Below are 56,564 nucleotides of genomic sequence, written 5' to 3'. Positions count from 1 at the left end.
CGCCAATGCGGTATTGCGCCGGAAAATCACCAACGCATAGCCAACAACCCCGCCCTCGCCTTCCGCCACCCAGAAAAACGCCGTCGGGCTGTGCATAAACCGCCGCAGGGCGCGGCGCGATAATTGATCGGTGCGAAAGGAGTCTTCCTCAATTCGCACCAGCGCCCCAAGATCATTCTCATGCGCGGCGCGCAGTCTGGTCTTTGTCATCATTTCCATACGAACACAGAGCAAATCAGACCGGCATCATGTCATGCCGCTATCGGGCATAATACAGCAATCTGGCAACAATCGCCCCTATGCCACCGCGCCCCCGTCCGATTGCGCCACCAGTTCAGGGTCCAGTTCGGCCAGTGCGGCATAGTGCGACAGGAAAATACGGCCATTCAAATGATCGGGAAAGGATGATTTCTGCAACCGGTCCATCACCGGCCCCTTGACCTCGGACAGATGAAACCGCACCCCTGAATCCTTCAGGCGATGATTGATTTCTTCAAGGCTTTCAAGGCCGCTGGCGTCAATTTCATTCACCGCCGGACACATCAGGACCACATCCCTCACCTCGCGGTTTTGCGCAACCAGCGCATAAATCCGGTCTTCCAGAAACCGGCAATTGGCAAAATACAGACTTTCATCCAGCCGGATGCTCAAAACCCGTTTGCCGGTCGCCACCGGATGGCGCAACACATTGCGGAAATGTTCGCTGCCGGGCAACAATCCGACCACGGCAATATGCGGGCGGCTGGTGCGATGCAAATACAGCGCCAGCGACAACACCACCCCGCTGATCACCCCCGGCTCCACCCCGAAAATCAGGGTCACGACAATGGTGGTCAACAGGGCACTGAAATCACTGCGCGAATAGGCCCATGTCCGCTTGATAACCCCGATATCCACCAGCGACAATACCGCCACAATAATCGTTGCCGCCAAGGTCGCCTGTGGCAGAAAATACAGATACGGCGTCAGATACAATGTCGCCACCCCGATCCCGATGGCGGTAAACGCCCCCGCCGCCGGTGTCTGCGCCCCGGCATCATAATTGACGACCGACCGCGCAAAACCGCCCGTCACCGGATACCCGCCCGAAAACCCGGCCACAAGGTTCGAGGCACCCAGCGCCACCAGTTCCTGATCGGGCACAATACGTTGCCGCCGTTTGGCCGCCAAAGTCTGGGCGACCGAAACCGATTCCACAAATCCGATCATGCTGATCAGCAAGGCCGGCACGGCAAATTGCCCGATCAGGCCCAAATCAAACGATGGCAGGGACAGGCCCGGCAATCCTTGCGGAATATCGCCGACAATCCGCACCCCACCCGGTGCCAGATCCATCGCCCACACCGCAACAATTGACACAATCACCGCCAGAACCGGCCCGGCCTTGGTCAAAAACCCGGCAATGCCGTCCCCGATGCCAAGGCGTTTCAGGGTCGATTTCAACCGGCACCGCGCCCAGAACAAAAACGCCAGACACCCCGCCCCGATGATCATCGTCGGCACATGTACATTTCCAATCCCGCCAATCAGCGCCACAACGCTTTCCGGCAGGGTCTCCCCCGCAATCTCGATCCCCAAAATATGTTTTAACTGGCTGACCGCAATCAGGATGGCCGATGCCGTAATAAATCCGGAAATCACCGGATGGCTCAGGAAACTTGCCAGAAATCCCAGCCGGAAAATTCCCATCACCAGCAACATCACGCCCGACATCACCGCCAGCGTCACCGCCGCCGTGATCACCGATACCCCGTCCGGCAGGCTGGCCGCCCCGATGGTCGATGCCGTCATCAGGGATACCACCGCCACCGGCCCGACGGCCAGCACGCGCGATGTGCCAAACACCGCATAGGCCACCAATGGCAGGATACTGGCATAAAGACCGACTTCGGGGGGCAATCCCGCCAGCATGGCATAGGCCAGACTTTGCGGAATCAGCATCACCGTCACAATCACCGCCGCACTCAGATCGCTGAACGCATTGGCGCGGGAATATTCGCGGCCCCAGTCAAAAACGGGAAAAAAACGGCGCAACATCAACAACAGGAATACTCCGGGAAAATCGGGTCGCCCGCCGTTTTCAATGTTGCGCCATTAAAAAATGATCAGGCGCGACTTTGAATGCGCCCGGCCAGCGACGAAACGTCGTATCCGGCCTGGGCCGCCGTGGCGACAATGTCATGGACCGGCACTTTTCCTGCCGTGGCCAATGACCATAAAATCGCGCAGCGCGTGCCGCTGCGGCAATAGGCGAAAACCGGTTTGGCCGCATTTTCAAATGCGGTGGCAAAGGCATCGGCATCGGCATCCGACACATTGCCACTGGCCACCGGCAAAAACAGCGCGGTCAAACCGCACTCTTGGGCTTTGGCCCGGATGTCATCAAACGAAGGCTGACCGGGGTCTTCATTGTCGGGGCGGTTGCAAATAACGGTTTTGAAACCGGCCCCGGCAATGTCGGGCAAGGATTCCAGCGGAATCTGCGGCGATACGGTCAATTCGTCGGTCAGGCGTTTCATGGCATCCATCCGTTATACTGGTCTGTCGGCCCGCCATGACCACATTACAATGTGTTCAGCGGGATCTTCAGATAACGGATGCCATTATCTTCGGCCGGTGGCAACTCCCCGGCACGCATATTTACCTGAACCGATGGCAAAATCAGGCGCGGCATCTCCAGTGTCGCGTCCTTTGCCTGCCGCATGCGGACAAATTCTTCTTCACTGGTGCCGCCACCGATATGGATATTCTTGTCGCGTTCCTCGGCCACCGTGGTTTCCCAGCGATACTCGTCACGCCCCGGTGCCTTGTAATCATGACACATGAACATCCGGGTTTCGCCCGGCAATGCCAACAGTTTCTGCACCGACTGATACAGAACATGCGCATCCCCACCGGGGAAATCGCATCGCGCCGTGCCAAAATCGGGCATAAACAGGGTATCGCCGACAAACACCGCATCGCCAATCACATAAGACATACAGGCCGGGGTATGACCGGGCGTATGAATGGCACGCGCCGCAAGGCCGCCAATGGAAAACACATCCCCATCGACAAACAGGCGGTCAAATTGCCGCCCGTCGCGGGCAAATTCGGTTCCGGCATTAAAGATTTTGCCAAAAACATTTTGCACGATGCTGATATTCGCCCCGATCCCCATCTTGCCGCCGACCTTTTCCTTAAGATAAGGGGCGGCGGACAAATGATCGGCATGGACATGGGTTTCCAAAATCCATTCCACCGACAGGCCATGATCGCGGACAAAGGCAATCACGTCATCGGCGGACGAGGTGTCGGTGCGCCCCGATGCCGGATCGTAATCCAGAACCGAATCAACAATCGCACAGGCTGTTGATGCGGGATCACGCACCACATAACTGACGGTAAAGGTCGCCTCGTCGAAAAACGCGGTGACATCCGGCACGCCTGCCAAAGCCCTGTTTTCCGTCGCTGCCATTACAGACCGCCCCGCCCCTTGGAAACCGGGCAGGTCCGAATGCCCAGCAACCGGTATGCCGGGCAAAACCGGAATGCCGCCGTCATCACCAGAACCGCCCCGATCAGCAACGCAACCCAGCCATATCCGCCAAATGCGCCCATAAAGCCGGTATCGCCAGCAGCCACAAACGGGGCCGCGATCAGAACGATGCCAACGATAAAGCGAATGGCGCGATCAAGATTTCCGATATTGTTCATCGTCGTTTTCCTCAAAAAGAACAATTGAATAGGCCTGTTATATATCCATACATTATAATTTTCAAATATTATTTACCATAAATAAAATGTAATAATAAAACCGCCATAAACATCGCCCTATCTCACTGAAATACAGATGATTTCCGTTTGATCGGGCATCGCATGATTGCGATTGCCACTTTCCCGTGCTAGCCCTTGTTTTCTGATGAAAAAGAGGCAGACATGACCCTTCCCGACTGGCCGCACTGGCACGAAACCCACCCTGACGGCACTTTTTCCGGCTGGCTGCGCGCCTGTTGTGCGGATGACTGGCATGACGTCACCCATCATCCCTTTACCGATGCATGGGGCCAATCGGCCGTCCCGCTACGCAATCTGCAAGATTACCTGATACAGGATCACCGCTTTATCGACCGGTTCGTCGCCCTGCTGGCCGGGGCGGTGTCGCGCGCCCCCGCCCTTGCCGACCGCATTCCGGGCTGTCAGTTCCTGGCCCTCGTCACCGGGGCTGAAAACACCTATTTTGAACGGTCCTTCATTGCCCTTGGTGTGGCGGATCAGGACCGCCATGATCGGCCCGACTGGCCGGTAACCGCCGCCTTCAAGGATTTGATGCACGATGCCCTGCACAGCAACGACTACGCCAATATGCTGGCCGTTCTGACCGTGGCCGAGGGCACCTATCTGGGCTGGGCGGACCGGGTCAACAGGGCGATTGCAACCCGCCCTGCCGATTTCTGGTATGCCGAATGGATTGATCTGCATGTCGGCGATTATTTTGAAAGCGTCGTTAACTATCTGAACACGCAGCTTGACCACATTGGCCCGACATTGAACGCCGACGCCCGCGCCGTCTGCATGGCCTTTTTCCGCAACGCCGTTCTTCTGGAAAAACAGTTTTTCGACACGGCATGGCAGGGACCCGGCGCTTAAGCCGGGATCGCCTATCCGTTTTCGGCAAGTGCGCGGTGCGCGGCGCCGATCACCCGGTCGATATAAAGCCCGGCCTGCCCGGTATAGTTGGCCGGGTCACGCACTTCGTTCCAATCCACCGGCGCATCGGTCAGTTTGGGCAATTCATCAAACAGATTGCCGCCATGTGACGCCGATTGTATCAGGGCGGCCTTGACCAGACGATCAGCCTCATCGCGCCCGACATGATCCGACAGGGCAAATGTCGCCGCCTCGGCCAGCATCGCGCCTTCTGACAGTTCCAGATTGTCGCGCATTCGCCCGGCATTGACCCGCAAATCGGGCACCATGTCACAGGCCTGCGCCAACGCTGCCCCACACGCCATAATGATCTGCGGCAAGGCCAGCCATTCCAGCAACCACGCACTGCCACTGCGTTCATGTTCATGGATTTGCGCATGATACAGCGACGAAATCTGCGTCGCATTGAACCGGGCCAGTGTTACCAGCATTTCCGCCTGCACCGGGTTGGATTTGTGCGGCATGGTCGATGACCCGCCCCCCTTGCCCGGCTGCACTTCGGCGATTTCCGATTGCGCCAGCAACACCAGATCCTGCCCCATCTTGCCCAGCGCCCCGGTCAATGCCGTCAGTTTTGCGGCAAATTCCACAAGAATATCGCGCTGGCTGTGCCACGGCATTTCGGCAATTTCAAGTTCCAGTTCCCCGGCCAGATACCGTTCCACCGTTTCCGCCCTGGGGCCGAGCGACGCCAGCGTCCCCGCCGCCCCGCCAAACGACAGGCGAAACAGATCCTGTGACAAATCTTCCAGCCGCCCGTCAATCCGCACCAGCGGCGCCAGCCACCCGGCAACCTTCAACCCGAATGTCGTCGGCACCGCCTGTTGCGACCGGGTCCGGCCCGCCATTACGGTATCCCGATGCTCATCGGCCAGCTTGATCAAAGCCCGGATCAGTTTGCGGATACGGCGGCGCAAAATCCCCATCGCGTCGCGCAATCGCAAAACAAGGGCGGTATCAACCACATCCTGACTGGTCGCGCCAAAATGCACATGGCGGGCATCCGCACGCGGCAATTCGGCCTTTAACGCCTTGACCAATGCCGGCACCGGCACCCCGGCACTTGCCGTTCCCGCCGCCAGCGATTTGGGATCGGGATGAAAATCGCGGCAGGCATCGGCAATACGCCGCGCCGTATCCTGCGGAATCATCCCCGCCCGTGCCTGTGCCGATGCCAGGGCGGATTCCACCAGCAACATCGACGAAATCACGGCATCATCCGCAAATAATGCCGCAATTTCATCATCTGCAAAAAGGGCTCCCAACATCGGGGAGTCAAAGGGCGATATGGTCATCGCTTTGTTTTACACTGCTTCCAGAACAATGGCGATACCCTGCCCGACGCCGATACACATGGTGGACAGGGAATACCGGCCGCCACTGCGCTGTAACTGCAAGGCCGCCGTGCCGGTAATCCGCGCCCCCGACATGCCCAGCGGATGGCCCAGCGCAATCGCCCCGCCATTGGGGTTGACCCGTGCATCGTCATCTTCAATGCCCAGATCGCGCAATGTCGCCAACCCCTGGGATGCAAAGGCCTCGTTCAGCTCAATCACATCCATCTGATCGACCGACAGACCCAGCCGCGCCAGCAATTTCTTGCTGGCCGGGGCCGGACCAAATCCCATGATACGCGGCGCAAGTCCCGCCGTCGCCCCGCCCAGAATACGGGCAATCGGTGTCAGACCATGTTTCTTTGCCGCCGCCGCCGATGCAATGATCAAGGCCGCCGCCCCGTCATTGACCCCCGACGCATTCCCCGCCGTCACCGATCCACCGGCGCGAAACGGGGTTGGCAATTTTGCCAGTTTTTCGGCCGTGGTTCCGGCCCGTGGATGTTCGTCGGTATCGACCACCACCGGGTCGGCCTTGCGTTGCGGGATCGATACCGGGGTAATTTCCTGTGCCAGAACGCCGTTTTGCTGGGCGCGAACCGCCTTGTCCTGCGACCGGGCGGCAAAGGCATCCTGATCGGCGCGTGAAATATTGTAATCCTCGGCAACATTTTCGCCGGTTTCCGGCATGGAATCGACGCCATATTGCGCCTTCATCACCGGATTGACGAACCGCCAGCCAATGGTGCTGTCATAAATTTCGGCATTGCGCGAAAAGGCCGCATCGGCCTTGGGCATGACAAAAGGCGCGCGGGACATGCTTTCAACCCCGCCCGCAATCATCAAATCGGCCTCCCCCGCCCGGATCGCCCGTGATGCCATGATGATGGCATCCATCCCCGATCCGCACAGACGATTAACCGTCGTGCCGGTCACGGTTTCCGGCAATCCGGCCAATAACACCGCCATCCGCGCGACATTGCGGTTATCTTCGCCCGCCTGATTGGCACAGCCGAAAATAACATCCTCCACCGCACTGAAATCAAGGTCCGGATGGCGTGCCATCAGGGCACGTAACGGCACCGCCGCCAGATCATCGGTACGGACCGATGACAGAGCCCCGCCAAAACGGCCGATCGGTGTACGGATATAGTCGCAGATATAGGCGTCCGACATTATTGCTGTCCCTCGTGTGCTTTGGCGGTGCGGGCATGCAAATCCCGCAAGACCGTCAGTTCATTCGTGCCTGGCGTCGGAGTTTCGGCAATTTCATCTGCAAATTCAACTTCCCATCCTGTTCCCTCGATAATCTGTTCGCGGGTCACACCGGGATGGATCGACGTCACGATGAAATGTTTGCCAACCGGGTGCGGTTCCATGATGCACAAATCCGTGATCAGGCGCGACGGTCCCCTGGTGGTCACGCCATAACTGGCCCGGTCATCCCCGCCCTTGCCATAGCCAAGCGAGGTCACAAAATCGATCTTTTCAACAAATCCCCGCTTGCTTTGCTTCATCACCAGAAAAATCTCGCCGCAACTGGTGGCGATTTCGGGCGCGCCGCCACCGCCGGGCAACCGCACCTTGGGATCGAAATAATCGCCGATCACGGTGGTATTGATATTGCCATATTTGTCCAGCTGGGCCGCGCCCAGAAACCCGACCGAAATCTTGCCGCCCTGTAACCAGTACCGGAACATTTCCGGCACCGACACGGTATTGACCGCCGTTTCGCACAATTCGCCATCGCCAATCGATAACGGCAACACATCGGGTTTGGTGCCAATCGTCCCGCTTTCATAAATCAGGGTAATGTCGGGCGCATGGGTCAGCCGCGCCAGATTGCAGGCCGCCGACGGCATACCGATACCGACAAAACACACATCATCATTTTTCAGGGCGCGGGCGGCGGTTACCGTCATCATCTCGGTTGCTGTATAATCGGTCATGATTTTTCTCCGCTTACGCCCGGTTTTCGTTACGTCTGGCCGCAAAATCTTCGGGGCCACCCTTGATCACATTTTCATCGATCCAGGCGGCAAAGCTGTCGCGATCCTTGGCGATTTCGTCCCACGCCTTGTAAAAGGCATTGTCGCGTTTGTAATACCCCTGGGCATAGGATGGATGTGCGCCGCCCGGCACCTCGACAATCGCCCCGACGGCCCAATGCGGCAACATCACCGCGTTAAACGGTACATCGTCGAAATTATCGACAATTTCCTCAACCGTGATGATCGATTTTTTCGCCGCCAGAACGGCTTCTTTTTGCACACCGACAATGCCTTCAAACAGGACATCGCCCTTTTTGTTGGCCTTTTGCGCATGCACCACCGCCACATCGGGCCGGATCGCCGGCACAGCGGCCAGCCTTTCACCGGTAAACGGGCATTCGATGAATTTGATATTGGGGTTCACACGCGGCAATTCCGCCCCGCGATATCCCTTGAACACCGCACAAGGCAGGCCCGCCGCCCCCGCATCATAGGCATTGGCCATTGCCGCGTGGCTGTGTTCCTCGATTTCCAGTTTGTGCGGCCAGTGATCCTGCACCGCATCGCGCAGGCGGTGCAACGATCCAACACCGGGATTGCCGCCCCACGAAAAAATCAGTTTTCTGGCACATCCCGCCCCGATCAACTGATCGTAAATCACATCGGGCGTCATGCGGATCAGGGTCAGATCGCGCAGGCCCTGACGGATGATTTCATGCCCGCAGGCATGCGGGATCAAATGGGTAAACCCCTCCATCGCCACCGTATCGCCATGGCGAACAGACGATGAAACGGCTTCTTTTAGCGACATGAAACGTGCAACCACGACAGGCTCCTGTGGTATCGAAACAAAAACAAGACATCAAAACGGATGGCTGTGACCACCGGCTTTCCCCAAAGCAGCGCCCACAGCCATCCCGCCAGTCCATCATTCAGACATCAAAGAAAACCGTTTCGCGGTCGCCCTGCATATGAATGTCGAACCGGTATTCAATGCCGGTCGGGGTCTCGGTGCGCTCTGCAATCAGGGTCTTGCGACGGTCCGCCGGAACCGATTGCAACACCGCATCCACCCCATGCAAGGCGTGATCATCGCTGAAATAAATCCGGCTAAAGGCATGGACCAGCATCCCGCGCATAAAGACGATGACATTGACAAACGGTGCCCCGCCATCGGCAACCACCCCCGGCTTGACGGTATCAAACACAAACCGGTTTTGCGGATCGGTCCCGGTGCCATACCGGCCCAGCCCGCGAAATCCATCCGATGTCACATCGACCGGGTCTTTGGCATAATGACCATTGGCATCGGCCTGCCAGATTTCGATCATCGCATCATTGACCGGCACATTGTTGCCGTCAAAAACCTGCCCGGTAATGCGGATATGTTCGCCCTTGGCCGCCGGTCCGGCAATCACGCCATTGGCAATATCGGTAAAGTCATAGCCATATTGCCCGGCGGTCAGGCCATAGGCAAAATAAGGCCCGACGGTTTGGGACGGTGTTTCACCATACCGCATGTCTCAATCCTCCATCGGGGTGGCAAATCGTCCGCGCAGAACGATGTCAAATTCATATCCCAGTGCAAAACCTTCTTCGGTTTTATCAATCGAAAATCTGGAAATCAGGCGGTCGCGCGCCGCCGCATCCGGGGTGCCCAGAAAAATTGGGTCCAGTTCCAGCAAAGGATCGCCCGGGAAATACATCTGTGTGACCAGCCGTGTGGCAAATCCCGGCCCAAACAGCGACAGGTGAATATGATTGGGCCGCCACGCATTGAAATGATTGCCCCACGGATAGGCCCCCGGCTTGATCGTATAGAACCGGTAATGGCCGTTTTCATCGGTCATGCAACGGCCCGATCCGCGAAAATTCGGATCCAGCGGCGCATTATGCTGATCCACCTTATGGACATATCGCCCCGCCGCATTGGCCTGCCAGATTTCCACCAGAATATGGGGTTGCGGCCTGCCGTCACAATCCATAACCCGGCCATGCACCACCATGCGTTCGCCAATCGGATCGCCATTGACCCGGCCATTTTGCGTCAAATCCCAATCCAGATTGCGGATTGCAGCACGGGCAAAAACCGGCCCCGTCCCTTCTGTCAGGCCCGATGTGATCGGCAATAACGGTCTGGTCGGCCCGCGCAGGACGGTGGATTTGTAATCCGGTGCGATATAAGGGGCATGGCTTCCCCAATCACGCGGCTTGAAGGTGGGCATTATGTCTCTCCCTTGTCTGCGGCCTGCTCTATCTCGGCAAAGGCCTGCTTGGCGATGCGGATCGCCGTATTCCCCGCCGGAATCCCGGCATAAATCGCCACATGCATCAAGGCTTCGCGCACATCCTCCTGACTGGCACCGGTATTGACGGTGGCCCGGATATGCATCGCCAGTTCTTCTTCATGGCCCAATGCCGCCATCAGGGCGATGGTCACAATGCTGCGTTCGCGCTTGCTCAAAACATCGCCGGTCCACAAACTGCCCCAGACATTTTCCGTGATATAGCGTTGAAAACCGTCATCAAAACCGGTCTTGCCGGCCGATACCCGATCCACATGGGCATCGCCAAGGACCGCACGGCGGGTTTTCATTCCTGTTGCAAACCGGTCCTCAGACAAGTTTCTTCTCCTTGATAAAGCCATCAATCAGCCGGGAAAGTTCATCGGGTTTTTCAAGGCACGGCAAATGCCCCGCCCCGTCAATCAACGCCATTTCCGCCCCCGGAATCCGCTTTGCCATCGCAATCACCAGATCGGGCGGCGTCGCCAGATCAAGGGTCCCGCAAATGCACAAAACCGGCACGGCAAGGCGTTTTGCCTGCGCGCCCAGATCGGCATCGCGGATCGCCTTGCACGTCCCGGCATATCCGGCTACCGGGGTCCGCACCAGCATATCGCGATAAAGGGCTGTTTCCGCCGGGCGGTTTTTATGGAAATCAGGCGACAACCACCGTTCCATGATGGCATCGGCCAGAATTTCGATGCCGCCTTTTTCAATCGCCTCGATCCGGGCGTTCCAGCCCGCGGAATCGCCAATTTTAGGTGCCGTATCGCACAGGATCAGGCCGCGCACCCGCGCCGGGGCCAGTTCTGCCAGTTTTTGCGCAATCAGCCCGCCCACCGACAACCCACAGACAATCGCCTGCTTGATGTCGAGATGATCCAGCAACGCCATCAGGTCGCGGGCATGCAAATCAATGCTGTAATCCTGATCGCCAATGCCCGACAAACCATGACCGCGGGCGTCATAGGTCACAACGCGAAACGTCCCGGCAAAAACCGGCACCACATCGGACCAGATGCGAAAATCCGTACCCAGCGAATTGGAAAACACCAGAACCGGGGCCTCTTTGGGGCCAAAATCGGCATAATGCAGATGGGTGCCGTTCAGTTGTGCAACATGCAATGTCATTTGTTTCCACCCTGACTATGTTCCTGCCAATCTGATCGGATCAATTGGTTATGTAAAATGATCATTTGCGCTAAATACATAACTATATAATTATGGATCATCCTTTTTCCGGCTTTAAAAGGGCCAAACATGCTTGATCAACGCATCAAATTCCGTCACCTCACCTGCTTTCTGGAAGTCGCCCGCCAACGCAGCGTTGTCCGCGCCGCCGATACCCTGTCGATTACCCAGCCCGCCGTCTCCAAAACCATCCGCGAACTCGAAGAACATCTCGAAGCCCGCCTGTTTGACCGCAGCAAACGCGGCGTCACCCTGACCGATTTTGGCAAGGTTTTCCTGCGTTATGCCGGGGCCAGTGTCACCGCCCTGCGTCAGGGCGTGGACAGCATCAGTCAGGTCCGCACGCAAGGCGGCCTGACCATCACACTGGGCGTCCTGCCGACGGTCGCGGCAAGTGTCATGCCCGCTGCCCTGCGCCGGTTCAAAATGATGGCCCCCGATACCACGGTGCGCGTCATTACCGGCCCCAATACCATGATATTGGGGCAATTGCGGGTGGGCGAGCTTGATCTGGTGGTCGGGCGTCTGGCCGAACCCGATCAGATGTCCGGCCTGTCCTTTTTGCATCTCTATTCCGAACATATTTCGCTGGTGGTCCGGCCGGGCCATCCCCTGCTGGCTGATAAAACACCCGACATCACCAAAATCCGCGATTACACCGTGCTGATTCCAACCCGACAGGCGATTATTCGGGGCGTGGTGGATCGTCTTCTGATCACCAACGGCATTGGCGCAATCCCGGATCGCATCGAAACCGTTTCGACATCCTTTGGCCGCGCCTTTACCCGCGAAACCGACGCGGTATGGATCATTTCCAACGGGGCCGTCGCCACCGACATTGCCGAAGGGGCCCTGGTCGAATTGCCGATCGATACCAGCGATACCTTTGGCCCGGTCGGCCTGACCACCCGCATTGACGCCCCGTCATCGCCGCCGGTTGACATGCTGATCAATGCGGTCCGCGAAGAAGCCGCCCTGCATCATTCCGTGCGTACACGCCCCCAGACATAATCTGGCGGTTATGGATAGTGCCGCCAATATCATTATACATAACCGGATCGATGATATTAGAGTCGTGCAAAATCCGATCCCGTACGGGTTAAATCCGACCGGATCGAATAAGAAAAAACAACAAAAACAAAAACTTGTGGCGAAAACCATCAACAGGAACATCAGCCCAGGCCAAGGCGCAAGCCGACGTTCAAGGAGGAAAAATGAAACATTTCAGTAAATTGCTGGCCGGTGCAGCCGTGGCGACAATGGTGTCGTTTGGCGCGCAGGCACAGGAAGTCACCCTGACCATCCATCACTTTTTGGGCCCCAAGGCCCCGGCACAGGCCGGCATGATGGAACCCTGGGCGAAAAAAATCGAAGAAGAATCAAACGGCCGCATCAAATTTGAAATTTTCCCGTCCATGTCGATGGGCGGCAATCCGCCGGAACTGTATCGTCAGGTCCGCGATGGCGTCGCCGATATCGTCTGGACCCTGCCGGGTTATACGCCGGGTGTTTTCCCCCATACCGAAGTTTTTGAACTGCCCGGTGTGCATCTGGGCGATGCCCGCGCCACCAATCTGGCAATCTGGGACATGATGGACGACATGGCACCGGACCTCAAGGACATCCACCCCCTTGCCGTCCATGTTCATGCCGGTCAGGCCATCCATTTGACGCAAAAAGAAGTCCGCACCGTTGCCGATGTCAAGGGTTTGAAACTGCGCACGCCGACCCGCACCGGCAGTTGGGTGATTGAATCCTGGGGTGCCGAACCGGTCGGCATGCCGGTCCCGGCCCTGCCGCAGGCCATGTCGCTGGGCGTAGTTGATGGTGGTCTGGTGCCGTTTGAAGTGGTCCCGCCCCTGAAACTGGCGGAACTGACGGCATTTTCCGTCGAAGGCGAAGGCGTCAATTCGCGCTTTGGCACCAGTGTCTTCCTGTTCGCCATGAACAAGGATCGGTATGACAGCCTGCCCGATGATCTGAAAGAAATCATCGACCGCAATTCCGGTCGCGATTTTACCGCCCAAATCGGCGATGTCTTTAACGATGTCGAAGAAGTCGGCAAAAACATGATCCGCGCGGGCAAGGGTCAGATCATCGAACTGACCCCGGCCGAAAAAGCCACCTTTGACGATGCCAGCGCCCCGGTCGTTGATCGCTGGATCGACGAGGCCAAAGGCAGCAACATTGACGGTGCCGCTTTGGTCGAAAAGGCGCGTGCCGCCGTTCTGGCCCATACGGCGCAATAATCTTGCCGGTCACGCGCCCGCAACCGGGGGCGTGACCCTTTTTGATCCCGCAAGAATGATCCGACAGATGAAACAGATTCTATATAAAACCGCCGCGTGGTGGGCGGTTCTGGGGGGCGTGCTGGCCCTGATCATTTCGGTGGTCACAATGGTCAATGTCACGGCCTTCGGGCTGGACCGCCTCGCCCGCCATTTCGGGGAAAATGTCCCCGCCATCATCGGCTACGAAGATTTCGTCAGCCTGCTGGTCAGTTGCGCCGTCCTGATGTTTTTCCCTTATTGCCAGACCCGCCACGGCCATGTCGCGGTCGATGTTTTCATGAAACTGTTTCCCGCCGGTTTCGGGCGGATTGTGCAGATCATCTCATCCACCCTGATGACCCTGCTGGCCGGTTTTCTGGCATGGATGATGTTTAACGGCCTGTTTGAAGTGCGCGGCGACAATACCCTGTCATCGATCCTTGGCTGGCAGATCTGGCCGTTTTATGTGCCGGGCATCCTGTCGCTGATTCTCTGGACGCTGATCAGCGCCAGCCAGATTTTCGAGAAAGAAGACCAACATGTCTGAACGTGAACTGATCGGGGTGGCCGGTCTCGGCGTGCTGTTTTTCATTCTTGCCCTGCGGGTTCCGGTCGGGCTGGCGATGGTCGGGGTTGGCATTGGCGGCAATTTCATCCTCTCCGTCTTTTTCCCGTTTTTGCGCTTTGAACCCTATTTGCAGCAATTCAAATCCCTGTTGTGGGGGCTGGTCTCCAATTACGAATTATCGGTGGTGCCCTTATTCGTTCTGATGGGCTATCTCGCCAGTCAGGCTAATCTGTCGCGCGATCTGTTTCAGGGGGTCAATGCCCTGCTGGGCCGGTTTCGCGGCGGGGTTGCGATGGCCGCCATCGGCGCTTGTGCCGGGTTTGGCGCGGTCTGCGGCTCGTCGCTGGCCACCGCCTCGACGATGGGTAAGGTCGCCCTGCCGGAATTGCGCCGTCTCAATTATTCGCCACGTCTGGCCACCGGTACGCTGGCGGCGGGCGGCACCCTTGGCATTCTGATCCCGCCTTCGGTGGCACTCGTGATTTATGCTGTCACCGTCGAAGCCTCGATCATCCGCATGTTTCAGGCCGCGATCATTCCCGGCCTGATTGCGGTGGCCCTGTTTATGGCGGTGATTGCCCTTCAGGTGCGCCTCAATCCGTCGCTGGCCCCGGTTCCGGCCCCGATGCCCCCCGCCGAACGCCGTGCGGCATTATTGCGCCTGATCCCGGTTCTGGTGATTTTCGGGTCGATCATTCTGGGTCTGGGGGCCGGTCTGTTTACCCCGACCCCGGCGGCGGGGGTGGGTGTCTTTGCCATTCTGGTCTATGGCCTTTATATGCGGTTGCGCGGGCGGGGCGGGCTTGATTTTGCCGGTCTCAAACAGGCCTTGCGCGATACCGCCGTCACCACCGCGATGATTTTCTTCATCCTGTTCGGTGCCGAAGTCCTCAAGGGCTTTTTCAGCCGTGCCGGTCTTCCGGCCTTTATGGCCGACATGGCCGCCACCAGCGGCCTTGACCCGTGGCTGATCATGGTTCTGATGTTGATGGCCCTGATCCTTCTGGGCTGTTTCATGGAAAGCCTGTCGATGATCGTTGTGGTCATCCCGTTTTTCTGGCCTGCTTTGGTCGATATCAATGGCGGGGACTGGGCCACGGCGGCCAGTGCCGCCTATGGCATGGGCACCGAGGATCTGAAAATCTGGTTTGGCATTCTGGCCCTGATTGTCGTTGAACTGGGGCTGATCACGCCACCGGTCGGCCTGAATGTCTTTATCATCAATGCCCTGGCCGAAGGTGTGCCAATGGGGCAGACCTTTCGCGGGGTGATGCCGTTTTTCACCGCCGAACTGTTTCGCATTGCCCTGATTATCTTTGTCCCGGCCATCACGCTGTTTGTGCCGTGGATGCTGGCGGGCTAGGTGCAAACAAAATGATCGCCACCCGCAACAGCATTCCGGTCTATCAGCTGTATGGCGAGGACAGCCAGCAGGATATCGACATCCGCGCCGAACCGGAATTTTTCCATCTGGAATCGATCCCGGCGCGGTCGCGGCTGCACAATATGTATATCCGCCCCCATCGTCACGCCAATCTGTTTCAGATGCTTTATATCACGCGCGGCACTGCCGATATCACCTTTGACGACCGGCACTTTTCGCTGGGGCCGCAAAACATGCTGACGATCCCGCCCGGCACCGTGCATGGCTTTAAATTCAGCAACGATATCGACGGCTGGGTGATTTCCCTGACCGATCATCACGTCGCCGCCATTCTCGCCCCCGCCCCGCGCCTGTTATCGCAACTCGACACCCCGCGCAGCGTCTTTTTTGGCACCAATGGCGATGACACCACCCCGGCAAAGGGCGATTTCCTGATGGCGCAACTGGTGGCCGAATATGACGGCCATCAGGCCGGACGGCTGTTTGCCCTGCGTCAGATTATGGGGTTGTTGCTGCTGCATATCTGCCGTCAGGCGCAATTGCCGACACAGGGCAGATTAAGCCGCCAGGAACAGAAACGGGCGAAATTCCGCAAATTTCAAACCCTGATCGAACGCCATTACCGCCAACACAAATCGCTGGAATCCTATGCCCGCGACATCGGCATCACCACGACACAGCTCAACCGCATCGCCAAAGACATTTACGACATGACGGCAACCGATGTCGTGCAATCGCGCCTGATGCTGGAGGCCAAACGCACCCTGATCTATACCGACATCGCCGTGCAACAGATCGCCGATGATCTCGGCTTTCGCGATGCCGGTTATTTTTCGCGCTTTTTCACCAAAAAGGCCGGAACGTCGCCTGCGCGTTTCCGCACAGGCCATCGTCAACAGCCCCCTATCGCCACGCCAGCAACCAGCGATCCAGCCGCCCCAGCAACCACGACACGCACAGCCCCAACAACGACAAAACCACCACCCCGGCAATCAGCTGATCGGTCTGATACAGGTTGCCTGCCGCCAGAATAAACGCGCCAATGCCATATTGTGCGCCGATCATCTCAGCCGCAATCAGCAGGATAATCGCAATCGACGATGAAATGCGAAATCCCGACAAAATGGTCGGCAAGGCACCGGGCAGGATGATTTTGCGAACAATCGACATCATCGGCATGTCAAAACTCTGCCCCATGCGGATCAGATTGCGCGCCACATTATCCACCCCGCCAAACGTATTGATCACGGTCGGAAAAAACACGCCAAAGGCAATGGTGGCAAATTTCGATGGCTCGCCAATACCAAACCAGATGATGAAAAGCGGCAATAACGCAATTTTCGGGATCGGAAAAAGGGCGGATACCATCGCCACACCGGGCGACCGCGCCCATGAAAACATCCCGACCAGAAACCCGACCGCCAGCCCCGCCACAGTCCCGATGATCCAGCCGCCAAACAGGCGTTGCAACGATGCCGACAAATGCCGCCACAAATCGCCCGATATAATCAGCTTCCAAAGCGCACTGGCCACCGCAACCGGGCTTGGCATCGCCAGTTCGCTGATAAAACCGGTGCTGGACCCCAATTGCCACAGGGCAATCACCACCACAAAGCTGCCCCATGCCGCCAACGGATTGGCACGCGGGTTAAAACCGGTGGCGCGAAACCGCACGCGGCTTGCGCCTGCCTCAATATCACGCGACATGGTCAAGCTCCTTGTCCGCCGCAATGGCCTCATCCCGGATCAAATCCCACAGGGCGTTTTGATGCGCGACCAGTTCGGGCATCCCCTCCACCCGCTGATCAATCGGAATATCAATGCTATGGATTGCCTTGATCGTACCGGGACGGCGGCGCAAGGCCACCACCCGATGCGCCAGCCGCACCGCTTCGTTCAGGTTATGCGTCACATAAACCGCCGTCATGCCGGTGCGTACAAACAGGGCGGCAAATTCATCAAGCAACAAAATCCGGGTCTGCGCATCGAGTGCCGATAACGGTTCATCCATCAACAAGACCGCCGGGCGCACCGCAAGGGCACGCGCAATGCCAACCCGCTGTTTCATCCCGCCCGAAAGCTGTTTGGGATAGGCCCCGGCAAAATCGGCCAGATTGGTTTGCGCCAGAACCTCGGCAATCCGGGCTTCGCGTTCGGCCTTGCCCAATGGATGATCTTCCAGAACCAGACTGATATTGCCCGCAACCGTGCGCCACGGCAGCAAGGCAAAATCCTGAAACACATAGGTCAGCGGGTTCAGGCACCCGTCCGGGGTGGCCTGATCGCACATCAAAACCTTGCCCGATGTCGGTTTCAGCAACCCGCCAATGATCGACAGCAATGTCGATTTGCCACAGCCAGACGGCCCGATCAGGGCGACAATTTCCCCCGGCTCGATGCCAAATTCGATATCGCGCAGCGCCTCGACCTGATCATAGGAATGACAAATACCGTTGATGTGCAGCCGCATGGCAAAATCCATCACTTTGAAATCACAAACAAAACCGCCGGACCCCATCCCCGATGCAGTCCGGCGTCACAGATCGGGTTTATTCGGCCAAAGCCGGGATAAAGCTGGTATCGATGAAGGATGCCGGGTCAACCGACGCATCGACAAACCCGCCCGCCTGATACCATTTCACCTGGGCGGCGACATCGGCAACATTCAGGCGCGCCTCTTCGGTGATGAACATCGCACCATTGCGAATTTTCGGATAGGCGGTTTTGGCGTCTTCCTCGGCATAGACATATTTATGCACGATTTCGAGGATTTCCGCCGTGCTGTCGCTTTCAATCAGCTTGCCCGCCTCATCGGTCATCAGCAAGGCCGCCCGATAATCGGCAACCCCCTTTTGATAGGCCCGGACAAATTTTGCCACCACATCGCGGCGTTCGTCGATATTGCGCTGCGATGTAAACAGCCCGCCCACCTGATAGGGCACATAATCCTTGACCCAGCCAATGATATGACCGGCCCCCGATGCCGCCAGCGGCTTGGCGATATGCGGCACGATGATCATGCTGTCCACCTGCCCGCTTTTCAGCGCGCCGATCATATTGGGCACCGATTGCAACGGTTTCATCTCGATGCTGTCGATCTCAAACCCGGCCTTGTCGGCAATATTGCCCACCATGTAATGAAAGCTCGACCCGACCTGGCTGATCGCAATACTATGGCCCGGCAATTGATCAACGCTGGTCAACCCGGCTTCAAAGGCCGCATTGGACGCCAGAATTGCCGATCCGTCATAACCGGCATCTTCGTGCAACTGGGCGCCAATCACCCGCAATCCGCCCTTGGCCGCCAGATTGAAAAACCCGCCGGTAAAGGCCGTCACGCCAAAATCGGCATCGTTCGAGGCAATGGCCACCGCAACCGGCTGTGCCGCCTGAAAAAAGGTAATCTCGGCATCAAGGTCTTCGTCCGCGAAATACCCTTTTTCCTGGGCAATAAACAACGGCGCACTCGATACAAAGGCCAGCGAGGCAATATTGATTTTCTCGGCCGCAATGGCGGCTTGGGCCCCAAAACCGCCCAGCGATGCCGCAACAAGTGCCGCCACTGCCGAACGTTTCAACCACGATGACTTCATAATGATGTTTTCCTCCGCACAATTCTTGCTTTTGATCCATCCCGCTATGTGTCAAAGGCGGGATGATGGCTTGGGTATTTTTGTTATATGATTTGCCGACACATTGCCAACCTTTGCCGTCCGCAAGGCCGTTTTTACCCATATCCGCCCTTTGTCTTCCGCCCGGTGGGTGATCTGCCCGCCGATGACATCACCCGCCGGGCGTAACCCACCCCCACCGCCAGCATTGCCAAACACCCCCCGCATGGCTAAAAATAGCCCCCTGTTCCGCCCTTTCCGGATTCCCCGATCCCGCCCCCCTGAAAACAGGACCCGCCATGCCCGCACAGACCCCGGCGAAAACCGCCATGATCATTGGCGCAGGCCCGGCCGGCCTGATGGCCGCCGAACGTCTGGCCGGGGCGGGCCATGCCGTCACGATATTTGAAGGCATGGCCAGCGCCGGGCGCAAATTCCTGATGGCGGGGAAATCGGGCCTCAACATCACGCATAGCGAAGATCTGGAAACCTTCCTGACCCGTTACGGCACCTCGCGCGAACGGCTGGAACCGCATCTGCGCACATTCGGGCCGCAGCATATCCGCGACTGGTGTACCGGGCTGGGCATTGAAACCTTTGTCGGCTCGTCGGGCCGGGTTTTTCCCACCGCGATGAAGGCAAGCCCGCTTTTGCGCGCCTGGCTACGCCGCCTTGACGGCCTTGGCTGCAAAATCCAGTATCGCCATTACTGGACCGGCTGGGATGACAAGGGCCACGCCGTTTTCAAAACGCCAGACGGCCCCATAACGGCAAAGGCCGATATCACCGTGCTGGCGCTGGGCGGTGGAAGCTGGAAACGTCTGGGATCGGATGGCAAATGGATGGATATCCTGACCCGCGCCGGGATCAGATGCACGCCGTTCAAACCGGCCAATTGCGGCTTTGACGTGGCATGGTCCGATCATTTGATCGACAAATGCGCAGGCAGACCGGTCAAACCGGTGATCCTCACCTGTGGCAGCCACACCGTGCGCGGCGAATTTGTCATTTCAAAAAACGGGGTCGAAGGCAGCGCGATTTATGCCATCTCCGCCACAATCCGCGACACATGGCTTGCCACCGGCACCGCCACGATCACGCTCGACCTGATCCCCGACCGCGACCTTGCCGATATCGCGACCCGCCTCGCCAAACCACGGGGCAAAAATTCGCTCGGCAATCATCTGCGCAAAACCCTTGGCCTTGACGCCACCAAAACCGCCCTGATGTTCGAGAAAACCCCGCCCGAAACCCTCAATAACCCGGCCAAACTCGCAACCGCGATCAAGGCCCTGCCGATCAAAATCACCCGCCCCCGCCCGATTGACGAAGCCATCAGCACCGCAGGCGGCGTGGCATGGGAAGAACTCGATGAAAATTTCCAACTGCTCAAACGCCCCGGCACTTATTGCGTTGGGGAGATGGTGGATTGGGAAGCCCCGACGGGGGGGTATTTGTTGACGGGGTGTTTGGCCCTGAGCAACATAGCAAAAATATAACTTTTATAAAACTTTGTAGCTATAGACTTCTCACTCAATTCACATTAACCCAATTTTTTCAAAGAACGCTTTATTTCTCAGCTTAGCCGAGTCAAGAACGTCTTTGAAAGAGGATATCTCTATGAATATATTATAAGAGTTATCCCAACGATACCAAGTACCAGAACCAACTTTTTGATGAAAAGGCCCCAAATCCTTCATCACGCTACGCAGGGTAGGTGTTACATCCGCTATAATATGACATACAAAAGGGGTAGTATTATCGATTTGCCGAAGAACCTCGCCATCAAATTTGGTTGCTGCACCTGAATTTCGCATGTTTTCTACATATTTACGAACCTGCGTTATCGGATTTTTCTCCAGACTATAGTCATCCCTTTTTGGACGCTTAAACTCTATTATTGTTATAGGTTGTGATAAATCTGTATTCTGGAATCCAAGACCTAGATCAAAAACTGAAATATCAGGTCGAAGCAATGGATCCTTAGCATTGTGAACCTGAGATTTCATTTCCTTATCGGAATTAAAGTAGGAAAAAAATGCCAACCTATCATCAATAATCCATAGATTATGGTCCTCATATTCCAAATTATCTGATGTTGATTTCAGTGGACAAACAATATCGTGAACTACGTTTTCATACTCAGATTTCCCTTCATCTTGATTGATGTACTTTAAGCTTTGCTCAAAAACATCAATTATAAGCTTCCTTTTCATCACATATTCCGCAAGAGATGACACAGATTCACTTTGCAGTCCCGCCACATACTCTTGAGCTTTACTAGTTATATCTGGTAGCTTTTTCTGAACAGATTTCAGAAATCCATTTTTGAGCTTCTTGTATTGCCGCAAAGACCTCCGAGAAAGCTCAACAAATATATCCTCTTCTTTCTGCATAGACAGATGTAGTTGCTGAGAGAATTTCTTCGGATCACGAGCTACACTTAAGAACCTTGGATGCTCCACCCGCAAATTAGCAACAACAACTTCTTGTTTTTCTCTAATTTCATCAATTTCCGGCTTAAGGAATTCTTTTACATTAATTTTTGCTAAATTAACAATTTCATCAATCTCATCATCTGATAATGAAAAATCCGTCCGAGTTTCGTTTGCAGATTTATTTAATACCTCCGATTCGACATAGCCGAGAAAAGCAAACTTACCATTTATTGCTTTCATTCCCAGAACAGCATCCATCTCATAACGTTTTACCGCTCTCCCATTGGCTCCGAGATAAAGTGCATTAGTACTTTTTTCATCGTCAGATATTGCCTTTGGAAGTAGATAGCAGTGGCAAACGAATTTCTCATCCCCAAACATGTCAGGGATTGTGTAACTAAAATCCTTATCCCTTTCTGTCGAAGACGTAAATTGATCAAATAAATCAATAGATTGATCACCATCTATGATTTCTATTTTTGGCTGACTGATGTTAACGAAATAACTAATGAAGTGAGCCAGAACCCTACTTGCAATAGTGGTACTTTTTCGGGGTATAGAGCGAGCGTAAACATCGCGATAGGGCGATAGCAAGACCGTAGTACCGATGTCTGAATCTCGCCCACTATTATGATATTTTATGTTTTGAATAGGATCATTTATGCAAAAATCAAATTCAACTTTGTTAATATTTTCATCATCTTTAAATCCACTCCTAATATGAACAGATTCCATCACTTTTAACCAAAGCAGACGGCCGACACCTTTACCACCAATTACTGCTTTTTTCTGAGAATCCATCTTAATGAATGATTCTAAATTTCCTTTATTAAATCCAACACCGTTATCTTCGACAATAAACCCTAAACAATCATTTCTTTCATTTCTAACTAAATTAATTCTTATCCGACCTTGCAAAATATTATCTTTTCCAAAACGCTCCTCAATAGCATGAATTGAATTCATTACTGCTTCAAAAAGTGGAAACAAAGTGTTCTTTGCATTGGGGGCCAATGAAATATTATTAACCCTCCCCATTGGATCATTTTTCCAGTTATTTATAACCACAGATGCTTCGCTCATCATCCCCCCCATATTCAAAAAATTTACATCATGAACAATAAATGACATGATATTATTTTACATAATAATCCACCAAACAATAAATCAATGGATATCGGACTTCACGCGCAGCATCACTTTGCCAGAATAGGGTTTTTGCGGTTCATTGCCGGTTTTGGCGCATGTTTCAATATAATCATCGACCGCCTCGTGAAACGCCTGTTTAAGGGCGGGGACGGTATCGGCATGAAATCCAACCCGGTCCCGAATGCCGGAAATCCGGCCAACAAAGATTTCATCAAGGCTGTCAAATTCAATCCGGGCAGCATATCCCCGATACATCATCGCATTCATGATCCCGTCCCTGTTCCGCACGTCGCCCCATTTTGCCACCCGCTCAATGACAATGCACCGTCCCCACGCTGTTATCCATGTGGCAACATTGACCGGGCGGGGAGCTTTTGCGGCATCCGCCGCCGTGATGGATGGCGCCCTCTGCGATGAGGACGGATGATGCCGGTGTGATGGCTTCGGCATGGATTTCAAAAGCGCCCAGCATCACGCCACTGGCGATCAAAACCATTGCGATCTGTTTCATCTGGCTGTCCCTTCCCAAACTTTCCCGTCCCTCATCCTACGCCACAAAACATCCCCCGACCATCCCCCGTCAGGGTAGGATGCCGCGCAAAATGCGCCAAAACACATCCTTCCGAACGGCGCAACGCCCGGCCCGGAATCCGGGCAATCACCTGCCCCGGCCAAAACCCGGCAGAACCACTGCCAACAAGGCGCATCCCCCCGGCCCGGCCGGCAATCGCGCTGATCGTTGTTTTGGCCGGGCCGCAAAGACTGTAAAGTTCCAACGCCGCATCCATGATCTTTTGACGGGTTTCATCTTCCTGCCCATTTGCGCCTTGTCATTTCAATGAGCACACCCGATTAATGAAATCAAAAAATCTGGCCTCGCCGACTCGCTTTCAGTAATCAATCATGATCCCTGAAAACAACCGGTAAAATTGCCGCATCACAGCCACTAGCCCCGGAAAACCGCCAAATAACGGCTGTGACAGCCCCCGAATCGTCAACCGGGCAGAACCGATGCACACAAGACGGACTACCCCCGTGGGACTTTGGCGAGGCTCCATCAGGGGTACTTGATATGGCGCCCATACCCCCGTCTGCCTCACCCGCCGCATCCGAAAATGCAGGCTTGGGTCTTCCCTTTCACCGCCGGGCCTTCGCCCCGCGTTAACCGAACCTGTCGCAAGACCGCCCGGCCACAACCCGCCTTTCCCGTCATCACGGGAACCGGGCAAGACCGGACACACTTCGGGCTTCCGCCCGCCGTACCAACACCCCCGGCAAGGCCGACAGCTCCCGCCACGATCCGGGCAGGACGCGCCACCGACAAGACGCAATTCGGGCGTCTTGACCAATGGCCGGGTTAGCGGACCCGCGCAGGGCCACCGTAATGACTTTTCCACCTGCCGGTCGTGATCCTGCGGGGGCGCCTTTCGATCTGTCTGTCAATGTATCGCTGCATCATCATTTCTTTCCTCTGGCCCAAACGCAAAAACCCGCAAGACATAAGCCTTGCGGGTTTCGGTCCGGGCGGATTTATCCCCTTGACTTTTCTGTTATGCCACGATGAAAAGAACAAATCAAGAACTTTTTTCAAAAAATCTGAAAATAATTTGGATCGCATTAAATCCACAATATTTTCAATTACTTATGATCACCCCGCCCGATCAACCCACAGGGTTGCACAGCGCACATGACAGTCAGTCGCAACAATCCTGTTGACTCTGTCAACCTTAATAATTATTGGTTGACACTATCAACAATCATCGCCGCCGGACAAAACAGCAGGCGCAAACAGATTGCCCCGCTGTCCGTTTCCGTCCCGTGCGGCCCGATCCGAAAGGGATCGCCCATGACATTCCTTGCCGCCCCCGGCCCGGCCGTCATCCATCCCGATGGCCTGCCCCAACCGCGCCGGGCCTTTGCCACCATCACCCTGCTTTTGACCGTCACCATGGCGGTTCTCGACGGGTCGATCATGAATGTCGCCCTGCCCGCCATTGCGCAGGATCAGAATGTCAGCCCGGCGCACGCCATCTGGGTCATCACCGCCTATCAGCTTGCGGTCGTTGTATCCTTATTGCCGATGGCCGCCCTTGGCGAGGCCATCGGGTTTCGCAAGGTTTATCTGTGCGGCATGGTGGTGTTTGGCGTCGCATCGGCCCTGTGTGCCTGGTCGCCCGACATTACATTTCTGACCTTCGCCCGCGTGTTGCAGGGTCTGGGCGGGGCCGCGTTAATGAGCATCAATGCCGCGATCATGCGCCACACCATACCGCAGGCCAAACTGGGTCAGGCCATCGGCTGGATCGCAATGACGGTTTCCGTCGCGGCGGCGGGCGGGCCAACCCTGGCCTCGGCGATTCTGGCGGTGGCAAGCTGGCACTGGCTGTTTCTGATCAATGTGCCGATTTCGATTGTCGCAATTGCGCTGGGCTTTTTCTCCTTGCCCCACACCCATCCCAGCCGCACCCGCTTTGATTATGTCAGTGCGATTCTCAATGTGCTGGCCTTTGGCGGGTTGATTTCCGGCCTTGGCACCATTGGCACCGATGGCCCCGCCGCCCTGATTGCCGCGCAATTCCTCATTGCCGCAATCGCCGGGGTTTTGCTGGTGCGGCGGCAATTATACCGCGACAGGCCGATGTTGCCGCTGGATCTGTTGCGCCTGCCGGTTTTTGCCGGGTCGATTGCCTCGTCCATCTGCGGGTTTTGTGCGCAATTCATCGCCTTTGTCGCCCTGCCCTTTTATTTCCATGATGTGCTGGGTTACAGCGCCGTTCAAACCGGCCTTTTGATGACGCCGTGGCCGGTTGCCACCGCCATCATCGCCCCCTTTGCCGGGCGATTGTCCGACAGATATTCGCCCATCAATCTGACCGGAATCGGCATGGCCCTGTTTGCCGTCGGGCTGTTTTCCACCACGATGATCCCCGCCACAGACGCCCATCTGGCGATTATCGGGTCGTTATTGTTGTGCGGGGCGGGATTTGGCCTGTTTCAATCGCCCAATAACCGCCTGATGATGACCAGCGCCCCCCGCGACCGCAGCGGCGGCGCCAGCGGCATGTTGTCCACCGCCCGCCTGACCGGGCAATCCATCGGGGCCGCCCTTGCCGCCATCCTGATCGGCACCGGCGGGGCGTTTGACCTGATGCCGGTGATGATCACCGCCACCGGCTTTGCCGTTTTGTCCGCCCTGATTTGTGTCGGGCGGAAACTGGCCCTGCGGGCCGGAATCATTCAGTGATCCGCCCCGCTGACCCGGTTGCAAAAACACAGGAAAGGAACATCTCAATGACCGAACCGGTGAACGAATTGTTGCCCGGCGAAACATTGCACCGGCTGTTTCATGCCTATAAACGCGCCATGCGCGAAGGCCTGCATGCCGCCAACATGCCCCTGCCGGTTTCCCATATGCGCACCCTGAAATGGATCGCCAGAACATCCGGCCTGACGGCACAGCAAATCGCCGCCCAAACCGCCCAGGACAAGGGCCGCATCACCCGCCTGTTAAACGAACTGGAACAGAACGGCCTGATCGAAAAGAAACCCCATTGCGACGACCGCCGCAGCCAGACCCTGCATCTGACCCCGGCGGGCGATGCCCTGATGGACAGTTTCCGCACTGTCGAAACCCAAATCCGCACCCGCATGGCGCGGGGGCTAAGCCCAAAACAAATCCGCGATTTTGCCACGATCACCGGCCTGATGGCCGAGAACCTTGAATCCTGAAACCGAATGCCGATACCCCAATCTTCCAGACAGGTGAATATCATGACCAAACCAGCCCCCCGGACCCTGACCGTGATCCGCAAGGCCCAGATCACCCCCAATATGCTGCGCATCACCCTTGGCGGCGATGGCATGGCCGGTTTCCCCGATGATCAGGGCAGCGCCTATGTCAAACTGATCCTGCCGCAATCAGGCGATGCCGCCGCCACAGATCGCCCGGTGTTGCGGACCTATACCGTGCGCCATCATCGCCCCGGTGAAATCGATATTGATTTTGTCCTGCATGGCGATGGCGGCCCGGCATCGCGCTGGGCCGGGGCCTGTGCGCCCGGCGATACCCTTGCCGTTGGCGGGCCCGGCCCGAAAAAACTGGTCGATAACAGGGCCGACTGGTTCCTGATTGTCGGCGATATGACCGCCCTGCCCGCAATCAGCGTCAATATCGAACAATTGCCGCCCAATGCCAAAGGCCATGCCGTGATCGAAATTCTGGCGGAATCCGATATTCAGAAGATTGCCGCCCCACAGGATTTTCACATCCACTGGAAACTCAACCCGCATCCGGGCATCAACAGCGACGTTTTGATTGATCATGTCAAAACCCTGCCCTGGCCCGATGGTCGGCCCTCGGTCTGGGTCGCCTGCGAATTTTCCAGCATGCGCAAATTGCGCGATCATCTCTGCAACGACCGCGCCCTTGACCGGGACAATCTTTATATTTCCAGCTATTGGAAACTCGGCAGCAACGAAGAAAAACACAAAGTCGAAAAACGCGCTGATGCCGAAAGGGCCGCGTGATCGGGGGCATTGTTCTGCGTCAATGCGTTTGACCGTTCCCTGACATAAAGTGACCGTCTGGCAATCGCGGGGGGCTGTTTTGCCCCCCGCAAGGAGCAGACATGTCTCAAATCCTGCGCGATCTTTACCGGCAAAACCCCCGTCAGGCCCATCTGATGTTGCTGATCGTCGCCGTCTTTCTGGTGATTTATTTTATCCCGGCAGGCACCGCGCGGTTTGACAATGCGGTGTTGGAGGCCGTCTATCTGACCAACTGGTATGCCCGCGAACATGTGATTTTGTGTTTGCTTCCGGCCTTTCTGATTGCCGGTGCAATGGCGGTTTATATCAGTCAGGGCTCGGTGATGCGCCATCTCGGCCCCGCCGCCTCCAAACCGGTGGCACTGGGCGTTGCGGCGGTTTCCGGCACCTTGCTGGCGGTGTGTTCCTGCACGGTCTTGCCGTTGTTTGGCGGCATTTACAAACGCGGGGCCGGATTGGGGGCCGCCATTGCCTTTTTATATTCCGGCCCGGCGATCAACATCATGGCGATTGTTGTCACCGCCAAAATTCTCGGCGCGGAACTCGGCATTGCGCGGGCCGTTGGCGCCATTGGCTTTGCCGTGATCATTGGCCTGATCATGCATCTGATCTATCGCAAGGAAGAAGCCGCCCGTGCGGCCAGCGGATCAGGCCGCGGGTTTGAAGATGACGGATCGGAAAAACCGCTTTCCGTCACCGCCCTGTTTTTCCTGCTGATGATCGGCATTCTGGTTTTTGCCAACTGGGCGGCGGCAGACAGCCCGGTCTGGATGGCAATCCATGCATGGAAATGGCAAGTCACCCTTGCCCTGGGGGCCGGATTTGCCACCATGCTGGTGATTTTCTGGGACTGGCCGTTGCGCCCGGTTCTTTTGATTGCCACCCTTGTCGCCCTTGCCGCCCTTATGGCTCCCGACACCCCGGAACTGGCGTTTGTTCTGGCGATTATCGGGGTGATGCTGCTGGCGACCGCCCGCGAACAGGACCGGGAATGGGCGCATCAAAGCTGGGATTTCACCAAACAGATCGTGCCCTTGCTGGTGATCGGGGTGTTTGTCGCGGGGTTGTTACTGGGCCGCCCCGGCCACGAAGGATTGATCCCCTCGCACTGGGTCAGTGCGGCGGTTGGCGATAACAGCCTGACCTCCACCGTCATTGCCTCGGTTCTGGGCGCTTTCATGTATTTTTCCACCCTGACCGAAGTCCCGATTGTCGAGGGATTACTGGGTTCGGGCATGGGCAAAGGTCCGGCTTTGGCCCTGTTGCTGGCCGGCCCGGCCCTGTCACTGCCCAATATGCTGGTGATCCGCACCATCATCGGCACGGAAAAAACCGCGGTTTATTGCGGACTTGTCATCTGCATGGCGACCATCACCGGCTATCTTTACGGCAATTACTGGTAACCCCCAAACAGGAGCCCACCATGAAATTCACCATCTACGGCAGCGGTTGCGCGAAATGTCAGACCCTGGCCAAAAATGCCGAAGCCGCCGCCCAGGCGCTTGACCTTGATTACGATCTTGAAAAAATCACCGATACCAACGCCATCATTGATGCCGGGATCATGCGCACCCCGGCACTGGCGATCAATGACGACATCGTGGTCGAAGGCAAGGTCGCCACACCCGATGAAATCCGCCAGTTGCTGGCATAAACCCGGCACTGTTAACCGCATGACAAACGCCCCGGACCAGCCGGGGCGTTTGCACTCTATCGCAATATGGTGCGGCTTATTTCGCCGGAACAGGCGGCAGATCGTCTTCCAGAATGACGATATTCAGCGCATAGGAAACTTCGCCTTCATCCTCGTCCCGATGAACGACACCGATGAATTCGTCGCCAACCCGCACTTCAATCGGGTGGTTTTTCTGGCGCGGCGGGTCAATGGCAATCTTGCTGTTATCAAAGGTGCGGCGCAAATAATCGGTCAGCCGCGCAATTTCGGTCGGTGTCATATCAGAAATCCTTATCTGTCGTCGGTCGGTCGCCCCAAGCATCGAAGCATTGTCGAGGCTCTATTAAAAATCTAACGAAAATCTCTGGCCCTGTCCTTTCACAAAGCATCCCCCAAAATCAAGCCCCAAGGCAGGAATTTTTCCGTATTTTCAAAAGATGGGGCTTACATTGGCAAATGTCGAGCCTGTTTGCCCGTCTGGCAGGCTTTGCAGTTGCATTCAAACGCCCTGCGCGGTAATCGGGCATATGCACAATTCATCCTCCCGCCCGATCCTCTACAGCTTTCGCCGCTGCCCCTATGCCATGCGGGCGCGTATGGCCTTGCTGGCCGCCAATATCGATGTCGAATTGCGCGAAATTCTGCTGCGCGACAAACCGGCTGCAATGCTCGAAGCCTCGCCCAAGGGCACCGTACCGGTGCTGATTCCGACCCAGGGTGCCGTGATTGATGAAAGTCTTGAAATCATGGTCTGGGCGCTGGCGGAAAAAGACCCGCAAGGCTGGCTGACTCCCGAAAGCGGCACGCTGGAAGATATGCTGTTGCTGATCAGTCAGATCGACGGGCCGTTCAAATATCATCTGGATCGCTATAAATATCATACCCGCTTTGACGATGCCGATCCGGCCTTTCACCGGGCCGAGGCCGGAAAATTCCTGAACCGTCTGGATGGCCGTCTCGCGGTCGGCACCTATTTGTTCGGATCACGGCCCGCATTGGCCGATTTTGCCATTGCCCCCTTTATCCGGCAATTTGCCCGCGCCGATCAGGCCGCCTTTGATGCCGTGCCGTTTGACCATCTGCAACGCTGGCTGACCGATATGACAACCAGCGATTTATTCCGCCGCGCCCTGACCAAATATGCCCCGTGGCATCCCGGCGACATCCCGGTTTTGCTGACGGTGGCCTGACCGGGGCATATTGGATGGCGCTTAATGCGATCAATGCGCATGTCGGCACTGGCATATGGCGCACGGCTATGATAGCAACGCGCAATCAACCGTTTTTACCCCGCAGGACAAAGATTAATGGCCGATTATGATGTCAAGCCGCTGATTACTGCCGAGCAGATCGCCACCCAGATCGACGTGCTCGCCACCCGGATCAACGAAAATTTTCAGGACACCGACAAACTGATCGTCGTAGGCCTGTTGCGCGGTTCTTTCGTCTTTATCGCCGATCTGGCGCGCAAGCTGACCGTGCCGGTCGAAGTCGATTTCATGGTCGCCAGCAGCTATGGCGATTCGACCGAAAGTTCGCGAAATGTGCGGATCGTCAAGGATCTGGACGGGCAAATTCGCGGCAAGGATGTGTTGCTGGTCGAAGACATCATCGATACCGGCTATACCCTGTCGGAAGTCATCCGCCTGCTGAAAACCCGCGATCCCAACCGGCTTGAAATCTGCACCCTGCTCAACAAACCCTCGCGCCGCGAAGTCGATATCAAGATCGATTATTGCGGCTTTGACATTCCCGATGAATTTGTCGTCGGTTATGGCATTGATTACGCCCAGAACAATCGCAACCTGCCCTATATCGGTACGGTGCATTTCCACGGCGAATAATCCGGCCACAGATTCATGAAAAACGACGGATACGTTCAGTGATCCGCCGTTTTTGTTTCTGGATCATCGGGTGTTTGCGCCTTGCGGGCCCGCCGGTCACGCCCCAGCGCACCAATCGCCGCCAGATCATCCATGATCCGCGTCAGACTGGCATTCATCGCCGGTTTGTCGCCGCGTCCGGTCATATAACCGGCTGTTGCCGTATCAATCAGCAAATCAAGGATCATCTGGTCTTCAATTTCGCGCAGATCTTTGACTTTCGGCTTTTGTGCCGGAACGGTGGCCGATGCCGAAGGCCCGAACCAGATCGCCGCCACCAAAAGCCCTACCGCCATCAACACCAACCCCACTGTCAGGGCCGCAGCCACTGCGCCAAATTTCACCGCCAGCGCCATATAGGCCGCTGCGATCAAAAAGCCTGTCCCAACCAGAAACAGTAAAAAAATGGCAGCAACAGCAACGGCTTTCACCGCTGCTGCACGCGCCATTTCCGTGATCGCAGCCATCAATTGGCCGATCATTTCATCAACCGGCCGATCAACAATCCAATACCAAAGGTCGCCGCCACTGTGATCAGCGGACGTTCACGGACATGATCCACCGCATAATCGCGGGCCTGATCAAACTGTTCGCGGGCCTGATCGGAAACTTCACGCACCCGTTCGGCGGCATTGTGGGCGACAGTCGCACCGGCCCCGTTGGCCATCCCCTTCAAGGTTTTGGTGACTTCTGCCAGATCGTGGCGCAAGGCTTCAACATCGGCACGCAATTTGTCGGCATTTTCCGGGGTTTCGATTTTGGTCGCCATTCAAACCTCCTAAGCGGTTTTCATTCAAACGAAAGACACCCCTATAACGTCAGGGACCGCATCAGTGTTCCCTCATGATTGTGCTTATTTGCGGGCAGTCTGTCAAAACCTGTGCTGAACTGTTATATTTCCCGCCCGTATCCCCCCATTCCTGCCAATCAGTAAGGCAAACCGACATAGTTCTCCGCCAGGGTTGTCTTGCCTGCCCGTGACGACATCATATAATCCAGTTCGGCCCGCCGGATGCGGCCATCAAACGCGTCATGATCGTCAAAGGTATGCAGCATCGAGGTCATCCACCACGAAAACCGTTCGGCCTTCCACACCCGCGCCAAGGCCGTATCGGAATAGCGATCCAGCAATTCATCGTGATTGTCCATAAACCGCGCAATCAGTGCCTCTGACAGGTAATGCACATCACTGGCCGCAAGGTTCAGGCCCTTGGCCCCGGTGGGCGGCACAATATGGGCGGCGTCACCGGCCAGAAACAGACGGCCATGCTGCATCGGTTCGGCGACAAAGCTGCGCAGTGGCGCAATGCTTTTTTCAAACACTTCACCCTCATTAACCAGGGCCGCATCTTCTTCGCCCAACCGGGTGCGCAATTCGTTCCAGAACCGGTCATCGGACCAGTCCTCGATCCTGTCGGAACTGGGCACCTGTACATAATGGCGCACCACATGGTCGGACCTCATCGAACACAGGGCAAATCCGCGATCATGGCTGGCATAAATCAGTTCATCCGTCACCGGCTTTGCATGGGCCAAAATGCCCAGCCAGCCAAACGGATAAACCCGTTCAAAGGTTTTCAGGATATTTTCGGGCATGGTCTGCCGCCCAACCCCGTGAAAACCGTCACAGGCGGCAATGTAATCGCAGCTTAATGTGCATTCCTTGCCATTTTGAACATATCGAACATATGGCCGGTTGCTCTTGATATCATGCAGGCTGGCATCCTCGGCCCCGAAAACGATCTCGCCACCCTGACGCAGGCGTGCTGCGATCAAATCCTTGGTGACTTCGGTCTGGCCATACACCATCACGGTTTTGCCACCGGTCAGTTCCTTAAGGTCGATGTGATGGCGCTTGCCATTGATGCTGATATAAATGCCCTCATGGATCATGCCTTCGCGGTGCATACGGTCCGCCACACCGATTTTTTCCATCAGACCAACCAGACCCATTTCCAGAACACCGGCTCGAATGCGTCCTTCGACATAGGCGCGATCCTTGCGTTCCAGAATGATCGATTCAATCCCGCGCACATACAACAAATGGGACAACAACAATCCGGCGGGACCACTGCCGATAATGGCAACAGGGACATGCATGGCGTTTCCTCATGAAATCGTTTCTGGTTATCGCCGGAACAAGAACCATTCCAGCCCAAAAACAATACGCCACCCTGCCCGATGCCTGAATGGACAAACCGGGAAAAGAATTGCACTTATCGAACATTTATAATGTACCGGTTATGCGTCCATAACCATTCCCCTTATCCCAGATCACGTTCACGATGCTGGAATATCCAGGTTTCGGTCAGCGGCTTGTCCCCGGCGGCCAGAAAGGCCCGCATATCGACCGGCCCAACCCCGTCGGGATACACATCAAACACCAGCCGCCAACGATCCGTCCCCACCACCCGCAAGGCATAGGAATTATCGACCACCGCATTGCGCACCGTGATGTGTGGTTTCACCACACCATCGGCGGTTTGATAACGGGCAAGATCGCCACCTTCAAAATCAATCGCGTATTTCAGACCTTCTTTGGGCCGTGCCTTGCCCGGCATCCCGGCACGACCAAGACGGCTTGCCACCACACCGGCCACCGCAGCAGGGCCGAACATCCCGGCCTTCATCCAGTGCATCCGGTAATCATACTGCACTTCCTCTCCGGCCGGAATTTCCTGATCCGTGGTCCAATAGGCGACAATATTGTCAAAAATTTCGTCATCGGTCGGGATTTCAACCAGTTGCACCATGCCCGTGCCCCAATCCCCCACCGGTTCGATCCACAGATCGGGGCGGCGTTCGTAAAACACGCCATCATCTTCGTAACTGGCAAATTGCCGGTCACGCTGCATCAGGCCAAACCCCCGCGGATTGTCATCGACAAAACTGCTGGTGCGAAGATGGCCCGAATTATCCAAAGGCCGCCAGATCCGTTCGCCAGATCCGGTCCATAATGCCAGCCCGTCACTGTCATGAATTTCCGGTCGCCAGTCTGCCGCTTCATCACGATTGGTTTCGGAAAACCAGAACATGCTGGTCAGCGGCGCAATACCCAGCCGTGCCACTGCCTGTCTGGTGAATAAATGGACCGAAACATTCATCACAATGTCCTGATCATTGGGCGCATCGCATTCAATCCGCACCGCCCCGCTGATACTTGGCCCATCCAACAGCGCATAAATGCGCAATCCGCCACCCGACAAGGATTCCAGCCAGAATTCGGTAAAGCGCGGAAATTCTTCGCGGCGGTCTGCCCTGGCCGTATCAATCGCCACCGCACGCGCCGACAGGCCATACTGGTTCATCGGCCCGGCCGACCGGAAATAGGACGACCCCATAAAAGCCAGCCAGTCCCGCGCAGGATCATCGGCATAAAGCACCCGAAACCCGGCCCATCCGGCATCGGTCGGGATATCGTCAGAACGGATATCACCCCGATAGGCAAAGGCGGACGGGTCATACAAAACCTCCCGCGCTTCACCATTTTCGATCATATGCAGCCGGACAGATTCCCGCGCCCCCTGATGACGGTGAAACATCGCCACCGGTGCCGCCCCGGCACTGTTCCTCCACAGGGATTTTTCGACATCAAACCGGATATCCTGAAAGGCGTCATAATCGATTTCAGACAGAATACTGGCCAGTTCCGGTGCAATCACCGGGGCAACATAGGGCTGTGTCGCCAGATGCCGCGCCCACGAAATCAGTCCCTCGAACGAAAAAGATTTCGCACCGCCCAGCGGCAACCCCGCCTTTTGCTGCGCCCATGCCGGAAACCCGACCGGCAGCAACCCTGCGGCGGTAACCGCTCCCATCATGGCAAGAACTTTTCGGCGACTGATATCTGTCGTCATTGGCGCAGGCACTCCTGTCAAAACGCACAAGCCGTCATTTGTTATTGTTGCGGCTTGTGCCCCAAGAATATGGCAAAGATACGGGTATTTCACCCAAACCCGTTCTGCTGGCAACAGAATTCACAGCCCCGGATCAGTCTGAAAAAAAGCCACCAAAATACGCCTGCTTAAAATTTAATCTTATCGCCTGTCGCCCTGCGGAAAACCCTGTGTTACCATTCCTGTCCGACCCCGCCTTTTGCCTCAACAAGCCACACGGTTTAATGAACCATCATCCGGCCTTTATCGTTTTCACCGATCTGGACGGCACCTTACTTGATCATGATGATTATTCATGGGCCCCGGCGCGTGACGCCCTTGCGCGGCTGCGCGATCTTGCCATACCGCTGATTGCAGTTTCCTCCAAAACCCTTGCCGAATTGCACGCCCTGAATGACCGCGACAGCCTGTTTGACGGGCTGATTGGCGAAAATGGCGGGGTGATTGCCCTTGGCAACATCGTGATGCAGCCCGGCCCGGCCACAGCCACCATTGATCAGGCCCGCAATGCGATATCGCAGGCACTTGATATCCCCGTCGCCGGTTTTCGCACCAGCACACCGCACCAGATTGCCACGACCACCGGCCTTGATCTGACAAGTGCGGCACTGGCCGGGCAACGCCATTGTTCCGACCCTTTGATCTGGCAACCATCGGAATACCACATACAAACCGCCATCGACATCGCCCGGCAGCACGGGCTGCAACTGGTGCGCGGCGGCCGGTTTCATACCCTGTGCGGCACCACGGACAAGGCGCTTGCCATGCAAATCGTCCTGACACACCTAAAGGATAAAGGCCGTCTGACGGCAAACGACGGACCAGTCTCCGTGATAGCGCTGGGCGATTCCCCCAATGATGCCAGCATGTTGCGTGCCGCCGACATTGCCGTGCAAATCCCGCCCAAACGGGGCATGCCACCGATCCTTGATCTTGGTGGCAAACCGGCCTTTCTGGCCCCCCATCCCGGCCCGCAAGGCTGGAATCATATGATTCACCATATTCTTGATCACCAGATATCAGACATCACAGCGAGGTAACCAATGGCCGATTTTCATCAGGGTGGCCCGATCACGACACTGCACAGCATCATGGACCGTGATCCCGACGAACTCGCTTATGAAATGACGGCCTTTGCCCGGCAACGCAGGCAAACTCTGATTTTGCCCTGCCTGTATTCCGAACTGGAAACCCCGGCAATGACCACCATTGCCGAAGGCCTGAAAAAAGCGACCTATATCGACCAGATTGTCGTCGGGCTGGACCGCGCCGATGCTGCGCAATACGCCCATGCCCGAGACTTTTTCAAGGATTTACCCCAACATGTCCGCATTTTGTGGAATGACGGACCGCGCCTGCGTGCCGTACATGACCGGCTGGCCGATTATGATCTGGCCCGCTATGAACCGGGCAAGGGCCGCAATGTCTGGTATTGTCTGGGCTATACGCTGGCATCGGGGCGCAGTTCGGTGATTGGCATTCATGATTGCGATATCGCCACCTATACGCCCGATCTTCCGGCCCGCCTGATGTATCCGATTGCCAATCCCGCCTTTAATTTCGCCTTTGCCAAGGGTTTTTACGCCCGTGTCGCCAATGGCTCTCTCAAAGGTCGGGTTTGTCGCCTGTTTGTCACCCCATTGATCCGCGCGCTTAAACAGGTGGTCGGCAAGACCGATTTCCTGAATTATCTTGATTGTTTCCGTTATTCCCTGTCTGGCGAAATCGCCATTCGCACCGATGTTGCTTATGGATTGCGGGTGGCGTCCGATTGGGGGCTTGAGGTCAGCATGCTCTCGGAAATGTATCGCAATCACACGGTTCATCGCCTGGCACAGGTCGATATTGCCGATATTTACGATCACAAACACCGCGAATTTGACCCGGCCGAAAAAGATGACGGCCTGTCACGTATGGCCAGCGACATCGCCAAATCACTGTTTCGCAAACTGGCTACCCAGGGCACGGTTTTCTCGCACGAAACCTTTCGCACGCTCAAGGCAACCTATTATCGCGTCGCCCTTGACCTGATCGAACAGTACCGTGCCGATGCGCTGTTTAACGGCCTGAAAATCAACCGTGACGAGGAAGAAAAATATGTCGAGGTCCTGTCCGAAGTCATCATCAGTGCAGGGCAGCATTATCTCGACAACCCGCTTGAAAGCCCGTTCATCCCCAGTTGGCAACGGGTGGAAAGCGCAATGGACGATATTTTTGAACATCTGTCCTCGGCGGTCGAGGATGATTTGAATGATGCGGAAATTGGCAAAGTGTCATAATCTTTCTCACCGGAAAAGAAAGGCACTGATAAAATGATCGCCTATACGATGGTTGGCACCCGCAATCTGGATAATTCCATCGCCTTTTATACGCCGATTATGGAAATTCTTGGCCTTGAACCGTGCTGGCGCGATGAACAGCTTGCGTCATGGGGCAAAAAGGACAACCCGGACGTCACCCGGTTTTTTACCTGTCTGCCTTTTAACGAACAGGACGCCGTGCCGGGCAATGGCGTCATGGTGGCCTTCCGGATCGAGGATAACGCCACCATCGACCGGCTTTACAATATGGCACTGAAAAACGGGGCGACCGACGCCGGAAAACCGGGGCCGCGACCGCACTACAGCCCCGGTTTTTACGGCGCTTATGTTTTGGATCCCGATGGCAACAAAATCGCCTTTGTCCGCTATCACGCAGATCGGGATAAACCCTGAACCGTTATCAAACCGGCATCGCCTCGCGATAGCGCTGCAATAACCGGCTGGCGGGGCGGTTGCGGCCATCAAGGTTGGAAATCCAGACAATCTGATAGGGGGCCAGCGGCATCACTGCGTTATAATCCTCGATCACCCGCCCTGAAATCAAATCCTGCCATCCCTCGGTCATGATCAGATTGATCATCGACAGGTCCAGTTCCTGCGGCGATGCCGTCAGGTTAAAGACACAAAAAATGCTTTGATCATTCAAATGGCTTTGCCGCCAAACGCCTAGCATGTGCGGCCCCAGATTAAGGGTATATTGCGTGGCATTGGGGTGAAAGGCCGGTTGCCCCTGCCGGATCGACATCAGGGCTTTAAGCTGCTGATAGGCCGCCTCCCCGGTTCCACCATCAACAAGCCGGGCCTCGGCCTCTTCCAATTGCCAGATTTTGCGGTTCAGGCGGCGCGGAATACCCGTTTCATGGTAACCCTGCGTGTCATTGTCGCTGGCAAAAATGGATTGCACATACACCGCCGGAATCCCTTCCAGCGACATGGCAATCGCCTGACTCATCACAAACCGCTCCAGCCCGAATTGCCTGTCGCCGTCAAAACTTTCGGCCAGCATGGCAAACAGCGTGACATTCAATTCATAGGGTTTCTGCCCGCCACCGGGCAAGGCGCGATAACTGACCTCGCCGCCCATCTTGCGGGCATGGTCGATCATCAGGGTGATTTCGGAATCTTCAATCAGGCTTTCGGCCGGACGCAGACCGATGCCGTCATGACTGGCGGTAAAATTGAAAAAGGTGCATCCCGCCGGGGCGGGCGGCATTGACATGATGCATTTGCGAATGGCCTTGCTGTTGCCACTCAGCAAAGCGTGAATAATCACCGGCGGCAGGCTGAAATTATAAATCAGATGTGCCTCGTCCTGCTGCCCGAAATAGGACAGGTTTTCAAGCAACGGCAAATTGGTTTCGGTGATAAACAGCATATCGGGGGCCACCGCCGTTGCGCCAAGGCGCAACGCCTTGATGATCTTGTGCGCCGGATCAGCATTGATCGATGTCGTACCCGCCTGTTTCCAGATATAACCGATGGCATCCAGCCGGATCACCCGCACCCCGTGCGACAGATAATCCAGAACGATCTTCAGAATTTCAAAAAACACATCCGGGTTGCCGTAATCCAGATCGATCTGGTCATAACTGAAAGTACACCAGACATGTCTGGTACCCTGCGATGTCGGCACCTCGCACAGCAAATCATGGCTGCGGGGGCGTACCACCATCGACAAATCATCATCCGGGCTGGCGGTTTTGATATAATCAACACCGGGCTCTTCCCCGGCCAGAAATTGCCGGAACCAGACATGCGACGCCGAAATATGGTTCGCCACCAGATCGGCCATGATGGTGGCATCCTGTGACAACTCCGTCACATCGTCCCATGTGCCAAGCTCGGGCCGCAAAACACTGAAATCACTGACAGAAAATCCATCATCCGAAGTAAAGGGATGAAACGGCAAAATATGAATACCCGGCAGCCAGTCCTTAAGCCATCGCGCATGAAAATCGCGCAAACTGGCAAGGCCGTGATGTCCATCCCGTGAAATGCTGTCGCCATAGGTGATCAGAAACGCATCGCGCTGATCCCATTTGCGAAGGTTTTCCTCCGCCGGTTCTGGGCCATCGCCGTCCAGCGGCAAATCCAATACCTCAAACACCCGCCGCACCAGAACCGCCGGATCATAGTGCGGATAAACATCCGCCAGAAGATTGCGCATGGCACTGGCGAAGGCAATCCGCCCCGATGTCCCGACGACCCGATCCATGCTGGCTCCTTCGTTAGGTAATTCAACAGATTACCTTCAATCAAATAATTTTTCTGCCTCCAATGCAAGCAACGATTCTCTCATGCCCATAATTCGGGCAACCCTCTACCCCCGTGATATCGGTCGGTTATTCAGGTTTGCGAATAACGTTTTGCGCCCCTTCGGCTCCCATAAAAACCACCAGAATACGGACCGGCCCGTCACCATCATTCAGGGCATCGTGCCAGTTATCCATCGCCTCCATAAAGGCGGCTCCGGCCTGATAGCTGCGCTTGCCATGCACGCCATAATCAATCGTCACCTGCCCTTCCAGGATATAGCCATAAATCGGCACACCATGTTTGTGCCAGCCGGTCGTCTCGCCCGGCTCCATGGTAACGATCAATGATGTGACTTTCGCCGCCCCGCTATCGGGATAAACAAGCGTTTCGCCAATGATATTGCGGCTGGTATCAAGCAACGGCGTAACTTTGTCATAATCCCCCTGCAAGCCAGTCCCGGAACCCGAACCTTCGGCCCACGCACTCCCGGCCATCACCATGCAGATCACTGCTGCGGCCCAAATTTTCATGTTTCGCCCCCCTTTGGGCTGGAATGGTTCCATGCCCTTATGATCCAACCTTAAACCGGTTTTCGGGGAACGATGTGAAAAATCAATGAGGCCCTATGCTGCGATGGTGATTTCCACCAGCGCATGGGTGCGATTGGTGTCGATATGGTCAATCGCCGCATGCAAGATGGCTGGCAGATCGGCGGCCTTTTCCACCTTTGCCGTCCAGGCGCGGCTGGCTTGGGCAACCTTGGTGAAATCCGGGCTGGGAGCCAGCGAGGTCAACGGCATGGAATTGGTTTTCGCAGCATAGCCGTTCGGATAAATCCCGGTGACCGATTGCCGCACAGCGCCCCATTCACTATTGTTCAACACCAATATCAGGATCGGCAGCTTCAAGGCCTCGGCAATCTGATGGCAGGCCACCGGATTGGCAAACATGTATGATCCATCCCCCATCGTGGCAATCACCAACCGGTCGCGATCCGCCAGTTGAAACCCCATCGCCGCCGGAAAAGACCAGCCCAGCCCGCCTGAATGCGGCTCCTGATACCAGCTTTGATATGCCGATAATGTCATCGGTTCGAGCGGACAGCCCAGTTCCGAAAACACCGTCGCCGTCCGATCCCGAATTGCTTCGGACAGGCACACAGACACCCACGACTTGCTCATCGGATCTGCATTGCCCGCCGCCGCCCCGGCCAATGCCCGCGCCCGCGTATCGGCATTACGCGATGCGACCTTATTGCGCCGTGTCGCACACACATCCTCATGCCCGGCGCGCAAGGTCTCCAATTCATCGGCAAGCGCCATGATCACATCCCCCGTTTCCCCGGCAAGCGACAGATCGGCGGCAAAATTGCGCCCCGGAAACCGGGTATAAAGCGGGTCCGCCCCGATCTGGATCACCTTGCAATCGTCGCGCAGGGGATGAATTTGCGGCGACCACGGGGCAAGGCAATCCACCACTACCACCACATCGGCATCGACCAGCCACGGCGCCGGGTCCATGCCGCCAAACATCGGATGATCGGTGCCAAGGGCAAGCTGGATCGCCCAATATTGCACCACCGGAATACCCCATTGATCCACAAGACTTGCAAAACGGTCAAATGCCGCCGCCGTCCCGGTCCCCCGCTGGGCAATAATCACCGGGTTTTGCGCCCCGGCAATCAGGCGGGCCGCGTCTTTCACCAAGGATTGCGGCGGCGCGATCTGCACCGGCTGCATACGCAGGGGGGCATCCACCTGATCGCCCGGACAGGCTTCGCATAAAACCTCGCGCGGCAGGCTGACATAAACCGGACCTTTGGGAGCCGATGATGCAATCGCATAGGCACGGTCCACCACCTCGCCAACCTGTTCGGGGAATTTCAGTTCATATTCCCATTTCGTCGCTTCGCGCACTAGGGCGGCCTGATCGCGCATTTCCTGACCCCAGCCAATCGGAACGGTCCGCGCCCCCAGACGCCCCTTTTCCATTACCGGCGTCCGCCCGGAAAACAGCAGAACCGGCACCTGTTCGGTCGCCGCATTGATCGCGCCAATCGCACAATTCGCCAGCCCGACATTGGTATGCGCCATCACCGCCTGCGCCCGCCCGGTCGCAAGATAATATCCGTGCGCCATACCCATCGCCGCATTTTCATGCGGCATGACAAAGGCTTCTGGCAGGGCAATGTCCTTTGCCGCCGCCTCGGCCAATCCTTCAATCACCGGAGGAAAATCGGTGCCAGAATTGGCAAAGATATAATCCACCCCGATTGCCTTCATCCGCGCCAGCAAGGCACCACCCGCCGTCAGGGTCAGATTGCCGGTGATTTTTGTCATGGAACGCTTCCTTTTTAATATTTCTATATTTGAAATTTAATTTATAATATAGTTTATGATGAGTCACAGGAAACCGTCAAGGCACCACGCCTGCCCTTGTTTGTGTGAAAGGCATCCCATGACCACCCAGATCAATGGTTCCGTCGTCAAGGCGTTCAAAATTCTGGATCTGTTTACAGAAGGCCGCAGCGAACTGACCGCGACCGAGGCCGCCCGCGCCCTGAAGATCAACATGATCACCGCGCATCGTTTTTTGCATACGCTTGAACATATCGGCGCACTGGTCATGGTCTCGCGCGGGGTGTTCCGTCTGGGATATCTGTTTGCCGAACTGGGCGACCGCGCATTGCGCGATGGCGGGTTGGCAGCGGCATTGCAACCGGTGCTGGATCAACTGGCCCGCGATCTGGGCGAAGCCTGCATGGCGACAGTGTTTGAACGCGACATGGCGGTCTGCATCGCCAAGGCCTTGCCCGACCGGCCCCTTTATGTCGATATCCGCATCGGGTCACGGCTGGATGCCTTTTGCACCGCACATGGCAAACTCTGGCTGGCCTTTATGGAGGAAGATCAGCGCGATGCCTGGCTGAACCGCACCCGATTACAGGCGATCACCGCCAACACCATCACCAGCCCAACCGCCCTGCGTCAGGAACTTGATCAAATCCGCCGCGATGGCTATGCGGTGAATAATGCCGAGCGCGAAAAAGACATTTACGCCCTTGCCGTCCCGGTCACAAACCGCAACGGCAAAATGATTTCGGCTTTGTCGGTTTTCGGGGCATCCGCCAGTCTGATCACCCAAAACCGGCCCACTTTACTTACCCGACTGCAAGAGGCTGCGAAGTCTTGCCAGACCGGGCTTTAAACGCCCCGCATCGCGCCGGGAGACCGCCCGGTAACACGCTTGAAAGCGCGGCTGAACGCCGCTTGTGAGCCATAGCCCAGACGGTCGGCAACCATATCAATCGACATGCCATCACGTCCGATCCATTGCGACGCCAGCCGCATGCGCAATTCGGTAACATAACGCAGCGGCGTCATGCCGGTCACATCCAGAAACCGTTCGGCAAAGACCGACCGTGAGCTACCCATTTCCACTGCCATATTCGCAACGGTCCAGTCCCGCCCAGGATCGCGATGCACCGCCGAAATCACCCGCCCCAAACGCGGATCGCGCAGTGCCTCGACCCAGCCTGCGGCATCTCCACAGCCACATTCAACCCAGCCCCGCACAATAGAGGCCGATACCACATCGGCAAGGCGGCTCAGGATTCCGGCAAAACCGGCGCGGGCACTGCTGACTTCACGTGCCATCGCCTCCAAAATCGGCAAGATTTCGGGATTGCGGTCGATCAGGGTGCCGACCTGCATTACTTCGGGCATCATCGATACCAGCGGATGCATGCTGCCCAGATCGAATTCCATGCAGCCGCTGAAAATCAGGGTGTCCGTACTGCGGCACATATCCGGCGCACAAACCTGAATATCATCGACACGCCGCGACAGCGCCGTGGCATTGAAATCGGTGACATCAAGGCATGTCATTTTCGGATCAGAAAGCAGGGAATGCACACCGCCACGCGGCAACAACACCGCGCCCCCACATTTCAGGGCATAAACCGTGCCATCACCGGTTCGCAAATAAAGTGTTCCGCGCGCAATAAAATGAAACTGCGCACGCGACGGGTCCTCACCAAACCGGATACCAAAGGGCGGCGTGATCTGAATGCGGTTGTAATGCAACCCGTCAAATCGCATCCCCAGCAAAAGCTCGCTCATCAAATCGCTGGAAAGCGGTTGTGGTGTAGCAGCATGGGAATTTTCAGACGATTGATCAAACATTCTGGATTATATGGCATATTCCGTCCGAAAAATCCATTGTATTTTGGGTGCAATGCAAAATCGCAGTATTGCAAAAGGACGAGAGTAATGAACGAAATACAAAATGGACCCCAAAACGGGTCGGCACACCCCACCCCGCTTTGGGGGGCTGTTATTGCCATGACATTGGGCGTTTTCGGGCTGGTCACGGCAGAATTCCTGCCCGTCAGCCTGCTGACCCCGATGGCCGATGAACTGCACATTACCGAAGGCATGGCCGGTCAGGCCATGTCGACCACCGCCGTTTTCGCCCTGATCACAAGCCTTCTGACCGCCACCGTCACCCGCAGGATCGACCGCCGTTATGTTCTGCTCGGTTTTTCCCTCCTGCTGATCGTTTCAAACATTCTGGTCGCCCTTGCGCCGAATTTCGGCCTGCTGCTGGCCGGTCGCGTCTTGCTTGGCATTGCACTTGGCGGGTTCTGGACCATGTCGGCGGCAACCGTCATGCGGCTTGTGCCAGCAGACAGAGTACCCCGCGCGCTCGCCATTCTGTTTAGCGGCGTCTCGGCCGCCACCATCTTTGCCGCCCCGCTCGGCAGCTACCTTGGCGGTATCATCGGCTGGCGCGATGTGTTTATGCTGGCCTCCCTGCTGGGCGTTCTGGCCCTTGTCATACAATTCGCCACCCTGCCCAAAATGCCGCCACGCGGTCGGGCGACGCTCCGCACCTTGGTCGAGGTCATCAACCGCCCGCGCATGAAATTCGGCCTGTTTTCACTGGTCCTGATCATTACCGGCCATTTCGCGTTGTTTACCTATGTCCGCCCGTTCCTTGAAAATGTCTCCGGTGTTACGACGGCGGGTGTTTCGGGCATTCTGCTTGGCTTTGGTGTTGCCAACTTCATCGGCACCTATGTCGGCGGCGCGCTGATTGCCCGCTCGCTGCGCATGACGATTGCCCTGATGCCGCTGATCATGGGGCTTGCCGGGATCGGCATGGTGTCCATTCAGGGCGCGATTGCGCCGACCACCGTTCTTGTCGCGATCTGGGGCATGGCCTTTGGCGGCGTGCCGGTCGCCTGGTCCACCTGGATCACCCGCGCCGTCCCGGACGAAGCCGAAAGCGGCGGCGGGCTTCTCGTCGCCGGGTTCCAGCTTGCCATTGCCACCGGTTCGGGTGTTGGCGGACTTCTGTTTGACGCCACTGGCGCACTTGGCGTCTTCACCATCGGCGGCATGTTGCTTGTCGGCGCATCCATCATCGTCACACTGGGCCTGCGGACCGCCCCTGTTCCCGCCGAACAGGGATAACAGGGATAGCAGGCATCGCCCCACCCCCGCTTGATGCTTCAGGCGCGGGCCCAGCACCCCGGCAGTGTCACCACTGCCGGGGTTCTCTTATGCCCGGATATCGCCGCCCTACGCAGCGTCACCATCACCCCCGTCATTTCCGCCAAGGCGGGAATCCATGTTTGATAGCCTCTCCCAATGATGGTTGATCGGTTATGAGTTCCGATGCTGAAACAAAAGACTAAATGCGTCCTGTCCCCGTTTTCGAACTGCTCCGTCATTCGTAAGGCAGCTCACCAAACAGTCCAATCATAAGGTCGCCGTCATACAGCGAAAATGGGATATCAACATATTGATCTGGATGGCGGGGCAAGGCCCGTCCGTCCCCAGGGCCATTTTTTGTATGCCCCCGCACGTGCTCCCCACTTTCCTTGACATATGGCAGGACGACAAGACGACCATGATTAGTGGAGAGAATCGTTCCTTCCTTCCATATCGTAGCCCCCTCAGACCTGCCTGCAGATGATGTTTCCTTGACCTGCCACCCAATATCCCCGTCTGGCTCATACCAGAACACAATTCCGTTTGAGACCAGTACACGCTCACCATTGGCAAGTGCATCCGATAGCATCCGCTGCACGCTGGCAAGTTGGAGCAACTGATTAGCCCGAGGTAATAGTAATTGACGAATTGTGGCCTTCGTCTTTCCCCAATGGTCACTGGCACTCAGATCAAAACCATTGGCAATCTTGGCACGCTCAGCTATTTGCGCATTCTTTTTCGTAGCATAGTAGGGTTTAGACCAAATGCCATCCGGGCGTAGATATAGAAGATAATGGCTCCATCGATTGTTCGAACGACCAACCTTGACCACTTTCAGATATGGCATATCAGCAAGTTGTTCGGCGAGATCCTGACGATAACGCTCAGATTGGGGCTCTAGCTTCAAGGCTGCAGCATCTGGGCGATTCTCATGGGCATGCCGCCGCAATGCCTCTGCCAACATTAGACTCTCCTCATCCTGAAGGCGCAATTTGGCTTGTAAAGCCTTCTCTATCTTCAGCTCTAAGGATCTTTTCACCGTAGCATCTATGGAGCGCAAAGATAGCGCCTGCCTTAGAGAGGGATTAAGTGCATTTGCTACGGAAATCGCTGTCTCACGGTCAGGATATTGATCAGAGAATATTGTGTCGTTGTCTCCGGGCACCATGCGATCTCGCCAAAATGGCGAAAGTTCCCCATTGTCGACAAGCTCTTGCATGAACCAACGCTCAAACAAAGGGCGATACTGGGGCCAAACGGCTAAAATTTCATTGGAAGAACGGTTCAAGTCTGACCATTTCAATATGAAAAACCTCCGATAAAAATGAATTTACCCTTAACACACTATGAAAACATTATATACACTCAGAAATATCTACCCCAAATCTTCCAATTTTCGTCATTTTTATGATTTTACTTCATTTTTATTAGATCTTCACTTTATCTCGTATCAACCTAATTTCTTTTATTGCTTTTTCAGCCTCACTTGGCAGCCTAACTGCTTCAATTTCGGCAGCTTGCTGCAGTCGCTCAACCGCATTTGAGCCCATAATAATGAGCATTTCAGATAGCTCAGCAATTTGACCAAAACTTTTCTCATCATCAGGGTTCTTTCGGATGTGCTCCAGACCATCAATGACGACCTCTACATGTTCATCCAAGCTATTGTAGAATGCTATTATGTCAGCTACGGCGTATGGATCGAGCACAGCCAGATCCCTTGGATTTTTGTCAAACACCGGAACTCTCAACCTTTTCTTTGATAGCCGGTACAATGCAATAGTTCGTTTTTCAAGGGCCTGGCTTCGGACACTTACCATAATAACTGTCCAATACTTAATCTCAGCAGCTATCGCTGTCGCGGTGAGTTTCACTTCCCTTAATCTTGCTTTCTCTGCAATTTCTGATGACATTTCCGCTTGGAACCGTGCAGCTTTCGCCTGTTTTGTTGCACCAAAATAAGCAATTATCGCCGCTAATAATGCTATTGATGCAGCCAGTACAACTCCAATGCTTTGCGCAGCGTGTGGATGAGTTTCAATCCAACCAATCAAACTGCTTCTCCATACAAATGAAATTTCAAAATTCAAATTAATTAGCTTTTGATTATTCTTACAGCAAAACAAAACCCCGGCCCAATTAACTTGAGCCGGGGCACGAAGTGCTCTGGAGGGAGACGGGGCTTTTATCGTGGCCCCTTGGTAAAACCCTGATATCCCTTGGCCGTCAGATCAATCAGATCGACCTGATCGTCACCTTGCGTTCCGCCTGCGTTTTGAGGCGGTTGCGCAATGCGCGGCCAAAAAGCGCGGCTTCGATTTCAAACTCATCACCATCCTGCGTTTTGATACCATCGGCAAAGCTGAGTGTCGCCGTGCCAAAGAAATGTGCATGCACATCGCCCGGGCGGCAGAACAGATCATATTTGAAGTGATGATATTCAAGATTGGCGAGAGAGTGAGACATATTGTCCTCGCCGCTCAGGAACGGCTTTTCCCAAATGACCTTGCCATCGCGATACAGGCGCGACATGCCTTCGACATGGCTTGGCAGATCGCCCAGCAGCAATTCCGGCCCCATCGCACAGGCGCGCAATTTGGAATGGGCCAGATACAGGTAATTCTGGCGTTCCGTCACATGGTCAGAAAATTCATTGCCAATCGCAAAGCCGATGCGCACCGGATTGCCTTCGGGATCAATCACATAAATCGCGGCAATTTCGGGTTCCTCGCTGCCATCAAGGGCAAAGGACGGGCTCGGAATATCCGCACCCGGATTGGCCACGACCGAGCCATCGCCCTTGTAAAACCATTCCGGCTGCACGCCCGGCTCGCCTGCTTTCGGCTTGCCGCCCTCGACCCCCATGCGAAACATCTTCATCGAATCTGTTTCATCGGCGGCCTTGTTATCGGCCTTGTGCATGTTGGCCCGTGCGGAGGCAGAGCCAAGATGCGTCAACCCCGTCCCGGTCACAAGGAAATGCGCCGGATCGGCGTGGGTGATCGGCGGGAGCAACCGGCCCGTTTTGGCGACCTCGTTATAATCAACGCTTGTGTCGCCCATCCGCGCCTTGGCGGCGGCGATCATGGTGGTGCCCCCGGCAATCGCAATGTTTGCCAATTCGCGCACCGATGATACCCCGACAAGCGGGATCAGGGTGTTGGAATCTTCGACCACGGCAACATGTTGCGCCCCGGCGGTATCTTTGAATTGAACCAGTCTCATTATGTTTTTCCGTTAACGCTGTGCTGCAATCATCAAATCGCGCCGGTCCTCAGACCCAGCCGCCATCGACAATAAAATTCTGCGCCGAAATCATCCGGCTTTCATCCGATGCCAAAAACAGCGCCATGCGCGCAATGTCTTCGGGCATCACCTTGTTTTTCAGGCATTGCCGTTCGGCAATTTCGCGCTCGGCGGCTTCGTCAACCCATAGTTCCAGTTGCCGTTCGGTCATCACCCAGCCGGGCACCAGCGTATTGACGCGGATATTATCCTTGCCCAGATCACGCGCCATGCCGCGCGTCAGGCCCTGTGTCGCCGCCTTGGCCGTGGTATAGCCGGGCATACCACCCTGCCCCAACATCCAGCTGATCGAACCGAAATTGACAATCGACCCGCCCCCGGCCCCGATCATCATCGGCGCCACGGCCTGAATGGCGAAAAACGCCGGGCGGATATTGATTGCCTGACGATTATCCCAATATTCCGGTGTTACATCCTGCCATTTATGGCGGGTATCATTGGCCGCATTGTTCAAAAGAACGGTAATCGGCCCGTGCCGTTGGCCTGCGGTTTCAACCGCATGACGCAGCGCTTCAATATCGGTCAGATCGCACAACAAAAACAGCGGCGCATGCCGGGCTGTTTTGGCAATATCCGCCACCAGCGCCTCGCCCGCGTCTTTCTGGATATCGACAAAGGCAACCTTTGCCCCCTGGGCACAAAAAGCCTCGACCAGCGATTTTCCAATGCCGCTGGCACCACCCGTAATAAACACCGACGCATCGCGCAGGCTCTCGTAATGTGCCGGTTTGCGATCAGACATGATCGTTTTCTCCCTGTATCCTAAAGACCATTTTTATTCTTCATACAATATCATTAATGTTGCTTTCGTCGCAGACTGTCAAGCCTCAAACCATCCCGTTTCCAGACATTTCATGCGGCTTTGCAATCCGGGCAGAACAGGTTATATCTGACATTCCCCCCTGCTCACAGGTGCCGATTATATCTTGCTTTTCTCCGATGGCTGGCAAAATGGCCTGTTCTGATTGCCTCCACCATTAATTCATATTATATGAATTAATGACTCTGCGCAGATGGCATGCTGCCTCCTGCACAGCACCGGGGGAAAACCGATGACAGCCAGTTCCAGAACCTATGCCAAACGCAATCTGCACAGTATTGTGGCGCATGATCTGGGCCGCAGGATTGTTTCGGGCATTTTATCCCCGGGCGACATCCTGCCGACCGAGGCACAATTAAGCGAAACCCTTCATGTTTCGCGTACAGCCTTGCGCGAGGCGATCAAAATCCTGTCGGCCAAGGGCCTGATTGAAAGCCGCCCCAAAACCGGCACCAAGGTCAAACCGCGCAAAAACTGGAACCTTCTGGACCCTGACATTCTGTCGTGGCATTTCCCGGAACCCGATCCGGTGTTTTTATATGGCCTGTTTGAAACACGCCTGATCATTGAGCCCAACACGGCGGCGATGGCCGCCGAACGCCGGTCTGACTCCCAACTGGCCACCATCGAGGCAACCTATCTGGCGATGGAAGCCGCCGAACCCGGCACCGAGGCCGTCTATCTGACCGATCTGGAATTTCATCAGGCCATTCTGGATGCGTCGGGCAATGATTTTATGAAAACGCTGGGTATGCTGATTGAATCCGCGCTGATCGGATCGTTCAAACTTTCCAGCGGCGGCCCCAAGGCGCATGTCCAATCCCTGCCCGATCACAGGGCGGTCTATCGGGCGATTGCTGATCGCAATCCGGAAGAAGCCCGCAATGTCATGCGCCGCCTTCTGCGCGCGACCATGACCCAGATCCGTGAACAACTGGGCATGCCCGAGGCCACCGACTGGGACCGTGTCGGGCTTTAAGCCGCTTCTTCACGTCACAAATACCTGCCTTTTGCCGTCTTTTAACCCCGTGCATTTCGCATCGGGTCCAAAATGAATTGCAAAGGAGGCCAATGTGAAAACATTATTGTGGGTCCTGACCATCACCACCGGCATCATGCTTTCGGCAAGTGTTGTTCAGGCTGCCGGTTACAAAAAAGACTATTGCAACAATCAGGATTACTACACCGACACCGGTGCGAATGACGGCAGCACCTATCCGCATCTGCACTGCGCTTCAAGCTGGATCACCTATAGCAAATCAGGTAACCAGCATTACAATTTCGCGGGTGGCAATGGCCCGTTGTCAGGCACAAGCAACAGTGCCTGTGCGGCGGCACAGGAACAGAATGCCCTGACTCTCAAAGGTATCATCGGCCAGATTTGCACCGATTATGGTGTAACCTGCAATCAATGCTGACCGGATCAATACCGGGCCGCCGACCAAACCGGCGCCCGGTATTTTAAAATCCGCCTCACCCTGCCCCGGCGCGAAGACCGCTAAAAGATCGGGTGATCAGACGTTGTAGGACAATAAAGCCAAACAGCAAGGCCCCGATCATGATCTTGGTCCACCAACTGTTGAGCGACCCGTCAAACGAAATCAGGGTCTGAATCACCCCCATAATGATCCCGCCAAAAAACGTGCCGATCACAAAGCCCATGCCGCCGGTCAAAAGGGTGCCGCCAATCACAACGGCGGCAATCGCATCCAGCTCCACCCCGACCGCAGCCAGCGGATAAGCCGATGCGGTATAAAAGGCAAACACAACCCCGGCCAAAGAACTGAAAAGCCCGCTTAACGCATAGACCTGCACCGTGGTGCGCCCCACCGGAATACCCAGCAATTCCGCCGATTGCCGGTCACCGCCAATCGCATAGACATTGCGGCCGAACCGGGTGTAATGGGCGATGACAATCCCGACAATAACCGCAGCCAGCATCACCAGTGCCGATGCACTCAACCAGCCGCGACCGGGTAATGGAATACGGAAACTGCCAAAATCGCTGACAAAGCTGTGGCTGATCGGCACAGAATCCAGATTGATGACAAAACACATGCCGCGCAGAAAAAACATCCCGGCCAGCGTGATGATAAAGGGCTGAATATCAAACTTGTTGATCAGATATCCCATAAACCCGCCAAAACCGGTGCCGACGATCATCGCAATGACAACTGCGGCCAGCGGATGCAAGCCAAATCCGCCCACCAGTTCCGCCATCAAAACCCCGACAAAGGCAATCATTGATCCGACCGACAAATCAATCCCGCCCGACAAAATAACAAAGGTCATGCCGATGGCCGTGACGATCAAAAAGGCATTGTCGGTCAAAAGATTGCCCAGAACATAGGTGTCGCTAAAGGCCCGATGTTCGTAAATGCCATAACCATACAGCAAGGCACAGACCGCAAGGGTTGCCAGCAGGGGATAATAACGTTCGTTAATCATGATTTTTTCCTCTGCATCGCCCGCAGGATCATGTCGCGCGCCTTGGGTGCCTGCACCAGCAAGACAACCATCACCACGGCGGCCTTGACAATCAGGGTATATTGCGACGGCAACCCCGACAGCAAAATCCCCGTGGTCAGCGCCTGAATGATCAGAACCCCGATCACCGTCAGGCCAAGATAAAACCGCCCGCCCATCAGGGCAGCCCCGCCAATCACAACCGCCAGAATGGCATCAAGTTCCAGCCACAGCCCGGCATTATTGGCATCGGCCCCGCGAATATCGGCGGCAATGATCACCCCGGCCATCGCCGAACACAGCCCGGAAATCACATAGGCCAAAACCTTGATCCCTCGGGCATCAATCCCGGCCAGACGGCTGGCGCGGGCATTGCCGCCCACCGATTCCACAAACAGCCCCAGGGCAGTTTTACGCATGACGGCCCATAACCCGGCAATCAACACAGCCGCAATAATCACCCGCCATGGAATACCCAGCAAATAACCACTGCCGATTGCCTCGAAAAACGGTCCGTGAAACGTCACGATCTGACCACCGGTAATCATCTGGGCAATGCCGCGCCCGGCCACCATCAGGATCAGGGTGGCAATGATCGGCTGAATATCCAGATATGCCACCAGCATGCCATTCCACAAACCGCAGACAATCCCGGCCGCCAGCGCGATCAGCAAAATCACAAAGGGCGACAGGCTGGTATCGCGGATCAGGACCGCCGTCACCGCCCCGCAAATGGCAATGATCGACCCCACCGACAAATCAATACCACGTGTGCCAATGACAATCGCCATGCCAACCGCAACAAGGACGGTTGAAGCCCCGCGATGGACAATATCGACCAACGACCCGTAAAGATGGCCATCGACAATGCGGATGGTAAAAAATCCCGGCGAAATGATGCCATTACCGATGATAATCAGCAAAAGGGCGATCACCGGGCCCAGCCATTGCCGGTTCAGTTTCACAGAAAAAGGCATGGTTGTTTTCCGTTGGTTTTTGCGATCCTCAAGCCCGGTCATCGTGCAATCGCCTCGATGATGCGGCTTTGGGTGATTTCGGCCCCGACCAGTTCGGATACTTTTTCACGGTCGCGCATCACCACCACCCGGTCGGCAAAGGCAACAATTTCTTCCAGTTCGGATGATGCAACCAAAAGGGCCAACCCCTCGTCGCACAATTCCTTGATCAGCTTGATGATATCGGCATGTGCACCAACATCAATGCCGCGTGTCGGTTCATCCAGAATCAGGAATAACGGTTTTGCCACCAGCCAGCGCGCCAGAATGACCTTTTGCTGGTTGCCACCCGACAATTGTCCGACCGGCTTTTCGCGGTCCGGTGTCGCAATACCAAGGGCGCGGATCATGTCATCGGCGATTTTTTGCTGTTCTGCACCCGGAATGGGTCGCAACCAGCCGCGCCGCCCCTGCAAGGCCAGAATGATGTTTTCCCGAACACTCAGTTCGGCAACAATGCCATCCTGCTTGCGATCTTCGGGACACAAGGCAAACCCGGACCGGATGGCATGTTGCGGTGATCGCAACATCACCGGTTCGCCATTGATGAAAACCAGGCCACTATCGGCTTTTTGGGCACCAAAAATCAGTTCGGCAAGTTCTGTCCGCCCCGATCCCAGCAACCCTGCCAGACCGACAATCTCGCCGCCGGACAGTTCCAGCGACACCGGATGCAACATCCGTTTCCGTCCCAGATTTTTAATCTGGATCTGATTGCCCTTGCCGGTAAAACCGCGTTCATCATGATGACGGTGACTACTGACCTCGGCCAGTTCCCGGCCCAACATATGACCGATCAGATCAATCCGCGCCAGATCGGCGGTGACAAAGGTACCCACACGCTGCCCGTTGCGCAAAACCGTGATGCGGTCCGTCACCGCATATACCTGATCCAGAAAGTGGGTGACAAAAATGATCCCCATACCCCGTCCGCGCAAATCGCGCATGATCTGAAATAATGATTTGATTTCTTCGGCATCAAGGCTTGCAGTTGGTTCATCCAGAATCAAAACCCTTGCATCCAGTGCAACTGCCCGCGCAATTGCCACCAATTGCTGGATCGCCACCGAATAGGACCCCAATGGGCGCTCAACATCAATATCCAGCCCCAACGTCGCCAAAGCATCCCGGGCGGCAGCAATGGTCGGTTTCCAGTTGATAAAGCCCCATTTCAGGTTTTGCCGTTCCAGCATCAGGTTTTCCGCCACCGACAGGGTCGGCACCAGATTGACTTCCTGATAAACCGTCGAAATGCCCATATTCTGAGCCTCGCCGGGATGTTGGGGATGAATATCTGTGCCGTTGAAAATCACCCTGCCGGCATCGCGCGGATGCACCCCGGTGATGACTTTGATCAGGGTCGATTTGCCCGCCCCGTTTTCACCCAAAAGGGCATGAATTTCGCCCGGCACCAGATCGAAATCAACATTTTGCAGGGCCTTGACGCCCGGGAAAACCTTGCCAACCCCGCGCACCGACAATATGGCCGATGTGGATTGCGTCATTGCAGCCATATGGTTTCCTCCCCTTGTCCTGTATGCGCCGCCACGGCTCCCCTAAGGAATGCCGTGGCGGTTTTGTTCGCTATGTGCTTCCCGGTCTTGTACGGGCCGGGTGCAGGACCTTATTTACTGGCTGCGTTTTGCATATTCTTCGGCGGCGGTATCCGGCAGGAACAGCGGGCCATTGGCCTTGATCCATTTGTCAACCGTACCACCATCTTTTGCGGTCTTGATCGCATCAAAGGACGGGCCGCCCAGATGCGGGTTCAATTCGATGGTGGCATTGGTATCGCCATCGGCCATCGCCTTGAAAATATCGGGCACCGCATCAATCGATACGATCAGAATGTCCGCACCAGGTTTCAGACCGGCTTCCTTGATCGCCTGTACCGCGCCCAACGCCATATCGTCATTATGGGCATAAACCGCACAGATATTCTTGCCACCATCTTCAGCTTTCAGAAAGCTTTCCATCACTTCCTTGCCGCCCGACCGGGTGAAATCGCCGGACTGCGACCGGATGATGTTGATCGCCGGGAAATTGCCCACCACTGATTCAAAACCGGCCTTGCGGTCATTGGCTGCGGATGATCCGACAGTCCCCTGTAATTCGACAACGTCACACACGCCGTTGGTTTCAGCGGCCAGCCACGCCGCAGCCAAAGCCCCCTCAACCACGAAATCAGACGCCACCTTGGTCAGATAAAGATCTTCACTGGCGGCAACACCACGGTCAACCAGAACCACAGGAATCCCGGCATCCTTGGCTTCCTGCAACACCTGGTCCCAACCGGTTTCAACCACCGGGGCCAACAGAATGCCATCAACACCCTGTGCGATGAAGGATCGCACAGCCTTGATCTGGTTTTCCTGTTTTTGCTGCGCATCCGAGAATTTCAGATCAATGCCGCGACGTTCGGCTTCGGCCTTGATCGAGGCGGTTTCCGACGTACGCCAACCGCTTTCCGACCCGATCTGTGAAAAACCGATAACCATATCGGCATGGGCTGCGACCGACATACCCAATCCGATGCACATTGCAACACCGCCGAGCGCCAGCTTCCTGAACCCTGTCATTTGTAGTCCTCCCTGAGTTTTGGTTTTTTGATAAAGCCATATAGTATTACAATATGATGGATAGGAACTCAATATCAGAAATGCACGAAAACGCGCATCTTGTAAAACCCTCTCAATCCCGGCGTTTTCCGTTCTATACTCACCATCTCACAACAGGATTTCCTCATGCCAAAGACTCTAATTCGCCCCTTCACCCTGCCGCTTGGCGGTCAAAACATCCCGGCTTTCGAGCTTTCCGATGACCGGATTCGCGCCCGTTTCTCCGCCTTTGGTGCCCGCATGCTGGCCCTGTATGTCCGCAACCCGGATGGTAGCGAAACCAATATCGCGGTTGGCCTTGCCACCCTTGACAATTATATGGCGCAAGACAGCTATATCGGGGCGATTTGTGGACGCTATGCTAACCGCATCAAAAATGCCTGTTACCGGCAGGACGATAAAACCGTGACGCTGCTGGCCAATGAAGGCCCCAACCAGCTGCATGGCGGGCCGGATGGCTTTGACCGGCGGATATGGCAATCTTCAATAGGGCCCGATGGCGAATCTGTGACCTTTTCCCTGCTCTCGCCCGATGGCGATCAGGGATATCCGGGGGAACTAAATACGGATGTGAGCTATCGCATCACAGCACTGGGCACCCTGCACTGCGAGATCACGGCACGCTGTGCAAAACCGACCATCATCAATATGACCAGCCATGTCTATTGGAACCTGACCGGCGATTTTACCCGCAGTGCGGCGGGCCATGACCTACAGATTGCTGCTGACCATTATCTGCCGGTTGACGGGGAACTGATCCCGCGGCCCGGTCACGCCGATGTCGCCGATACGATCTTTGATTTTCGCAAACCCCGCAGGGTTGATGAAATTATTGACGGTACGCCAACCGGCTATGACCACAATTTTTGCCTGACACTCGCCCCGCGCGGCACCTTGCGTAAAATCGCCATCCTGCGCGACCCGCAATCTGGCAGACGGATGGAACTGTCAAGTTCCGAACCGGGCCTGCAATTTTATCTGTCCCAACATTTCACCGATGCGATGAAAACACCGGATGGCACAGAACTTCACAAATCAGGAGGCATTGCCCTAGAACCGCAAACCTTCCCCGATAGCCCGAACCGCCCGGATTTCCCATCTGCGATATTGCAACCGGGCGAAACCTATCGCCATGTGATTGAGTGGGAATTTTCCTGACCGGCCCAAACAACAAAACCCCCAACCAATAAAGGTCGGGGGTTTTGTATAATTGAACAGGGAATAAGGATTATGCTGTGTTTTGAAGGCCCGGCGGTGCCCTACTCTCCCGTGCCTTAAGACAAAGTACCATCGGCGCAGGCAGGTTTCACTTCTGAGTTCGGGATGGGATCAGGTGGTTCCCGGCCGCTAT

General features: G+C 55.8%; 58 protein-coding genes, 1 rRNA gene and 1 pseudogene (1 of these 60 running past the window's edge). 22 read left to right on the top strand and 38 right to left on the bottom strand.

The features are described from left to right. The 5 genes from Q8O73_RS06165 to Q8O73_RS06145 form a co-directional block, all read right to left on the bottom strand. On the bottom strand, positions 1-210 hold the 5' portion of the coding sequence (locus Q8O73_RS06165) for a GNAT family N-acetyltransferase/peptidase C39 family protein (RefSeq protein WP_305556473.1). It extends 900 nt beyond the left edge of the window; 210 of the gene's 1,110 nt are visible here — the first part of the coding sequence; the start codon lies at positions 208-210; its stop codon lies beyond the left edge, outside the window. Positions 211-297: 87 nt separating this feature from the next. Next, positions 298-2,037 carry a SulP family inorganic anion transporter gene (locus tag Q8O73_RS06160; protein WP_305556470.1) on the bottom strand — a complete coding sequence of 580 codons (1,740 nt, stop codon included), beginning with the start codon at positions 2,035-2,037 and terminating at the stop codon, positions 298-300. 68 nt (positions 2,038-2,105) lie between these two features. Further along, positions 2,106-2,519, bottom strand: coding sequence for a TIGR01244 family sulfur transferase (locus Q8O73_RS06155; RefSeq protein WP_305556467.1), 414 nt, complete (start codon positions 2,517-2,519; stop codon positions 2,106-2,108). Between the two features lie 44 nt (positions 2,520-2,563). Then, positions 2,564-3,457 carry an MBL fold metallo-hydrolase gene (locus Q8O73_RS06150; RefSeq protein ID WP_305556465.1) on the bottom strand — a complete coding sequence of 298 codons (894 nt, stop codon included), beginning with the start codon at positions 3,455-3,457 and terminating at the stop codon, positions 2,564-2,566. After that, positions 3,457-3,696 carry a DUF2892 domain-containing protein gene (locus Q8O73_RS06145; RefSeq protein WP_305556463.1) on the bottom strand — a complete coding sequence of 80 codons (240 nt, stop codon included), beginning with the start codon at positions 3,694-3,696 and terminating at the stop codon, positions 3,457-3,459. The genes Q8O73_RS06150 and Q8O73_RS06145 overlap by 1 nt, the downstream gene beginning before the upstream one ends. Positions 3,697-3,918: 222 nt before the next feature. On the opposite strand from Q8O73_RS06145, the gene Q8O73_RS06140 reads away from it, so the two are divergent. Further along, positions 3,919-4,629: a TenA family protein gene (locus Q8O73_RS06140; protein WP_305556460.1), complete on the top strand. Its 711-nt coding sequence runs from the start codon at positions 3,919-3,921 to the stop codon at positions 4,627-4,629. An 11-nt stretch (positions 4,630-4,640) separates the two neighbouring features. Here the strand turns inward: Q8O73_RS06140 and Q8O73_RS06135 are convergent, their stop codons facing one another. The 8 genes from Q8O73_RS06135 to pcaD all read right to left on the bottom strand — a co-directional run bounded on the left by Q8O73_RS06135 (position 4,641) and on the right by pcaD (position 11,430). Beyond that, positions 4,641-5,984, bottom strand: a complete 1,344-nt coding sequence (locus Q8O73_RS06135) for a 3-carboxy-cis,cis-muconate cycloisomerase (RefSeq protein WP_305556458.1) — start codon at positions 5,982-5,984, stop codon at positions 4,641-4,643. A gap of 9 nt (positions 5,985-5,993) precedes the next feature. Further along, the gene (gene pcaF, locus Q8O73_RS06130; protein WP_305556456.1) at positions 5,994-7,199 is read right to left on the bottom strand and encodes a 3-oxoadipyl-CoA thiolase; all 1,206 of its coding nucleotides are present in this window, start codon (positions 7,197-7,199) and stop codon (positions 5,994-5,996) included. After that, positions 7,199-7,972 (bottom strand): CoA-transferase subunit beta, encoded by a 774-nt coding sequence (locus tag Q8O73_RS06125; RefSeq protein ID WP_305556454.1) that lies wholly within the window; start codon positions 7,970-7,972, stop codon positions 7,199-7,201. Before Q8O73_RS06125 ends, pcaF begins: the two co-directional genes overlap by 1 nt. A 13-nt stretch (positions 7,973-7,985) precedes the next feature. Then, complete coding sequence (locus tag Q8O73_RS06120; protein ID WP_305556452.1) at positions 7,986-8,840, bottom strand: CoA transferase subunit A; 855 nt, start codon at positions 8,838-8,840, stop codon at positions 7,986-7,988. 106 nt (positions 8,841-8,946) lie between these two features. Next, positions 8,947-9,534 carry a protocatechuate 3,4-dioxygenase subunit alpha gene (gene pcaG / locus Q8O73_RS06115; RefSeq protein WP_305556450.1) on the bottom strand — a complete coding sequence of 196 codons (588 nt, stop codon included), beginning with the start codon at positions 9,532-9,534 and terminating at the stop codon, positions 8,947-8,949. 3 nt (positions 9,535-9,537) lie between these two features. Next, positions 9,538-10,239: a protocatechuate 3,4-dioxygenase subunit beta gene (pcaH, locus tag Q8O73_RS06110; protein WP_305556448.1), complete on the bottom strand. Its 702-nt coding sequence runs from the start codon at positions 10,237-10,239 to the stop codon at positions 9,538-9,540. Continuing rightward, entirely contained in the window at positions 10,239-10,661 is a 423-nt protein-coding gene (gene pcaC / locus Q8O73_RS06105; RefSeq protein ID WP_371135045.1) for a 4-carboxymuconolactone decarboxylase, read from the bottom strand. Before pcaC ends, pcaH begins: the two co-directional genes overlap by 1 nt. Beyond that, positions 10,630-11,430 carry a 3-oxoadipate enol-lactonase gene (gene pcaD, locus Q8O73_RS06100; RefSeq protein ID WP_305556443.1) on the bottom strand — a complete coding sequence of 267 codons (801 nt, stop codon included), beginning with the start codon at positions 11,428-11,430 and terminating at the stop codon, positions 10,630-10,632. Before pcaD ends, pcaC begins: the two co-directional genes overlap by 32 nt. A gap of 129 nt (positions 11,431-11,559) precedes the next feature. Here pcaD and pcaQ point away from each other — a divergent pair, with 129 nt between their 5' ends. From pcaQ to Q8O73_RS06075, 5 genes and pseudogenes are all read left to right on the top strand, one after another. Then, complete coding sequence (gene pcaQ, locus Q8O73_RS06095) at positions 11,560-12,501, top strand: pca operon transcription factor PcaQ (protein ID WP_305556440.1); 942 nt, start codon at positions 11,560-11,562, stop codon at positions 12,499-12,501. A gap of 203 nt (positions 12,502-12,704) precedes the next feature. After that, positions 12,705-13,739, top strand: coding sequence for a TRAP transporter substrate-binding protein (locus tag Q8O73_RS06090; RefSeq protein WP_305556437.1), 1,035 nt, complete (start codon positions 12,705-12,707; stop codon positions 13,737-13,739). 67 nt (positions 13,740-13,806) lie between these two features. Beyond that, entirely contained in the window at positions 13,807-14,307 is a 501-nt protein-coding gene (locus Q8O73_RS06085; RefSeq protein WP_305556435.1) for a TRAP transporter small permease, read from the top strand. Beyond that, positions 14,300-15,691: a TRAP transporter large permease gene (locus Q8O73_RS06080; RefSeq protein ID WP_305556433.1), complete on the top strand. Its 1,392-nt coding sequence runs from the start codon at positions 14,300-14,302 to the stop codon at positions 15,689-15,691. Before Q8O73_RS06085 ends, Q8O73_RS06080 begins: the two co-directional genes overlap by 8 nt. An 11-nt stretch (positions 15,692-15,702) precedes the next feature. Next, a pseudogene (locus Q8O73_RS06075) lies at positions 15,703-16,584 on the top strand (helix-turn-helix domain-containing protein); the annotation flags it as partial. A gap of 31 nt (positions 16,585-16,615) precedes the next feature. Here the strand turns inward: Q8O73_RS06075 and Q8O73_RS06070 are convergent. From Q8O73_RS06070 to Q8O73_RS06060, 3 genes are all read right to left on the bottom strand, one after another. Next, the gene (locus tag Q8O73_RS06070; protein ID WP_305556430.1) at positions 16,616-17,419 is read right to left on the bottom strand and encodes an ABC transporter permease; all 804 of its coding nucleotides are present in this window, start codon (positions 17,417-17,419) and stop codon (positions 16,616-16,618) included. Continuing rightward, on the bottom strand, positions 17,409-18,182 hold the full coding sequence (locus Q8O73_RS06065) for an ABC transporter ATP-binding protein (RefSeq protein WP_305556428.1): 774 nt from the start codon (positions 18,180-18,182) through the stop codon (positions 17,409-17,411). The genes Q8O73_RS06070 and Q8O73_RS06065 overlap by 11 nt, the downstream gene beginning before the upstream one ends. A gap of 79 nt (positions 18,183-18,261) precedes the next feature. After that, on the bottom strand, positions 18,262-19,305 hold the full coding sequence (locus tag Q8O73_RS06060) for an ABC transporter substrate-binding protein (RefSeq protein WP_305556426.1): 1,044 nt from the start codon (positions 19,303-19,305) through the stop codon (positions 18,262-18,264). A 317-nt stretch (positions 19,306-19,622) separates the two neighbouring features. Between Q8O73_RS06060 and Q8O73_RS06055 the strand changes: the two genes are divergently transcribed. Continuing rightward, entirely contained in the window at positions 19,623-20,822 is a 1,200-nt protein-coding gene (locus tag Q8O73_RS06055; protein WP_305556424.1) for a TIGR03862 family flavoprotein, read from the top strand. A gap of 39 nt (positions 20,823-20,861) precedes the next feature. Here Q8O73_RS06055 and Q8O73_RS06050 read toward each other — a convergent pair whose 3' ends face one another. Genes Q8O73_RS06050 through Q8O73_RS06035 form a run of 4 tightly spaced genes read right to left on the bottom strand, consistent with a single transcriptional unit; the run spans position 20,862 to position 23,686 of the window. Continuing rightward, the gene (locus Q8O73_RS06050) at positions 20,862-22,892 is read right to left on the bottom strand and encodes an ATP-binding protein (RefSeq protein WP_305556422.1); all 2,031 of its coding nucleotides are present in this window, start codon (positions 22,890-22,892) and stop codon (positions 20,862-20,864) included. 36 nt (positions 22,893-22,928) lie between these two features. After that, positions 22,929-23,177 (bottom strand): type II toxin-antitoxin system HicB family antitoxin, encoded by a 249-nt coding sequence (locus tag Q8O73_RS06045; protein WP_305556420.1) that lies wholly within the window; start codon positions 23,175-23,177, stop codon positions 22,929-22,931. A 43-nt stretch (positions 23,178-23,220) separates the two neighbouring features. Further along, entirely contained in the window at positions 23,221-23,421 is a 201-nt protein-coding gene (locus Q8O73_RS06040; protein WP_305556419.1) for a hypothetical protein, read from the bottom strand. 31 nt (positions 23,422-23,452) lie between these two features. Beyond that, a complete protein-coding gene (locus tag Q8O73_RS06035; protein WP_305556417.1) occupies positions 23,453-23,686 on the bottom strand; it encodes a hypothetical protein in 234 nt (77 codons plus the stop codon). 1,070 nt (positions 23,687-24,756) lie between these two features. Between Q8O73_RS06035 and Q8O73_RS06030 the strand changes: the two genes are divergently transcribed. The 5 genes from Q8O73_RS06030 to Q8O73_RS06010 all read left to right on the top strand — a co-directional run bounded on the left by Q8O73_RS06030 (position 24,757) and on the right by Q8O73_RS06010 (position 29,112). After that, positions 24,757-26,154, top strand: a complete 1,398-nt coding sequence (locus Q8O73_RS06030) for an MFS transporter (protein ID WP_305556414.1) — start codon at positions 24,757-24,759, stop codon at positions 26,152-26,154. A 47-nt stretch (positions 26,155-26,201) separates the two neighbouring features. Continuing rightward, positions 26,202-26,639 carry a MarR family winged helix-turn-helix transcriptional regulator gene (locus Q8O73_RS06025; protein WP_305556411.1) on the top strand — a complete coding sequence of 146 codons (438 nt, stop codon included), beginning with the start codon at positions 26,202-26,204 and terminating at the stop codon, positions 26,637-26,639. A 42-nt stretch (positions 26,640-26,681) separates the two neighbouring features. Beyond that, positions 26,682-27,437, top strand: a complete 756-nt coding sequence (locus tag Q8O73_RS06020; protein ID WP_305556408.1) for a siderophore-interacting protein — start codon at positions 26,682-26,684, stop codon at positions 27,435-27,437. Positions 27,438-27,538: 101 nt separating this feature from the next. Next, the gene (locus tag Q8O73_RS06015; protein WP_305556406.1) at positions 27,539-28,861 is read left to right on the top strand and encodes a permease; all 1,323 of its coding nucleotides are present in this window, start codon (positions 27,539-27,541) and stop codon (positions 28,859-28,861) included. 20 nt (positions 28,862-28,881) lie between these two features. After that, positions 28,882-29,112 carry a thioredoxin family protein gene (locus tag Q8O73_RS06010; protein WP_305556404.1) on the top strand — a complete coding sequence of 77 codons (231 nt, stop codon included), beginning with the start codon at positions 28,882-28,884 and terminating at the stop codon, positions 29,110-29,112. A gap of 76 nt (positions 29,113-29,188) precedes the next feature. On the opposite strand, the gene Q8O73_RS06005 is transcribed toward Q8O73_RS06010, so the two are convergent. Then, positions 29,189-29,413 (bottom strand): DUF3126 family protein, encoded by a 225-nt coding sequence (locus tag Q8O73_RS06005; RefSeq protein ID WP_305556402.1) that lies wholly within the window; start codon positions 29,411-29,413, stop codon positions 29,189-29,191. Between the two features lie 247 nt (positions 29,414-29,660). On the opposite strand from Q8O73_RS06005, the gene Q8O73_RS06000 reads away from it, so the two are divergent. Both Q8O73_RS06000 and hpt read left to right on the top strand, forming a co-directional pair. Next, a complete protein-coding gene (locus Q8O73_RS06000; protein ID WP_305556399.1) occupies positions 29,661-30,323 on the top strand; it encodes a glutathione S-transferase in 663 nt (220 codons plus the stop codon). Positions 30,324-30,440: 117 nt separating this feature from the next. Continuing rightward, positions 30,441-30,977, top strand: a complete 537-nt coding sequence (hpt, locus tag Q8O73_RS05995) for a hypoxanthine phosphoribosyltransferase (RefSeq protein WP_305556397.1) — start codon at positions 30,441-30,443, stop codon at positions 30,975-30,977. Between the two features lie 35 nt (positions 30,978-31,012). Here hpt and Q8O73_RS05990 read toward each other — a convergent pair whose 3' ends face one another. From Q8O73_RS05990 to Q8O73_RS05975, 4 genes are all read right to left on the bottom strand, one after another. Further along, positions 31,013-31,483 carry a hypothetical protein gene (locus tag Q8O73_RS05990; protein WP_305556395.1) on the bottom strand — a complete coding sequence of 157 codons (471 nt, stop codon included), beginning with the start codon at positions 31,481-31,483 and terminating at the stop codon, positions 31,013-31,015. 11 nt (positions 31,484-31,494) lie between these two features. After that, positions 31,495-31,785, bottom strand: coding sequence for a YqjD family protein (locus Q8O73_RS05985; RefSeq protein WP_305556393.1), 291 nt, complete (start codon positions 31,783-31,785; stop codon positions 31,495-31,497). 158 nt (positions 31,786-31,943) lie between these two features. Next, a complete protein-coding gene (gene pobA, locus Q8O73_RS05980; protein ID WP_305556391.1) occupies positions 31,944-33,116 on the bottom strand; it encodes a 4-hydroxybenzoate 3-monooxygenase in 1,173 nt (390 codons plus the stop codon). Positions 33,117-33,280: 164 nt separating this feature from the next. Continuing rightward, positions 33,281-34,873 (bottom strand): glucan biosynthesis protein, encoded by a 1,593-nt coding sequence (locus tag Q8O73_RS05975; protein WP_305556389.1) that lies wholly within the window; start codon positions 34,871-34,873, stop codon positions 33,281-33,283. Positions 34,874-35,136: 263 nt separating this feature from the next. Between Q8O73_RS05975 and Q8O73_RS05970 the strand changes: the two genes are divergently transcribed. Genes Q8O73_RS05970 through Q8O73_RS05960 form a run of 3 tightly spaced genes read left to right on the top strand, consistent with a single transcriptional unit; the run spans position 35,137 to position 37,626 of the window. Then, complete coding sequence (locus Q8O73_RS05970; protein ID WP_305556387.1) at positions 35,137-35,952, top strand: mannosyl-3-phosphoglycerate phosphatase; 816 nt, start codon at positions 35,137-35,139, stop codon at positions 35,950-35,952. Positions 35,953-35,955: 3 nt separating this feature from the next. Beyond that, positions 35,956-37,191, top strand: coding sequence for a glycosyl transferase (locus tag Q8O73_RS05965; protein WP_305556384.1), 1,236 nt, complete (start codon positions 35,956-35,958; stop codon positions 37,189-37,191). A gap of 33 nt (positions 37,192-37,224) precedes the next feature. Next, entirely contained in the window at positions 37,225-37,626 is a 402-nt protein-coding gene (locus Q8O73_RS05960; protein WP_305556381.1) for a VOC family protein, read from the top strand. Positions 37,627-37,633: 7 nt separating this feature from the next. Here the strand turns inward: Q8O73_RS05960 and Q8O73_RS05955 are convergent, their stop codons facing one another. From Q8O73_RS05955 to Q8O73_RS05945, 3 genes are all read right to left on the bottom strand, one after another. After that, positions 37,634-39,448, bottom strand: coding sequence for an alpha-amylase family glycosyl hydrolase (locus tag Q8O73_RS05955; RefSeq protein WP_305556378.1), 1,815 nt, complete (start codon positions 39,446-39,448; stop codon positions 37,634-37,636). Positions 39,449-39,575: 127 nt separating this feature from the next. After that, positions 39,576-40,019, bottom strand: a complete 444-nt coding sequence (locus tag Q8O73_RS05950; RefSeq protein WP_305556376.1) for a cupin domain-containing protein — start codon at positions 40,017-40,019, stop codon at positions 39,576-39,578. Positions 40,020-40,112: 93 nt separating this feature from the next. After that, positions 40,113-41,828, bottom strand: a complete 1,716-nt coding sequence (locus Q8O73_RS05945) for a thiamine pyrophosphate-requiring protein (protein WP_305556374.1) — start codon at positions 41,826-41,828, stop codon at positions 40,113-40,115. 118 nt (positions 41,829-41,946) lie between these two features. Between Q8O73_RS05945 and Q8O73_RS05940 the strand changes: the two genes are divergently transcribed. After that, on the top strand, positions 41,947-42,696 hold the full coding sequence (locus Q8O73_RS05940) for an IclR family transcriptional regulator (protein WP_305556372.1): 750 nt from the start codon (positions 41,947-41,949) through the stop codon (positions 42,694-42,696). On the opposite strand, the gene Q8O73_RS05935 is transcribed toward Q8O73_RS05940, so the two are convergent. Further along, positions 42,693-43,673, bottom strand: coding sequence for an AraC family transcriptional regulator (locus tag Q8O73_RS05935; RefSeq protein ID WP_305556369.1), 981 nt, complete (start codon positions 43,671-43,673; stop codon positions 42,693-42,695). The two genes, Q8O73_RS05940 and Q8O73_RS05935, sit on opposite strands and share 4 nt — an antisense overlap. Positions 43,674-43,760: 87 nt before the next feature. Here Q8O73_RS05935 and Q8O73_RS05930 point away from each other — a divergent pair, with 87 nt between their 5' ends. Then, complete coding sequence (locus Q8O73_RS05930; RefSeq protein ID WP_305556367.1) at positions 43,761-44,966, top strand: MFS transporter; 1,206 nt, start codon at positions 43,761-43,763, stop codon at positions 44,964-44,966. A gap of 256 nt (positions 44,967-45,222) precedes the next feature. Here Q8O73_RS05930 and Q8O73_RS05925 read toward each other — a convergent pair whose 3' ends face one another. The 4 genes from Q8O73_RS05925 to Q8O73_RS05910 form a co-directional block, all read right to left on the bottom strand. Then, positions 45,223-46,290: a hypothetical protein gene (locus Q8O73_RS05925; protein WP_305556366.1), complete on the bottom strand. Its 1,068-nt coding sequence runs from the start codon at positions 46,288-46,290 to the stop codon at positions 45,223-45,225. Between the two features lie 124 nt (positions 46,291-46,414). Then, positions 46,415-47,041: a hypothetical protein gene (locus Q8O73_RS05920; RefSeq protein WP_305556364.1), complete on the bottom strand. Its 627-nt coding sequence runs from the start codon at positions 47,039-47,041 to the stop codon at positions 46,415-46,417. Positions 47,042-47,222: 181 nt separating this feature from the next. Beyond that, entirely contained in the window at positions 47,223-48,212 is a 990-nt protein-coding gene (gene araD1, locus Q8O73_RS05915; RefSeq protein WP_305556362.1) for an AraD1 family protein, read from the bottom strand. Positions 48,213-48,261: 49 nt separating this feature from the next. Further along, positions 48,262-49,035 (bottom strand): SDR family NAD(P)-dependent oxidoreductase, encoded by a 774-nt coding sequence (locus Q8O73_RS05910; RefSeq protein ID WP_305556360.1) that lies wholly within the window; start codon positions 49,033-49,035, stop codon positions 48,262-48,264. Between the two features lie 310 nt (positions 49,036-49,345). Between Q8O73_RS05910 and Q8O73_RS05905 the strand changes: the two genes are divergently transcribed. Continuing rightward, positions 49,346-50,092: a FadR/GntR family transcriptional regulator gene (locus Q8O73_RS05905; RefSeq protein ID WP_305556358.1), complete on the top strand. Its 747-nt coding sequence runs from the start codon at positions 49,346-49,348 to the stop codon at positions 50,090-50,092. Between the two features lie 94 nt (positions 50,093-50,186). Further along, positions 50,187-50,531, top strand: coding sequence for a hypothetical protein (locus Q8O73_RS05900; RefSeq protein WP_305556355.1), 345 nt, complete (start codon positions 50,187-50,189; stop codon positions 50,529-50,531). 55 nt (positions 50,532-50,586) lie between these two features. Here Q8O73_RS05900 and yjfF read toward each other — a convergent pair whose 3' ends face one another. The 4 genes from yjfF to Q8O73_RS05880 form a co-directional block, all read right to left on the bottom strand. Further along, positions 50,587-51,561 (bottom strand): galactofuranose ABC transporter, permease protein YjfF, encoded by a 975-nt coding sequence (gene yjfF / locus Q8O73_RS05895; RefSeq protein ID WP_305556352.1) that lies wholly within the window; start codon positions 51,559-51,561, stop codon positions 50,587-50,589. Continuing rightward, positions 51,558-52,556 (bottom strand): ABC transporter permease, encoded by a 999-nt coding sequence (locus Q8O73_RS05890; RefSeq protein ID WP_305556349.1) that lies wholly within the window; start codon positions 52,554-52,556, stop codon positions 51,558-51,560. Before Q8O73_RS05890 ends, yjfF begins: the two co-directional genes overlap by 4 nt. A gap of 38 nt (positions 52,557-52,594) precedes the next feature. Beyond that, positions 52,595-54,109: a sugar ABC transporter ATP-binding protein gene (locus Q8O73_RS05885; protein WP_371135044.1), complete on the bottom strand. Its 1,515-nt coding sequence runs from the start codon at positions 54,107-54,109 to the stop codon at positions 52,595-52,597. Positions 54,110-54,223: 114 nt separating this feature from the next. Further along, a complete protein-coding gene (locus Q8O73_RS05880; RefSeq protein WP_305556347.1) occupies positions 54,224-55,174 on the bottom strand; it encodes an ABC transporter substrate-binding protein in 951 nt (316 codons plus the stop codon). Positions 55,175-55,339: 165 nt separating this feature from the next. Between Q8O73_RS05880 and Q8O73_RS05875 the strand changes: the two genes are divergently transcribed. Next, entirely contained in the window at positions 55,340-56,371 is a 1,032-nt protein-coding gene (locus Q8O73_RS05875) for an aldose epimerase family protein (protein ID WP_305556345.1), read from the top strand. A gap of 88 nt (positions 56,372-56,459) precedes the next feature. Here the strand turns inward: Q8O73_RS05875 and rrf are convergent. Next, a 5S ribosomal RNA gene (gene rrf, locus Q8O73_RS05870) occupies positions 56,460-56,564 on the bottom strand; the annotation flags it as partial.

The organism is Thalassospira sp. (genome assembly GCF_030690045.1).
Lineage (GTDB): Bacteria > Pseudomonadota > Alphaproteobacteria > Rhodospirillales > Thalassospiraceae > Thalassospira.
This window is presented reverse-complemented; position numbering and strand designations above follow the sequence as displayed.

Excerpts from the sequence above, each read along its gene's own strand:
- Q8O73_RS06160 (WP_305556470.1), bottom strand. The coding sequence starts at position 2,037 with ATGTTGCGCCGTTTTTTTCCCGTTTTTGACTGGGGCCGCGAATATTCC.
- Q8O73_RS06155 (WP_305556467.1), bottom strand. The coding sequence starts at position 2,519 with ATGAAACGCCTGACCGACGAATTGACCGTATCGCCGCAGATTCCGCTG.
- Q8O73_RS06150 (WP_305556465.1), bottom strand. The coding sequence starts at position 3,457 with ATGGCAGCGACGGAAAACAGGGCTTTGGCAGGCGTGCCGGATGTCACC.
- Q8O73_RS06145 (WP_305556463.1), bottom strand. The coding sequence starts at position 3,696 with ATGAACAATATCGGAAATCTTGATCGCGCCATTCGCTTTATCGTTGGC.
- Q8O73_RS06140 (WP_305556460.1), top strand. The coding sequence starts at position 3,919 with ATGACCCTTCCCGACTGGCCGCACTGGCACGAAACCCACCCTGACGGC.
- Q8O73_RS06135 (WP_305556458.1), bottom strand. The coding sequence starts at position 5,984 with ATGACCATATCGCCCTTTGACTCCCCGATGTTGGGAGCCCTTTTTGCA.
- pcaF (WP_305556456.1), bottom strand. The coding sequence starts at position 7,199 with ATGTCGGACGCCTATATCTGCGACTATATCCGTACACCGATCGGCCGT.
- Q8O73_RS06125 (WP_305556454.1), bottom strand. The coding sequence starts at position 7,972 with ATGACCGATTATACAGCAACCGAGATGATGACGGTAACCGCCGCCCGC.
- pcaG (WP_305556450.1), bottom strand. The coding sequence starts at position 9,534 with ATGCGGTATGGTGAAACACCGTCCCAAACCGTCGGGCCTTATTTTGCC.
- pcaH (WP_305556448.1), bottom strand. The coding sequence starts at position 10,239 with ATGCCCACCTTCAAGCCGCGTGATTGGGGAAGCCATGCCCCTTATATC.
- pcaC (WP_371135045.1), bottom strand. The coding sequence starts at position 10,661 with ATGGCTTTATCAAGGAGAAGAAACTTGTCTGAGGACCGGTTTGCAACA.
- pcaD (WP_305556443.1), bottom strand. The coding sequence starts at position 11,430 with ATGACATTGCATGTTGCACAACTGAACGGCACCCATCTGCATTATGCC.
- pcaQ (WP_305556440.1), top strand. The coding sequence starts at position 11,560 with ATGCTTGATCAACGCATCAAATTCCGTCACCTCACCTGCTTTCTGGAA.
- Q8O73_RS06090 (WP_305556437.1), top strand. The coding sequence starts at position 12,705 with ATGAAACATTTCAGTAAATTGCTGGCCGGTGCAGCCGTGGCGACAATG.
- Q8O73_RS06085 (WP_305556435.1), top strand. The coding sequence starts at position 13,807 with ATGAAACAGATTCTATATAAAACCGCCGCGTGGTGGGCGGTTCTGGGG.
- Q8O73_RS06080 (WP_305556433.1), top strand. The coding sequence starts at position 14,300 with ATGTCTGAACGTGAACTGATCGGGGTGGCCGGTCTCGGCGTGCTGTTT.
- Q8O73_RS06070 (WP_305556430.1), bottom strand. The coding sequence starts at position 17,419 with ATGTCGCGTGATATTGAGGCAGGCGCAAGCCGCGTGCGGTTTCGCGCC.
- Q8O73_RS06065 (WP_305556428.1), bottom strand. The coding sequence starts at position 18,182 with ATGCGGCTGCACATCAACGGTATTTGTCATTCCTATGATCAGGTCGAG.
- Q8O73_RS06060 (WP_305556426.1), bottom strand. The coding sequence starts at position 19,305 with ATGAAGTCATCGTGGTTGAAACGTTCGGCAGTGGCGGCACTTGTTGCG.
- Q8O73_RS06055 (WP_305556424.1), top strand. The coding sequence starts at position 19,623 with ATGCCCGCACAGACCCCGGCGAAAACCGCCATGATCATTGGCGCAGGC.
- Q8O73_RS06050 (WP_305556422.1), bottom strand. The coding sequence starts at position 22,892 with ATGTCATTTATTGTTCATGATGTAAATTTTTTGAATATGGGGGGGATG.
- Q8O73_RS06045 (WP_305556420.1), bottom strand. The coding sequence starts at position 23,177 with ATGAATGCGATGATGTATCGGGGATATGCTGCCCGGATTGAATTTGAC.
- Q8O73_RS06040 (WP_305556419.1), bottom strand. The coding sequence starts at position 23,421 with ATGAAACAGATCGCAATGGTTTTGATCGCCAGTGGCGTGATGCTGGGC.
- Q8O73_RS06030 (WP_305556414.1), top strand. The coding sequence starts at position 24,757 with ATGACATTCCTTGCCGCCCCCGGCCCGGCCGTCATCCATCCCGATGGC.
- Q8O73_RS06025 (WP_305556411.1), top strand. The coding sequence starts at position 26,202 with ATGACCGAACCGGTGAACGAATTGTTGCCCGGCGAAACATTGCACCGG.
- Q8O73_RS06020 (WP_305556408.1), top strand. The coding sequence starts at position 26,682 with ATGACCAAACCAGCCCCCCGGACCCTGACCGTGATCCGCAAGGCCCAG.
- Q8O73_RS06015 (WP_305556406.1), top strand. The coding sequence starts at position 27,539 with ATGTCTCAAATCCTGCGCGATCTTTACCGGCAAAACCCCCGTCAGGCC.
- Q8O73_RS06010 (WP_305556404.1), top strand. The coding sequence starts at position 28,882 with ATGAAATTCACCATCTACGGCAGCGGTTGCGCGAAATGTCAGACCCTG.
- Q8O73_RS06005 (WP_305556402.1), bottom strand. The coding sequence starts at position 29,413 with ATGACACCGACCGAAATTGCGCGGCTGACCGATTATTTGCGCCGCACC.
- Q8O73_RS06000 (WP_305556399.1), top strand. The coding sequence starts at position 29,661 with ATGCACAATTCATCCTCCCGCCCGATCCTCTACAGCTTTCGCCGCTGC.
- hpt (WP_305556397.1), top strand. The coding sequence starts at position 30,441 with ATGGCCGATTATGATGTCAAGCCGCTGATTACTGCCGAGCAGATCGCC.
- Q8O73_RS05990 (WP_305556395.1), bottom strand. The coding sequence starts at position 31,483 with ATGGCTGCGATCACGGAAATGGCGCGTGCAGCAGCGGTGAAAGCCGTT.
- Q8O73_RS05985 (WP_305556393.1), bottom strand. The coding sequence starts at position 31,785 with ATGGCGACCAAAATCGAAACCCCGGAAAATGCCGACAAATTGCGTGCC.
- pobA (WP_305556391.1), bottom strand. The coding sequence starts at position 33,116 with ATGCATGTCCCTGTTGCCATTATCGGCAGTGGTCCCGCCGGATTGTTG.
- Q8O73_RS05975 (WP_305556389.1), bottom strand. The coding sequence starts at position 34,873 with ATGACGACAGATATCAGTCGCCGAAAAGTTCTTGCCATGATGGGAGCG.
- Q8O73_RS05970 (WP_305556387.1), top strand. The coding sequence starts at position 35,137 with ATGAACCATCATCCGGCCTTTATCGTTTTCACCGATCTGGACGGCACC.
- Q8O73_RS05965 (WP_305556384.1), top strand. The coding sequence starts at position 35,956 with ATGGCCGATTTTCATCAGGGTGGCCCGATCACGACACTGCACAGCATC.
- Q8O73_RS05960 (WP_305556381.1), top strand. The coding sequence starts at position 37,225 with ATGATCGCCTATACGATGGTTGGCACCCGCAATCTGGATAATTCCATC.
- Q8O73_RS05955 (WP_305556378.1), bottom strand. The coding sequence starts at position 39,448 with ATGGATCGGGTCGTCGGGACATCGGGGCGGATTGCCTTCGCCAGTGCC.
- Q8O73_RS05950 (WP_305556376.1), bottom strand. The coding sequence starts at position 40,019 with ATGAAAATTTGGGCCGCAGCAGTGATCTGCATGGTGATGGCCGGGAGT.
- Q8O73_RS05945 (WP_305556374.1), bottom strand. The coding sequence starts at position 41,828 with ATGACAAAAATCACCGGCAATCTGACCCTGACGGCGGGTGGTGCCTTG.
- Q8O73_RS05940 (WP_305556372.1), top strand. The coding sequence starts at position 41,947 with ATGACCACCCAGATCAATGGTTCCGTCGTCAAGGCGTTCAAAATTCTG.
- Q8O73_RS05935 (WP_305556369.1), bottom strand. The coding sequence starts at position 43,673 with ATGTTTGATCAATCGTCTGAAAATTCCCATGCTGCTACACCACAACCG.
- Q8O73_RS05930 (WP_305556367.1), top strand. The coding sequence starts at position 43,761 with ATGAACGAAATACAAAATGGACCCCAAAACGGGTCGGCACACCCCACC.
- araD1 (WP_305556362.1), bottom strand. The coding sequence starts at position 48,212 with ATGAGACTGGTTCAATTCAAAGATACCGCCGGGGCGCAACATGTTGCC.
- Q8O73_RS05910 (WP_305556360.1), bottom strand. The coding sequence starts at position 49,035 with ATGTCTGATCGCAAACCGGCACATTACGAGAGCCTGCGCGATGCGTCG.
- Q8O73_RS05905 (WP_305556358.1), top strand. The coding sequence starts at position 49,346 with ATGACAGCCAGTTCCAGAACCTATGCCAAACGCAATCTGCACAGTATT.
- yjfF (WP_305556352.1), bottom strand. The coding sequence starts at position 51,561 with ATGATTAACGAACGTTATTATCCCCTGCTGGCAACCCTTGCGGTCTGT.
- Q8O73_RS05890 (WP_305556349.1), bottom strand. The coding sequence starts at position 52,556 with ATGCCTTTTTCTGTGAAACTGAACCGGCAATGGCTGGGCCCGGTGATC.
- Q8O73_RS05885 (WP_371135044.1), bottom strand. The coding sequence starts at position 54,109 with ATGGCTGCAATGACGCAATCCACATCGGCCATATTGTCGGTGCGCGGG.
- Q8O73_RS05880 (WP_305556347.1), bottom strand. The coding sequence starts at position 55,174 with ATGACAGGGTTCAGGAAGCTGGCGCTCGGCGGTGTTGCAATGTGCATC.
- Q8O73_RS05875 (WP_305556345.1), top strand. The coding sequence starts at position 55,340 with ATGCCAAAGACTCTAATTCGCCCCTTCACCCTGCCGCTTGGCGGTCAA.